Consider the following 56,403-nt stretch of genomic DNA (forward strand, 5'->3'; position numbering starts at 1 on the left):
GCGGTCTGGACCAGGTCGTCGGTGGGTTCGCCGCGGCCGGAGTAGCGGTGGGCGAGGTGGCGGGCCAGCGGCAGCCAGGCCTCGATGGCCCGGTCGCGCAGGCGGGCCCGGCGGCGGTCCCCGGACGGGGTCGCGGCCAGCCGGATCAGGAGCTCGGCGGCGGTCTCGCCGCCCAGCGGCTCGGCGGGACCGGTCGCCGAGGTGCCGGCGGCGGGAGGTGCGTCACTGAGTGTGGTCGATGGGATCGTGGCTGCGGTCATCGAGGAGGTCCTCCATCAAGCGGGCAGAGAGCCGTGCCCGCACGCGGCGACCGTTCATTTCTCCTTACGCTAGCTGCTCGGACGAGCGCTGACTAGCCGAAAGTATGAGTGACGTTGCGTGAGTGAATGTGAAGCCAGGCGGCGAACTCCTCGGCCGGTAACGGGCGGGACAGCAGGTAGCCCTGGACCACGTCACAGCCCTCGGCGGCCAGGTACGCGTACGTGTCGGCGTCCTCCACCCCCTCGGCCACCACCCGCAGGTCGAGCGCGTGGCCGAGCTGCACCGCGGAACGCACGACCGCCCGGTCCCGGTGGTCCGCGGCGACCCGCTGCACGAACGACTTGTCGATCTTCACCTCGTGCAGCGGCAGCTCGCGCAGCCGGCCCAGCGACGAGTAGCCGGTGCCGAAGTCGTCGATCGAGATCTCCACCCCCAGCGCGTGCAGCCGTTCGAGGGTGGCCAGGCTGCCGGCCGGGTCGGTCAGGATGGTGCTCTCGGTGATCTCCAGGGTCAGCGCCCGCGCCGGGTTGCCGGTCGCCTCCAGCAGCCGGGCCACCAGGTCGGGCAGCGCGGCGTCGAGCAGGCTGTTCGGCGACAGGTTGACCGCGACGTGCAGGTCGTGCCCGGCCCGGGCCCATGCGGCGCGGCTGCGCAGCGCCCGGTCCAGCACGTGCAGGGTCAGCGGCCAGACCAGGCCGCTGTGCTCGGCGAGCGGGATGAACACGTCCGGCGGGATCGGCCCCTGCACGGGGTGGTGCCAGCGGGCCAGCGCCTCCGCGCCGACCACCCGGCCGGTCCGCGGGTCGACCTTGGGCTGGTACGCGACGGCCAGCTCACCACGCTCCACGGCCCGGCGCAGGTCGGTGATGAGCGCCAGCCGCTGCGGACTGTTGCGGTCCAGCTCGCTGTCGTAGAGGCGCAGGCCGTGGCTCTCCTTGGCGGCGTACATGGCGACGTCGGCGTGCCGGATCAGGATCTCGGGGTCGTCGCCGTGCAGGGGTGCCACCGCCACACCGACGCTGGCCCGCGGGGCCAGCACCAGCGGGCCGATCCGGATCGGCTGGTCCACCACGGCGGCCAGTTCCGCGGCGGCGGCCAGTCCCGCCTCCGGGCTGCCGCCGGTGGGCAGCAGCACGGCGAACTCGTCGCCGCCGAAGCGGGCCACCCGGCCCCGCCCGTCGAGGTGGGCGCGCAGCCGCTCGCCGACCTCGCACAGCAGCGCGTCACCGGTCTCGTGGCCCAGCGCGTCGTTGATCTCCTTGAACCGGTCCAGGTCGAGCACCAGCACCGCCAGCCCGGGTCCGCCGGCCCGCACGGCTCGCAGCCCGGCGTCGAGCAGGTCGTGGAAGTGCCGGCGGTTGGGCAGCCCGGAGAGCGGGTCGTGCAGGGCCAGGTGCTGCTTCTCGTCGGCCTCGCGGCGCAGCCGGTCGACCAGGTCGGCGCGGCCCAGGGCGGCGCCGGCGTGGTTGGCCAGCGCCCCGAGCAGCCGCAGCTTGGCGTCGGTGAAGCCGCCGGCGTCGGTGAGACTGTCCGCGACCAGCAGCACCGCCCGGCGCTCACCGAAGACCAGCGGTACAGCCATCGCGTCACCCGCCGGACCGGCCGGGCGCAGCACCGGGGTCCCGAGCAGGGCCGGCCCCAGCCAGGCGTCGGCGCCGGGGCTGCCCAGGCTCACCGTGGGGCGGCCGGACTGCCCGGCCAGCCGGGTGTGGCGCAGCTCGTCACCGTGCGCGACGACCAGCTCGGCGGTGCCCGCCCGGAGCACGTCGCGGGCCCGGTCGAGCACCACGGCGACCAGCTCGTCGATGCCGCCGGCGCCGTCGAGCGCGCGGGTGAAGCCGTAGAGCTGTTCCACCTCGGCGTTGCCGTCGCCCAGCGCGATGTAGGCGCGGTAGGCCAGCAGCAGCACGACGGCCACGATGCCGATCAGCGCCGGCGCCCACTGCGGCTCGGTGGCGGCCAGGAAGCTGATCAGGGCGCCGGTCGTGGTGACGACGACGAGCCAGGTGCTGCGCAGCGCGGCCGGCAGCCGGCGCCACTCCCCCGGGTCGTCGTGCACCGCGATCACCGCGGTGACCAGCACGGCGGCCACCGCGTCGGCGGCGATCATGGCCAGGTAGGCGGCCAGCACGGTTCGCAGGCCGACACCCTCGGCCGAGATGCCGAGCACGTGCGGGGTGACGGCGTGGAAGACCAGGACGCCGACGCTCGCCTGGACGGCGAGCAGGGCGACGTTGAAGGCCAGCTTGGTGCCGCGCTGACCGCGTACGGCGACCAGCCCGGCCCCGCCGGCCAGGGCCCGGACCAGGATCACGGTGACCGGGTCGAAGCCGAGCAGCCCGAACACCATCGGGAACTCGGAGACGTTGATGCCGTGCGCGCCGCGGCGGACACGCACGTGCACGGTGAAGCCCTCGGTGAGGAAGAACAGCACCGCGAGCCCGGCCAGCCACCAGAGCCCGCCGGGCAGCGCGGGCGCGGCGATGCCGCCGGCGGCGAGGGCCAGCGCCACGGCAGCGGAGGCCGCGCCCATGCTCGCGGTGAGCAGACCCACCAGGAGCTCGGGGCGCGGCCGCCGCTTGCGCCGCTCTAGTGCCATGGCTCCCCGGTCCAGCCGGCTGCTGACCAGCTGCGCCCACTCCAGGACCGGCCCGTCCAGGTCTGTGACGACCAGCTCCGCCCGCTCCAGAGGGCGCTCGACCAGCTGCGCCCCGACCACAGGGCACCCGACCAGGACCGGCCGGTCCAGCTCACCGGGGACCACGCCTTCGTGCCGGTGTAGGTGGCGCCCCAGGCGGCACCGGTCCAGACGGAGCCGTTCCAGGTGCCGCCGCTCCAGCTCTGCTGCTTGGCCGAGGCCGAGGTCCAGGCCTGAGCGTTCCAGGCCCGGCCGAAGATGTCCTTCTCTCCGGTCAGTGCCGTGCCCGAGACCGAGTCGTAGACGTACGCGCCGCCCCGGGCGGCGTTCAGAGAGCCCAGCCCGGTGGCCGTGACGTTCACCTGCTTCGTGGTGTTCGTCTTCGCCCGGGCGGCGCGGGTCACGTTGATCTGGCCGGCCCCGGCGGCGTACGGGTCTCCGCCGACGATCGGGTCGGCGGTGCTCGTGAGCAGCTTCTTGACCTCGTCGGGCTTGAGGTTCGGGCGCTGTTGCAGCAGCAGGGCCACCGAGCCGGAGACCACCGCGGCCGCCTGCGACGTGCCACTGCCACGCAGGAACCGCTGCTCCGGGTCGTCCAGCAGGCTCAGCCGGGCCGCGGGATAGGTCTGGTCGATGTACGAACCGGGGCTGCGCAGCGACACCACGGAACGCCCCGCGGCGAGCACGTCGGGGTGGCGCCCCGCGTTGCCCCGGTTGCTGAAGTCCGCCACGATGTCGTCGGCGCGCGCGTCCGTACCGCGGGGGTCGGCGCCGCCGACGGCGATGACGTCCGGGTCGGCGGCCGGCATGGTCAGGTTGTTCGCCGCGAAGCCGTCGTTGCCGGCGGCGACCACGACGACGATCCCGGCCTCCCAGGCCTTCTCGACGGCGAAGGCCAGCGGGTCCAGCGACGCCGGCTGGGTGGACTGGGTGCCGTACGACAGGTTCAGGACTTTGATGTTGAGCCCGGGATCGTTGCGGTGCGCGACGACCCAGTCGATGCCGGCGATGACCTGGGAGACGTCACTGGCCCCGTCGGCCGAGGCGACCTTGACGCTGACGATGTGCGCGCCCGGGGCCACGCCGGTGAAGCGGGTGCCGATGGTGAAGGTGGGGTCCTGCCCGGCGATGATGCCGGCCATGTGGGTGCCGTGCCCGAACGTGTCGAGGTGGCGCAGGTTGGCCGCCTGCGACTCGAAGGACAGGTCCGGTCCGTTGATGACCTTCCCGGCGCCGTCGAGGCCCTTGACCGGCGCGACCCCGGAGTCGATGAGCGCCACGCCGACCCCGGCGCCGGTCAGCGCAATCCCGGTGGCGGTGTCGCCGTCGTCCGGGTTGTCCTTGTCCGCCTTGTCGGCTCCGGCGCCCTTGACGATGGTGTTCATCTTGGTCGTACCGTTCTGCACCAGCCAGTTCTGACTCAGCCAGGGCGTGTCCGCGGCCGCGTGGGCGGGGGCGGCGACCGCGAGGGTGCCGGTCACGGTGACAGCGGTGACGGCCAGTGCCGCTAGTTTCCGCATGGATGCTCCTTCGGTGGCACCACAGCCCCCGGGTCGGGGAGTCGCCCACGGGCGCAGTGCCGGTACAGCCGCCCTATCGACCGGAACCGGCCGGACTTGAACAGAACATGCGTGGCACCCGTCACGAGCGGGCAGATCATCGGATGGCACGATTCGACACCGGGTGTGCGTGGGTACACAGACGTCAAACGCACCGGAGACGGAGTACTGGCATGGCCATTCTGGGTATCGACATCGGCGGTTCCGGCGTGAAGGGGGCGCCGGTCGACACCGTGCGGGGCGAGCTGCTCGAGGAACGGTTCCGGGTCCCCACCCCGCAGCCCTCGGACGTCGGCAGCGTCGTGGAGGCGGTCGCCGAGGTCGCCGCGAAGTTCTCCGGGTACGACCGCGTCGGTGTCACCTTCCCCGGCGTGGTGGTCGACGGGGTCACCCGTACCGCCGCCAACGTCGACAAGACGTGGCTCGACGCGCCCGCCGCCCAGCTGTTCACCGAGCGGCTCGGCAAGCCCGTGTCCGTGCTCAACGACGCCGACGCCGCGGGCGTCGCCGAGGTCGCCTTCGGCGCCGGGCACGACCAGCGCGGCCTGACCATGATGCTCACCTTCGGTACGGGCATCGGCAGCGCCCTGTTCCTGGACGGCACGCTGATCCCGAACACCGAGTTCGGCCACCTGGAGCTGGACGGCAAGGACGCCGAGCTGCGCGCCTCCGACCGGGCCCGCGAGCAGGAGGACCTGAGCTGGGAGAAGTGGGCCGGCCGGGTCCAGGAGTATCTGCGGCACGTGGAGATGCTGCTGTCGCCGCGGCTGTTCATCGTCGGTGGCGGCGTGAGCAAGAAGGCCGACAAGTGGCTGCCGCTGATCGAGATCCGTACCCCGATCGTGCCGGCCACCCTGCTCAACAACGCCGGGATCATCGGCGCCGCGGTCACCGCCGGGCAGGCCGACGGGCACCCCGGCGCGTTCCCCGTCGACGCCGACCAGCCGAACTGAGGAGTTCCATGCCGCGCACCGTCGCCACCAACACCAAGGTCGGCCGCGAGGAGCTCCTCGAGTTCCTCCGGCCCCGGCACCACGCGATCCTGATGACCACCCGCCGGGACGGGCGCCCGCAGGCGTCGCCGAACACCTGCGGCGTGGACGCCGAGGGCCGCATCGTGATCTCGACGTACCCGGAGCGGGCCAAGGCGATGAACATCCGCCGCGACTCCCGGGTCAGCGTCTGCGTGCTCTCCGACGACTTCGGCGGCCCGTGGGTGCAGGTCGACGGCACAGCCGAGGTCATCGACCTGCCGGAGTCGGTCGAGCCCCTGGTCGAGTACTTCCGGAGCATCTCCGGCGAGCACCCGGACTGGGACGAGTACCGCCAGGCCATGCGCGACCAGGGCAAGTCCCTGATCCGGATCACCGTCGAGCGGTGGGGCCCGATCGCCACCGGCGGCTTCCCCGCCCGTTTGGCCTGACCCAGGCCACACTGACGCGTCAGGCGGCGACGGCGCCCAGCAGGTAGAGCAGGGTCTCGCGGTGCAGGTCGGCGACCGGCTCGAGCAGGTCGGGGTGGCGGAGCAGGGCCGCGGCCTCCAGGTCGCGGGGGTCCGGGGCGGTCAGCCGGCGGAACTCGCTGGGCAGGTCGCCCGCCTTGCGCGGCCGGGGCCGGCCGTCCGCGACCGGCACCGCCGCGACCACCGAGTCGACCGCCCGGGCGGCCAGCACCGGGTCGGCCAGCAGGCACGCGGCCCAGCTCACCGCGACCTCGTCGACCCAGGTGCGCCAGCCCTCGTCCTCGGCCAGCTCGTCGTCGGGCTCGCTGCCGGCCCGCCAGTCCAGCACCGCCGAGCCGCCCGGACCGGCCATGGCGACCAGCTCGGCGTCCACCGGGGTCGGGTAGCGCAGCCACGCGGCGACGGTCACGGCCTGGCGGGCCTGCAGCTCGGCCAGGGTGTCCGCGGCCCGGTCGGCGCCGCTGGACGGGTACGCCCGGACCAGCCAGTGCGTGCTCGCCGCGATGACCGGCGACAGCGCGGTGGACGGTCCGGCCATGTGTGCCCCCAAGAGTTGGCGCACACCCCGTCGCGGGGTGCGTCACGCTACCTCTCGGCGGCGGGCGGTCCCGCTTGAGTAGCCTCGCCCGATGGCAACCCACGGCAACCGACGCGCAACGAGCTTCACGCGGGTGGCCTCCGGCACGGCCTCGCTGGAGCCCGACCGCCGCCGGGAGCGGGGCTGGACGCTGCTGGTCGACGGGGTGCCGCAGTCGTACGTCGACCTGGCCGATCCCACCTATCTGGCCTTCGAGTACGTGCGCCGGCTGGCCACGGTGCTGCGGTTGGCGGCGCCTGCGGCCGTACCGTTGACGGTTCTGCATCTCGGCGGCGGTGCACTCACGCTGCCCCGCTGGGTGGCCGCGGCGCGGCCCGGGTCCGCGCAGACGGTGGTGGAGCGCGACGGCCTGCTGCTCGCTCTGGTCTCCCGGTCGCTGCCCTGGCCCACCGCCGTGGAGGTCGTGGTGGGTGATGCCCGCGAGTTCGTGGAGGCCGGCCCGGCCCGGGGGTACGACGTGATCGTGGTCGACGTGTTCGAGGGCGCGGCGATGCCGGCGAGCGTGGCCGGGGTGGGCTTCGCGACGGCCGCCGCCCGGCTGCTGCGCCCGGCCGGGGTGCTGGCGATGAACCTCACCGACGTGCCGCCGCTGTCCTACTCGCGCATCCAGGCGGCGACGTTGCGCGCGGCGTTCGGCGAGGTGGCCCTGATCGCCCCGCCGGGCCTGTTGCGTGGCCGCAAGGCGGGCAACGTGGTGCTCGCGGCGACGCACGGGCCGCAGCTGCTGGACGTCGAGCGGCTCACCCGTTCCGTGGCCCGTGACCCCGAGCCGGCCCGGGTCTGGCACGGCGCGGAATTGACCGGTTTCCTGGCCGGTGCAATGGCGCGCCTCGACGGCCCGGGCTGAACGCTCTCCGGTAGGTTGGACGCACCGGGTGCGCAACTGTTTGGGTTTGCTCCATAGCGGAGAAGCCTGTCCTGACGGCTGCCCAATTCGCCCGTCGCCGTGCCCGCCCCCGCGCTCGAAGATTACGGTGGAGATCATGACCGGTCGCTTTCCCATCGAAGATGTGACGCCATCGGTGTCCTGTGGCCGCTACCCCGCGAAAGCGGTGGTCGGCGAGCTCGTCCCCATCTCGGCGGTGTCCTATCGGGAAGGCCACCACGCCCTCGGCGTGAACGTGGTATGGCAGGGTCCGGAGGGTGAGGCCGAGCCGTTCACCCGGCTCACCCCGGGCGAGCCCGGCCTGGACAAGTGGCACGGGGTGATCAAGCCGGACCGGGTGGGCCGGTGGACGTTCACCATCGAGGCGTTCGACGACCCGTACCAGACCTGGCGCAACGCCGTGACCAAGAAGATCGGCGCCGGTCAGGGGCTCGAGGACCTCGCCAACGACCTCGCCGAGGGCGCCGAGCTGCTGGACCTGGCGGCCAAGATCGTGCCGCACGAGGAGGAGGAGCGGGTCCGCGACGCGGCCGCCGCCCTGCGTGACCCGCAGCGCTCGCTGTTCTCCCGGGTCTCCCCCGGCCTGGAGCTGGAGGAGCTGCTCTGGCAGCACCCGGTCCGCCAGCTGGTGACGACCACCCGCTCGTACGCGATCTGGGTCGACCGTCAGCGCGCGCTGTTCTCGTCGTGGTACGAGTTCTTCCCGCGCTCCGAGGGCGCCGAGATCGGCCCGGACGCGACCCCGGTCAGGCACGGCACCTTCGCGACCGCCGCCGAGCGCATCCCGGCCGTCGCCGCGATGGGTTTCGACGTGCTCTACCTGCCCCCGATCCACCCGATCGGCAAGATCAACCGTAAGGGCCGCAACAACACGCTGGTGGCCCGTGAGGGCATCGACGTCGGCTCGCCCTGGGCGATCGGCTCCGACGAGGGCGGCCACGACGCGATCCACCCGCAGCTGGGCACGCTGGAGGACTTCCGCGCGTTCATCGGCACGGCCCGCGAGCACGGCCTCGAGGTCGCGATGGACCTGGCGCTGCAGTGCGCACCGGACCACCCGTGGGTCACCGAGCACCCGGAGTGGTTCACCACCCGCGCCGACGGCACGATCGCGTACGCGGAGAACCCGCCCAAGAAGTACCAGGACATCTACCCGCTGAACTTCGACAACGACCCCAAGGGACTGCGCGAGGAGGTCCTGCGCGTCGTCCTGCACTGGGTGTCCAACGGGGTCAAGATCTTCCGGGTCGACAACCCGCACACCAAGACGCTGAACTTCTGGCAGTGGGTCATCGCCAAGATCAAGGATGTCGACCCGGACGTGCTGTTCCTGGCCGAGGCGTTCACCCGGCCGGCCATGATGAACGGGCTCGGCAGGATCGGCTTCACCCAGTCGTACACGTACTTCACCTGGCGCACCACGGCCTGGGAGATGCGGGAGTACCTGGGCCAGCTCAAGGCCTCGATCGACTGGATGCGGCCCAACTTCTGGCCCAACACCCCGGACATCCTGCACGAGTCGCTGCAGCACGGCGGGCCGCCGATGTTCAAGATCCGCACCGTGCTGGCCAGCATGCTCTCGCCGTCCTGGGGCATGTACTCGGGACTGGAGCTCTTCGAGCACGTGGCCCGGCCGGGCGCGGAGGAGTACATCGACAACGAGAAGTTCGAGCTGAAGCCGCGGGACTGGGCGGCGGCGGAACGGGCCGGGCGCAGCCTGGCGCCGTACATCACCAAGCTGAACACGATCCGGCGGGAGAACCCGGCGCTGCACTGGCTGCGGAACCTGGAATTCCACGAGATCGACAACGCCTCTCTGCTGTGCTGGTCGAAGCGGGATCCGGAGTCGGGCAACACCGTTCTGGTGATCTGCTCGTTCGACTCGGCGAACGTGCAGTGGGGCAACACGACACTCGACATGCCCGCGCTGGGTCTGGACTGGCACGAGCAGTTCACCGTGACCGACCAGCTCACCGGGGCGACGTACGAGTGGGGACAGCACAACCCGGTCCGGATCGACCCGTACGTCGAGCCCGCACACGTGTTCGTGGTGCACCCGCGCCGATAGGCAGTACAAGCGATTCAGTTCCTGCGGGGTGGGGTAGGTGAACGTCTGATGGACCTGACGAGCGAACTCGACGAGAACGTCGAGCACGATCCCGCGGAGGGCAGCCACGTCGAGGACGGGGTGGTCGAGCATCCGACCGCCGACGACTTCGGGCATGCCCGCGCATTGCCCGCCGACCGGACCTGGTTCAAACGCGCCGTCTTCTACGAGGTGCTGGTCCGGGCCTTCTACGACTCCAGCTCGGACGGTTCCGGCGATCTGCGCGGGCTGATCGAGCGCCTGGACTACCTGCAGTGGCTCGGCGTCGACTGCCTGTGGCTGCCGCCGTTCTACGACTCACCGCTGCGCGACGGCGGCTACGACATCCGCGACTTCTACCGGGTGCTGCCCGAGTTCGGCACGGTCGAGGACTTCGTCGCCCTGCTCGACGCGGCCCACAAGCGGGGCATCCGGGTCATCACCGACCTGGTCATGAACCACACCTCGGACTCGCACGCGTGGTTCCAGGAGTCGCGCCGCGACCCCGAGGGCCCGTACGGCGACTACTACGTGTGGAGCGACACCAGCGAGCCGTACTCCGACGCCCGGATCATCTTCGTCGACACCGAGGAGTCGAACTGGACGTTCGACCCGGTGCGCCGGCAGTTCTACTGGCACCGGTTCTTCTCGCACCAGCCCGACCTCAACTACGACAACCCGGCCGTGCAGGAAGCGATGATCGACGTCCTGCGCTTCTGGCTGGACCTCGGCATCGACGGCTTCCGGCTCGACGCGGTGCCGTACCTGTTCGAGCGGGAGGGCACCAACTGCGAGAACCTCCCCGAGACGCACGCGTTCCTCAAGCACTGCCGCAAGGTCATCGACGACGAGTTCCCCGGCCGGGTGCTGCTCGCCGAGGCCAACCAGTGGCCGGCCGACGTGGTCGAGTACTTCGGTGACGCCGACACCGGCGGCGACGAGTGCCACATGGCGTTCCACTTCCCGCTGATGCCGCGCATCTTCATGGCGGTGCGCCGCGAGTCGCGTTTCCCCATCTCCGAGATCCTGGCCCAGACGCCGGCCATCCCGGACATGGCCCAGTGGGGCATCTTCCTGCGCAACCACGACGAGCTCACGCTCGAGATGGTCACCGACGAAGAGCGCGACTACATGTTCACCGAGTACGCCAAGGACCCGCGGATGAAGGCCAACGTGGGCATCCGCCGGCGGCTCGCCCCGCTGCTGGAGAACGACCGCAACCAGATCGAGCTGTTCACCGCCCTGTTGCTGTCGCTGCCCGGCTCGCCGGTGCTGTACTACGGCGACGAGATCGGCATGGGCGACAACATCTGGCTCGGTGACCGCGACGGCGTCCGCACGCCGATGCAGTGGACGCCCGACCGCAACGCGGGCTTCTCCACCGCCAACCCGGGCCGACTCTACCTGCCGGCCAACCAGGACCCCATCTACGGCTACCAGTCGGTGAACGTGGAGGCCCAGCGCGACAGCTCGACGTCGCTGCTCAACTGGACCCGCACGATGCTGGCGGTCCGCCGCCGCCACGAGGCGTTCGCCACCGGCACGTTCCGTGAGCTCGGCGGCTCCAACCCGTCGGTGCTCGCGTTCCTGCGCGAGGACGGCGACGACGTGGTCCTCTGCGTCAACAACCTCTCGCGGTTCCCCCAGCCCATCGAGCTGAACCTGCAGCACTGGAACGGGTACACGCCGGTCGAGCTGACCGGGCACGTGAACTTCCCGCGCATCGGCCAGCTGCCGTACCTGCTGACCTTGCCGGGACACGGGTTCTACTGGTTCCAGCTGTGCGGGTCCGAGGAGAAGCAATGACGCTGCCCTACGCCGAATGGCTCCCCCAGCAACGCTGGTACGCGGGACGCAGCCGCACCCTGGCCGACGTCAAGCAGGCCTCGTCCACGCCGTTGAAGGACGACCTGGACCTGGTGCTGCTGGACGTCTCGTACACCGACGGCAGCACCGAGCGCTACCAGGTGCTGGTGGCCTGGGACTCCGGGCCGATCTCGGAATACAGCACGGTGGCGACCATCGGCACGGACGGCGACCGCACCGGCTACGACGGCCTGTACGACCCGGAGGCCGCGACCTACCTGCTGTCGCTGATCTCCTCCGACGCCACGGCCGGGGACATCGTGTTCTCCTCCGAGCCGGGAGCGACCTTCCCGCTGGAGCACGCGTCGCGGGTCTTCGACGCCGAGCAGAGCAACACCAGCGTGATCTTCGAGCAGGAGGCCATCCTCAAGGTCTTCCGCCGGGTCGACTGCGGCATCAACCCCGACATCGAGCTCAACCGGGTGCTCGGCCGGGCCGGCAACCCGCACGTGGCCAAGCTGCTCGGCTCGTTCGAGACCACCGAGAGCGGCGACCCCTGCCCGCTGGGCATGGTGACGGCGTACGCGCTGAACTCCGCCGAGGGCTGGGCGATGGCCACCGCCAGCGCCCGCGACCTGTTCGCCGACGCCGAGCTGGGCGCCGACGAGGTGGGCGGCGACTTCGCCGGCGAGTCGTACCGCCTCGGCGAGGCGGTGGCCTCGGTGCACAAGACCCTCGCCGACGAGCTGGGCGCGGGCCCGTCGCCGTTCCCGGTCGACGCGGTCATCGCCCGGCTCGCCAGCGCGACCGCGGCCGTGCCCGAGCTCGTCGAGTACGTCCCGGCCATCGAGGAACGTTTCCGCAAGCTCACCGGCGAGCAGGTCACGGTCCAGCGGGTGCACGGCGACCTGCACCTGGGCCAGGTGCTGCGGGTGCCGGCGGCCTGGCTGCTCATCGACTTCGAGGGCGAGCCCGGCCAGCCGCTCGACGAGCGGCGGCTGCCCGACTCGCCGCTGCGCGACATCGCCGGCGTGCTGCGCAGCTACGAGTACGCCGCCTACCAGCTGCTGGTGGACCAGGACGACAACGAGCACCTCGCCGCCCGGGCCCGCGAATGGGTCGACCGCAACCGCACCGCCTTCTGCGACGGGTACGCGGCCGCCTCCGGCCACGACCCGCGGGAGCAGGGTGCGCTGCTGGCGGCGTACGAGCTCGACAAGGCGGTCTACGAGGCCGCGTACGAATCCCGGCACCGGCCCGGCTGGCTGCGCATCCCGCTGCGGTCGATCGCGCGGCTCGCCGGCTGATGACCCCGTCCGACCGCCCCGCCACCGCCCTTGACCGGACTGAAGGCCATTCTCGAGGAGTCCCGATGCAGACCACCCCGCCGCCGTCCCTGGCCGGCGATCAGCGCGCGATGAACGCCGTGATGGCCGGCGACACGCACGACCCGCACAGCCTGCTCGGGACGCACCCCAGCGGCGACCACACGGTGATCCGCACGCTGCGCAAGGGCGCCAAGGAGGTCACTCTCGTCGTCGGTGACGAACGCGTCCCGATGACCGCGGTGCACCCGGACGGCATCTTCGCCGCGTCGGTGCCCGGCACGGTGCTCGACTACCGGATCGACGTCGAGGGCACCGTCTGCGACGACCCGTACCGGCATCTGCCCACCCTGGGTGAGCTCGACCTGCACCTGATCGGTGAGGGCCGGCACGAGAAGCTCTGGAAGGTGCTCGGCGCCCAGGCCAAGGGCGAGGGCGTCGCCTTCGCCGTGTGGGCGCCCGGCGCCCGCGGCGTGCAGCTCATCGGCGACGTCGCCGGCTGGGGCCCGTTCGACGGCCTGCCGATGCGCTCGCTGGGCAGCAGCGGCGTCTGGGAGCTGTACGTGCCCGGCGCCTCCTCCGGCACCAAGTACAAGTTCAAGATCCTCGGCCGGGACGGTGTCTGGCGCGAGAAGGCCGACCCGCTGGCGCAGCACACCGAGGTGCCGCCGCGCACGGCGTCGGTCGTGTACGAGTCGACGTACGACTGGCAGGACGCCGACTGGATGACCCAGCGCGCGACCAAGCAGTGGCACCAGGAGCCGATGAGCGCGTACGAGGTGCACCTCGGCTCGTGGCGCCCCGGCCTGTCCTACACGGAGCTGGCCGAACAGCTGGTCGACTATGTCGTCGAGACCGGGTTCACGCACGTCGAGCTGATGCCCGTGATGGAGCACCCGTTCGGCGGCTCGTGGGGCTACCAGGTCACCGGCTACTTCGCACCGACGTCGCGCTTCGGCTCCCCCGACGAGTTCCGATACCTGGTCGACAAGCTGCACCAGGCCGGCATCGGCGTCATCCTCGACTGGGTGCCCGCGCACTTCCCCAAGGACGAATGGGCGCTGGCCCGCTTCGACGGCACCCCGCTCTACGAGCACGGCGACTGGCGGCGCGGCGAGCACCCGGACTGGGGCACGTACGTCTTCGACTTCGGCCGGCGCGAGGTCCGCAACTTCCTGGTCGCCAACGCCAACTACTGGTGCGAGGAGTTCCACGCCGACGGCCTGCGGGTCGACGCGGTCGCCTCGATGCTCTACCTGGACTACTCCCGCAAGGACGGCGAGTGGACCCCGAACCAGTACGGCGGCCGGGAGAACCTGGACGCGATCAGCTTCCTGCAGGAGATGAACGCGACCGTCTACCGCAACAACCCCGGCGTGGTCACCATCGCCGAGGAGTCGACGGCGTGGCCGGGCGTCACCCGTCCCACCCACCTCGGCGGGCTGGGCTTCGGCTTCAAGTGGAACATGGGCTGGATGAACGACACTCTCTCGTACATGGAGAAGGAGCCGATCTACCGGCAGTGGCACCACCACCAGATGACCTTCGCCACGGTGTACGCCTGGAGCGAGAACTACATCCTGCCGATCAGCCACGACGAGGTCGTGCACGGCAAGGGCTCGCTCACCGGCAAGATGCCCGGTGACCTCTGGCAGAAGCTGGCCAACACCCGGGCGCTGCTGGGCTTCATGTGGGCGTTCACCGGCAAGCAGCTGATCTTCATGGGCGCCGAGATGGGCGACCTGCGCGAGTGGAGCGAGGAACGCGGCCTCGACTGGGACCTGCTGGCCGACGAGGGCCGCGGTGGCGGCATCCACAAGCTGGTCAAGGACCTGAACAAGGCGTACCGGGACATCCCGGCGTTGTGGACGCAGGACACCACGGCGAGCGGCTTCCGCTGGATCACCAGTGAGGACTCGCAGCACAACACGTTCTCGTTCCTGCGCCTGGCGCCGAACGGCGACACGCTGGCCTGCGTGGTCAACTTCGCCGCGGTCCCGCACGACAACTACCGCATCGGCCTGCCCCGGGCCGGCGTCTGGCGCGAGGTCGTCAACACCGACAGCACCCTGTACGGCGGCTCGGGCGTGGGCAACCTCGGTGAGGTGCACGCCGAGGAGATGCCGTGGCACGGGCTGAACGCGTCGGCGTCGTTGCGCGTACCGCCGCTGGGCGCGGTCTGGCTGCATTTCGAGGGCTGAGCCGCTCTTTGCCGGTAGGCGGCCGAAACTGTCGGTGGCCGGGTCTAAGGTGCGAGAAGTTGTTCATTCTCGGCGAAGGAGCCGGCCATGGCAGTGCGCCTCAACCCGTACATCGCGTTCACCGACGGCAAGGCCCGGGCCGCGATGGAGTTCTACCACTCCGTCCTCGGCGGCGAGCTCACCATCAGCACCTTCGGTGACTTCGGCGCCCCCGACCCGGCGCTGGCCGACAAGGTCATGCACGCCATCCTGGTCACCGACGACGGCCTGGTCATGATGGGCGCCGACGCCCCGCCCGGGCTGGAGCACGTGCCGGGCAACGACATCGCGATCAGCCTCAGCGGCGACGAGGCCGACGTGATGCGCGAGTGGTGGGCCAAGCTGGCCGACGGCGGCGCGGTCACCACCCCGCTGGAGAAGCAGATGTGGGGCGACGAGTTCGGCACCTGCACCGACCGCTTCGGCGTGGAATGGATGGTCAACATCGGCGCGCCGCAGTCCTGATGCTGGACGAGCTCCGGCGCATCTGCACGGCCCTGCCCGAGGTCACCGAGCGACCCAGTCACGGCGCGCCCACGTGGTTCGTGCGCGACCGGCGGAGCTTCGTGACCCTGTGGGAGCACGGCCATCATGACAACCGGTTCCCGCACCTGTGGTGTGCGGCGCCGCCCGGAGCCCAGCAGGAGCTGATCGCCGCTGCTCCGGAGCGCTTCTTCCGCCCGCCGTACGTGGGGCACCGCGGCTGGCTGGGCGTCCGCCTGGACGGCGACGTCGACTGGGCTGAGGTCGCCGAGCAGTGCCAGGACGCCTACGAAGCCGTCGCGACGCCGAAGAAGTCCGATTCCAGCAAGCCGTAGCGGAGGTCGTCGGTCCACTCACCCTTGCTCCAGGTGTGCTGCCGCAACAGTCCTTCGCGCTGGAAGCCGGTCCGCTCCAGCAACCGGTACGAAGCGACGTTGCGGGCGTCGCACTCGGCCGACACCTTGTGCAGACCCTTGACCCGGAACAGATGGTCGAGCACGGCCCGGACGGCCTCGGTGGCATAGCCATGCCCCTGCTGGGCGGGGGCGAGGCTGTAACCGAGCTGGGCCTGCATCCGGTTGTCGTGCAGATTGACGGCGACGTCACCGATGGGGGCTTTCCCGGCGGTGAGCTCGACGGCGTACTGGAACCAGCCCGGCTGATCGGGATCCGCGGCGGCCATGGACTCGATGGCGTAGCGCGCCTTCTCCACCGGGTACGGCGAATCCCAGGACTGGTAGCGCGCGACCGCGGGGTCCGTCCGGTAGGCGGCGAGGGTCTCCGCGTCGGCGGGGCGGAAGCGACGGAGCACCAGCCGTTCGGTCGTCAGAAGCACAGGTCGAGCGTACGCAGGGATCAGGAGGACGGGACATGGACCCGGACGGCCGCGACGCGCTGCTCCGCCACCTGGCTGAGGCAGTCGGGTCGGTCTCCGTCACCCACCCGACCCGGGTTGCCGTCGACGGGCCGCCCGCCACCGGCAAGACCACCCTCGCCGACGAGCTGGCCGGGGTCCTGCGGGACCGGGGCCGTGAGGTCGTCCGCGCGACGATCGACGATTTCCTCCTCCCCCGGGCCCAGCGCTATCGACGCGGTGAGTTCTCGGCCGAGGGCTGTTACTTCGACGCCCACGACTACGAGGCCCTGAACCGGGTGCTGCTCGATCCGCTCGGCCCGCACGGAGATCGGCGCTTCCAGCATGGGGTCTACGACCACACCACGGATGTTGTGGTGTCTCCACCGGCCACGACCGCCTCCGCCGACGCCGTGCTGGTCTTCGACGGGGTCTTCCTCCTGCGCCCGGAGTTGATCGCTCAGTGGGACGTGCGCATCTTCGTGTCGACCGCGCCGGAGAAGACTGTGCGTCGTGCGGTGATCCGCGAGGGGCGGGTGTCAGCTCCGGCCGACGTCGAACGGCGCTGGCGCGAGCGCTACATCCCGTCGCAGGAGCTCTACTTCGCGACGGCCCGCCCGACCGAGCTTGCCGACATCATCGTGCACAACGACGAGCCCGAGCGGCCGGTCTGGACGGCCCGCACCCGTCAGGGACGCCGCCGGGGGTGACCGGGCCGGGCCGGGCGCGGGAAATGGGGTGGCCGGGGCCGTGCCGGCAGCCGATGATGAGCCGGCATGAGCAACCTGACGTCGATCGCCGCCCGGGTGGCCGCCGGCGCCACCGTCGACTTCCGGCCGACCGGCTCGTCGATGGTGCCGCTCATTCGCAGCCGGCAGCTCGTCACGGTCGCGCCCGTCGATCCGGCCGAGGTCGTCGTCGGGGACATCGTGCTGGCCCGCGTGGCCGGCGCCGTCCATCTGCATCTCGTTTCCGCGGTCGACCCGGTCAAGGGCCGCGTGCAGATCAGCAACAACCGCGGCCGGGTCAACGGATGGACCGGCTACGCCCGGGTCTACGGCATCTGCACAGCCGTCGACGGCCGGCCACGGCCGGGCAGGCGCTCACCAGGCGGCCCGGAGCGGCCTACTCCTCTTCCACGTCCGCGACGATCACCGTGACGTTGTCCGGCGCCCCGGCCTCCAACGTCCGCGCGATCAGTTCCGCCGCGCACACCTGCCGGTCCGCGTACGACCGCAGCGTAGTGGCGATCACCTCGTCCTCGACGTAGTCGCTCAGCCCGTCGCTGCAGAGCAGGAACCTGTCCCCCACCCGCACCGGCACCATCCGCCCCGCCGGCCGGAACGGCCCGCCCTGCACCGCCTGGGTCACCAGCGCCCGCTGCGGGTGCCGGCGCGCGTCGTCCGGGGTCAGCACTCCCTGATCCACCAGCGCCTGCACATAAGTGTCATCCCGCGTGATCTGCGTCAACTCGCCATCACGACTCAGGTAGCACCGGGAATCGCCCACGTTCAGGGCCGCCACCCGGTCACCGGACAGCATGAGAGTCGTCACGGTGGTGCCCATGCCGTCGCGGGCGTCGTCGTCGGCGACCGCCTCCTCGATGCGCTTGTTGGCGGTCTCCAGCGCCGCGATCAGGTCCTGCAGGGGTTCGCCCGTGTCCGGTTTCACGTCCACGTCGGCCAGGGCGGTGACCAGGATGTCGCTGGCCAGCTCTCCGGCCGGCAGGCCACCCATGCCGTCCGCCACGACCAGCAACCGGTCGCCGACGAAGACCGCGTCCTCGTTGTTCGACCGGACCAGGCCCTGATCGGAGGCGGCGACCGCACGAAGCACGACACTCATGTCACAAGACTGCCAAAGGGCTGCGGCGGTGTCTGTAGTACGTAGTACGTAGTGTTGGGTGGTGATGCCGGTACCGATGGTGGGACGAACGGACGCGTTGGACGAGCTCCGGCGCGCCTGGGAGCGTGTCGGCGCCACCCGCAGGTGCGTGCCCGCCGTGATCACCGGGCTGCCCGGCACCGGCAAGAGCACCCTGGTCTCGGCCGCTCTGCAGCTCACGACCCCTCAGGTCGTCCTGTCCGGCTCCGCGCGGCTGCATTCGCCCGCCCCCTACGACTGGCTCGCCGCCGTGCTGGCCGGGCTCGGGCCGCGCCCCGGGCTGCCCGTGCCGCCGGACGCGCTGGCCTGGCTCGCCCAGGATCCCGATGTCCCCCGGGAGCGGTACACGCCCGACGCGCTGCTGCGGCTGGCCGTCACGACCGTGCGGACGCTGGTGGGCGGTCGTCCCGCCGTACTCGTGGTCGAGGATCTGCACGCGCTGGACCCGGCCAGCCTGAACCTGATCGGTGAGCTCGCCGCCGCCGATCTTCCGGCCCTGCTGGTCGTGACCAGCCGGCCGCCCGAGGCGGCCGTCTCCCCGCTGCTCACGGCCCGGGTGCTGGCCCGGCTGTCGGGTGCCCCCGGCGCGGTGCGCCAGCATCTGGCTGCGCTGACCGCCGGGCAGGTGAGCCGCATCCTGGCCCACGTGTACGGCGCCAGCTGCCCGTCCCCGCAGGTCGCCGAGGCGGTGTGGCGCCGCACCGGCGGCAACCCGTACCGGTTGAGCGAGCTGCTGGCCACCGCCGGTGGACCGGAGGCGCTGGCCGACGCGCCGCTGCCCGCCCACCTGCGGGAGCAGCCCGAGCTGACCGCCCGTGAGCGGGAGGTGATCGGCTGCCTGGCCGAGGGCATGTCCAACAAGCAGATCGCCCGCGCGCTGGGCATCTCGGTGCGCACAGTGACCGTGCACGTGTCGAACCTGCTGCGCAAGACCGGCGCCGCCTCGCGCACCGAGGCCGCGCTGTGGGCCGTTCAGCGGGACCTCAAGGCCACAGCAGCGTCTTGATCGAGCGGCGCTCGTCCATCGCCGCGTAGGCCTCGGCCACCTTCTCCATCGGCAGCTGCAGGTCGAACACCGCGCCGGCGTCCAGGGAGCCGGCCAGCACGTCGGTGAGCAGCTCCGGCAGGTACGGCCGCACCGGCGCGACACCACCGGCCACCGCGATGTTGTCGGCGAACATCTTCCTGATCGGCAGTTCCGCCCCGCCCAGCGGCACCCCCACGTAGCCGATCCGGCCACCGGGACGCACGGACGCCATCGCCTGCGCCATCGACTCCTTGTTGCCCACGCATTCGAGCACGGCGTCCGCGCCCTGGCCGGCGAGCAGGTCGCGCAGGGCCGCCGCACCGTCGTCGCCGCGTTCGGAGATGACGTCGGAGGCGCCGAAGCCGGTCGCCACGTTCTGACGGTCGGCGTACGACGAGAAGGCGATCACCCGGTCGGCACCGAGACGGACGGCCGCCCGGACCGCGCACAGGCCGACCGCGCCGTCACCGACCACCGCGACCGTGCCGCCCGGGCCCACACCCGCGGAGACAGCGGCGTGGTGGCCGGTGACCAGGACGTCGGAGAGGGCCAGCAGCGCCGGGATCTGCTCGCGACCAGGATGCTCCGGCGTGGCGACCAGGGTGCCGTCGGCCAGCGGCACGCGCACGTACTGCCCCTGGCCACCGTCGAGGATGCGGCCGTCGCGGTCGGTGCCGCCGTACCACTGGGCCTGGACGCAGGAGGTGGTGACGCCCTGCCGGCAGTGCACGCAGGTGCCGTCGCTGATCGAGAACGGGGAGATGACGAAGTCACCGGCCCGCACGGTGGTCACGCCGGCTCCGGTCTCCTCGACCACGCCGACGAACTCGTGGCCGATCGGGTGCGGGTCGGCCGGCGGGCGCGCACCCCGGAACGTCCACAGGTCGGAGCCGCAGACGCAGGCGGCGACCACCCGCACGATCGCGTCCGTGGGCAGCTGGATGGTCGGGTCCGGACGCTGCTCCCAGCGGATGTCGCGGGGCGCGTACCACATCGCGGCGTGCATTCCCCCGACCTTACCCGCGCCCGGGCCGGGTGATCATCCGCGCGGGATTCGCGGGGCGGCGCGACAAGCGCCGGGCGCCTCGGTCACAATCGTCGGCGTGACGACCAGCATCCATCAGCGCATTGCCCAGGAGCTCGGGGTCCGTGAAGGACAGGTGACCGCGGCGGTCGACCTGCTGGACGGCGGAGCCACCGTGCCGTTCATCGCCCGTTACCGCAAGGAGGTCACCGGCACCCTCGACGACCAGCAGCTGCGTACGCTCGAGGAGCGGCTCGGCTATCTGCGGGAGCTCGAGGACCGTCGCGCGGCCGTGCTCGAGTCGATCCGCTCGCAGGGCAAGCTCGACGACGCCCTCGAGGCGCAGATCCTCGCCGCGGAGTCCAAGGCCCGGCTCGAGGACATCTACCTGCCGTTCAAGCCCAAGCGCCGGACCCGGGCCCAGATCGCCCGCGAGGCCGGCCTGGAGCCGCTGGCCGACCTGCTGCTCGGCGACGCGACCCGGGACCCCAAGGCCGAGGCGGTGGCCTACGTGGACGCCGACGGTGTGGCCGACGTGGCAGCGGCGCTCGACGGCGCCCGGGCCATCCTGATCGAACGCTTCGCCGAGGACCCCGACCTCATCGGTGAGCTGCGCGAACGCATGTGGACCAAGGGCCGGCTGATCGCCCAGGTGCGCGAGGGCAAGGAGACCGAGGGCGCCAAGTTCGCCGACTACTTCGACTTCGCCGAGCCGTTCACCAAGCTCCCCTCACACCGCATCCTGGCCATGTTCCGCGGCGAGAAGGAGGACGTGCTCGACCTGACCATGGAGCCCGAGGAGGGCGCCGAGGAGGGCGAGCGGTCCAGCTTCGAAGCGTCGGTGGCCGGCCGGTTCGGCATCTCCGACCACGGCCGCCCCGGCGACCGCTGGCTGCTCGACACCGTGCGCTGGGCCTGGCGGACCAGGATCCTCATCCACCTGGGCGCCGACCTACGGGTCCGGCTCTGGCAGGCGGCCGAGGACGAGGCGGTACGCGTCTTCGCGGCGAACCTGCGCGACCTGCTGCTGGCGGCCCCGGCCGGCAGCCGTACGACGATGGGTCTCGACCCCGGCTTCCGCACCGGCGTCAAGGTGGCCGTCGTCGACTCGACCGGCAAGTGCGTCGCCACCTCGACGATCTATCCACACGTCCCGCAGAACAAGTGGGACCAGTCGCTGCACACCCTGGCCACGCTGGCCGCGGAGCACAAGGTCGACCTGGTGGCGATCGGCAACGGCACCGCTTCGCGGGAGACCGACCGGCTGGCGGCCGATCTCATCAAGCTGCACCCCGAGCTCAAGCTGACCAAGGTCATGGTCTCCGAGGCCGGTGCGTCGGTGTACTCGGCTTCGGCGTACGCGTCGCAGGAACTGCCCGGTATGGACGTCTCGCTGCGCGGCGCGGTCTCCATCGCCCGCCGTCTGCAGGACCCGCTGGCCGAACTGGTCAAGATCGACCCCCGGTCGATCGGCGTCGGGCAGTACCAGCACGACCTGTCCGAGGTGAAGCTGTCGAAGTCTCTGGACGCGGTGGTCGAGGACTGTGTGAACGCCGTCGGGGTGGACGTCAACACGGCGTCGGCCCCGCTGCTGACCCGGGTGTCGGGCATCGGCGCCGGCCTGGCGGAGAACATCGTGATGCACCGCGACGCCAACGGCCCGTTCAGGAACCGCTCCCAGATCAAGAAGGTGGCCCGGCTCGGCCCGAAGGCGTTCGAGCAGTGCGCCGGCTTCCTGCGCATCCCGGACGGCGACGACCCGCTGGACGCGTCCAGTGTGCACCCGGAGTCGTACCCGGTGGTCCGGACCATCCTGGCCACCGCCGGCGGTGACCTCAAGACCGTGATCGGCAACAGCCCGCTGCTGCGCGCCCTGCGCCCGGAGAAGTTCGTGACCGACACCGTCGGCCTGCCGACCGTCACGGACATCCTGCGCGAGCTGGAGAAGCCGGGCCGGGACCCGCGCCCGGCGTTCACCACGGCCACCTTCGCCGAGGGCGTCGAGAAGATCGCCGATCTGCGCCCGGGCATGATCCTGGAGGGCGTGGTGACCAACGTGGCGGCGTTCGGCGCGTTCGTCGACGTCGGCGTGCACCAGGACGGCCTGGTGCACGTGTCGGCGCTGTCCACCACGTACGTGAAGGACCCGCGCGAGGTGGTCAAGTCCGGCGACGTCGTGAAGGTGCGGGTGGTGGAGGTCGACGAGGCGCGCAAGCGGATCTCGCTGACCATGAAGCTCGAGGACAAGCCGGAGCAGCGCGCGCCGCGCGAGCCGCGCGAGGCCCGGCCGGGCGGTGGCCAGCCCCGCCAGGGCGGCCAGCCCCGCCAGGGTGGCGAGCCCCGGCAGGGCGGTCAGCCCCGCCAGGGTGGCCAGCCTCGCCAGAGTGGCCAGCCCCGGCAGGGCGGTCAAGGGGGCCAGGGCGGCCGGGGTCAGGGCGGTCAGCGGCAGGGTGGCGGGGGCCAGCGCTCCGGCGGCCAGGCGCCCGCCGGCGGCAACAGCTTCGGCAACAGCGCGATGGCCGACGCCCTGCGCCGCGCCGGCCTCACCAAGGACTGACCCGCGAACCGGGCCCGGCGCGCTTCCGTCGCGCCGGGCCCGGCCGCGGGCGGCAGCTCAGCGGTCGATCGGCCAGATCTTGATGTCGTTGAAGGCGACCTTGTACGGCCCCTTCACCGGCGCGCTGCGCTCGGTGAAGATCCCGAGCACGACCTTCCCGCCGCGGATGTCCTTGTCCTGCACCGGTACGGCGCCGAGCAGCTCACCGTCGCGCAGCACCTCGAGGGTCTCGCCGACGATGCTGACCGTGATCAGCGTCGCCGGTGCGCCGACGTCGATCGGGCGGTCGTCGAGCGGGAACGTCTTGTAGACCTCGGGGTTGGCCGACTTGTGGATGCCTACGTACACGTTGCGTTCGCAGACGCGTACCTGATAGCCGCGGAACTGCGCGAAGCGCATCCAGATGGACGCGCAGCTGTCCGGGGTCAGCAGCCGGACCTTGACCTCGGCCTGCACGTCCGGGGGTTCGTAGTCCTCCGGCCCGCGGCAGCGGAAGACGCCGCGGGTCGCGCGGCTGACCACCAGGCCGCCGTCGAACGAGCACCCGGCCTGCTCGTCCGCCTGGGACGAGGCCTGCCAGAGGCGTTGCCCGGTCAGCGGATCGGCCAGCAGCACGGTCTGGTCGGGCTCCTCGACACGCGGGTCGACCGTGGTGCCGGTGCGGGTGCCGCCCGGCCACAGCGTCGCCACCGCCCCGCCGACCGACAGCATCGCCAGGATCAGCAGGAACACCGCCGCGGGCAGCACCCACGGCCGGCGCGGCGTGGGGTCGTGGGTGAACGGCGTGTCCGGGGCGACCGGTGAGGCCGGCACCGGCTGGGTGACGATCGAGTTCTCCGAGTAGCCGACCAGGGTGGGCGCGGCGGTGACCTCGGTGAGCAGCCCCGCGGGATGCACCCCGGTGACCGCCTGCGCCTCCTGCGCGGCGAACCGCAGGCCGGGCTGGTGATCGAGCGCGGCCCCGGAAGCGGCCGGCCGCTGCGGGCCGTCGACGAGCAGATCCAGCAGCTCCCGGGCACTGGGACGGTTGGCCGGGTCCTTCTCCAGCGCGTGCCCGATGAGGTCGCGCAGCGGGCCGCTGAGCCCGGTCAGGTCCGGCGGCTGGGTCAGGATCCGGGCCGCGGTGGCCGGCGGGGAGTCGGCGCTGAACGGCGTGCGGCCGGTGCCCGCGTACGCCACGACGCCGCCCCAGGCGAACACGTCGGCGGCCGGGGTGAGCGGCACGTCCAGGTCGGGGCCGAACCGCTCGGGCGCCATGTACGCCACCGTGCCGACCATCTGGTCGGTGCTGGTGTGCGCGCTGGTCGCCTCCATCGCCCGGGCGATGCCGAAGTCGATGACCTTGGGGCTGCCCGGGGCGAGCAGGACGTTGCGCGGCTTGAGATCACGGTGGATGACCCCGGCGCCGTGGATGGCGGTCAGGGCGGTCGCCACCCCGATCGCCACACTGTGCAGATTGGACGCGGTGAGCGGGCCGCGCTCCTCGACCACCTCGGCCAGGCTCGGCCCGTCGACGTACTCGACGACCAGGTAGGGCTGCTCGTGGTCCGGGTCGGCGTCGAGCACCTCGGCGGTGCAGAACGGCGGCACCTGGCGGACCCGGTTGACCTCGCTGCGGAACCGGCGCCGGAACGCGTCGTCCGGCGCGAGGTCGGCCCGGACCATCTTGACCGCGACGAGCACACCGGCGGCGCTGCGGGCCAGATAGACCGTGCCCATGCCGCCCTCACCGAGCCGGCCGAGCAGTTCGTACGACCCGAGCCGGCGAGGGTCACGCGGGCGCAGCGGGCTGGTCCGCTCGTCCGGCATGCCGTTTACTCCTACGCCCCCGCGGCATGACGCCGCCCCACCCCCGACAGGAAAGGTCACCCTATAGGGCCTTGTCATTGCCTGCGAAGACCTGTCCGCCGGTTGCCGCACAACCGACACAGATCACTGTCGGCGCCACCGATGGGCCGGGGCGGTCGTCAGAAGGACCGGATGTCCACGTCGGCGAAGGTCACGGCGTACGGCGGGTCGGTGTCGACGGCCTCGACGCTCAGGCCCAGCAGCACCTGGCCCTGCTCCGGCCCGCCCTTGGGCAGCCGCACCGAGCCCGCGAAGTCACCGCCGCGGAAGACCTGGGCCTCACCCTCGCGGACCACCAGGTGCAGCCGGACCGACTCGCGCAGGTCGATCCGCTGCTCGAGCGGGATCCGCCCGTAGACCCGGCGGTCGCCCGGCCGGTCCGCCGCCACCGACATCTCGTTCTGGCAGACGCGCAGCACCTGCCCGCCGCGCCGCGGGTCCCAGTGGAACCAGATCGCCGCGCAGCTGCCGGCCGACTGCAGCGCGGTGGTCACCTCCACGCCGAAGTCGTCCGCGATCAACTCGTCCGGGCCGACGCACTGGTACGTGCCGCGGTCCACCCGGGCGGCGCGCATCACGCCCCGGGTGGAGCAGCCGGCGTCCTGTTCCCGGATCTCGCTGTCCACCCACTGGCCGGGACGGTTCAGCGGATCCTCAATGATCGGCTCACCGCCGTCCGGCTCCACCGGGGTGCGGTCCGCGCCGTCGTCGTCCTGGTAGTCGGCCGCTTCGGTGGGTGGCGGGCTCTCCGGGGCCGCCGCCCCGTCCTGCCCGGTGGACTGCTCGACGCCGGCGGCGGCGCCACCGCGCGGGGATCCCCCGGTGGTCGACGGACCGCCGGTGCCGCGCTGCGCGTTCAGCACCAGGGCCACCGTGGCCACGCCCGCGACGACCAGCAGGACGGCGAGCACGGCGAGCAGCCGATGGCCCCGCGGCCGTCCCCGGCCGGCGGGCATTCCACCGCGGTAGTAGTGGTCGGTGGCGTAGGGGCGGGGCGGGTAACTGTCGTCGGACTCGGCATACTGCGGCTCGGCCGGCGGGGCCGGGACGACGGGGGCGCTGAACACCGTGGTGCGCTGCCGGGCCGGCGGGCCGGAGCCGCGCTGGTCGTCGCCCAGCAGCAGGTCGAGCAGTTCGCGGGCGGTCGGTCGCTCCTGCGGGTCCTTCGACAGCGACAGGGCGACGATCTCCCGCAGCGACTCGGGCAGCCCGTTCAGGTGCGGCGGCTGGGTGAGGATCCGGGCCGCGGTGGCCGGCGGCGAGTCACCGTGGAACGGTGTGCGGCCGGTGCCGGCGTAGGCGACGACACAGCCCCAGGCGAAGATGTCCGCTGCGGCCGTCAGGGGCGTGCCCGGCTCGGAGGAGAAACGCTCGGGGGCCATGTAGGCGACCGTGCCGACCATCTGGTCCGTCCGGGTGTGCTGGCTGGTCGCCTCGAACGCCCGGGCGATGCCGAAGTCGATGACCTTGGGGCTGCCCGGCGCCAGCAGCACGTTGTCCGGCTTCAGGTCGCGGTGGATGACCCCGGCGCCGTGGATGCCGGTCAGCGCGGTCGCCACCCCCACCGCCAGCGAGTGCAGGGCCGCCGCGCGCAGCGGGCCGCGTTCCTCCACCACCTCGGCCAGGCTCGGGCCGTCGACATACTCGACCACCAGGTACGGCGGGTTGTGGTCCAGGTCCGCGTCGAGCACCTCGGCGGTGCAGAACGACGGCACCTGCCGGGCCCGTTCGACCTCGCTGCGGAAGCGCCCGCGGAACTCCGGATCGTTGACCAGGGCGGCGTGCACCAGCTTGATGGCCACGTAGTTGTCGTCGCGGTCGGTCGCCAGGTAGACCACGCCCATGCCGCCCGAGCCGAGCCGGCCGGTGAGCCAGTACTCGCCCAGCTGCTCCGGGTCCCCACGGCGCAGCGGAGTCACGCGGTACGCGGTGTCCACGGTCAGCTCCCCACAGAGGTACGACGGCGCCGCGACAGCAGGAGCGCCGTCAGGACCAGCGCGGCGAGCAGGAGCACGAACCATCCCGCGCCGAGCCGGCCGACCACACCACTCAACTCGCGCTGGAGATCCGAGGCAAGATTCACGATCGGATCCTGCCCGGAAGTCCTCAGATCCTTGACAAGGCGCAGCTCATACCATCCGTAGTAGGCCACGTACGCTCCGGCGACGGCCAGCACCGCGCCGCCGATCCGGGGCACGAAAGCCGCCGCCCGGCGCAGGCGCGACACCGCGGAGACCCGGACGAGCGCGACGGCGAGGGCGGTCACGCCGATCACCAGCCCCATCCCGGCCGCGTAACTGACGAACAGCGCCACGCCTTCGACGGTGGAGCCGGCGCGCAGGCTGGAGACGACGATGGCCAGGAACGGCCCGATCGCGCAACCGAGCGACGCCACCGCGTAGGCCATGCCGAACAGGACCATCGACGCGGCCGTCCCGGTGAGGCGCGGCGCGCGCATCCCCCGGCCGACGCTCGGCAGCGACCGCCCGGCGAGCAGCCAGCCGCCCAGCACGATCAGCCCGGCCCCGAAGACCACGGTGAGCCACGGCAGCCGGGGCATCAGCCACCCGGTCAGCGGGGCCAGCAGCAGCCCGAACACCCCGAAGACCAGGACATAACCGGTGGTCAGGGCGGCCGTGCAGCGCAACGCCCGGCCCACGGCGGCCGGACCGCCGCCCGCGGCCCGCGGCTCGTCGCCGGCGACCAGGACCGACAGGTACGCCGGCAGCAACGCGAAGCCGCACGGGTTCACCGCACCGAGCATCCCGGCGGTCAGCGCGAGCAGCAGCGTGGCCCGCACGGCTCACGCCACCAGCGACTTGACCTTGGTGGTCAGCTGCAGGTCGTCCAGATAGTCGGTGGCGACGATCCGGCCCGCCCGGTCGAGGATCACGTAGGTGCTCTGCTGCGTGATGCCGAACTTCTTCCACAGCGTGCCCGGCTCGTCGTCCAGGTGCGGCACCGCGCCCACCTCGAGGTCGGCGACGAACTCGTGCATGTCCTTGTTGGTGCCCATGCCCGCGATCCCGAGGATGTTGAGCCGGCCCGCGTACTCCTGCTGGAGATCGGCGATCGACATGGCCTCGCTCGCGCAGGTCGCGCACCAGGGTGCCCAGAACCACAGGATGGCCGGCTTGCCGGCCATGGTCGCCGCGTCGAAGGCCTTGCCGTCCAGGGTCCTACCGGTGAACGTCAGCGACGCCGGGACTGCCGCGGCGGGCTCCGAGGCAGCGCCCGCGGGTTGCGCGGCCGGCACCGGCTCCCGCGCCGCGACCGGCTCGGAGGCCGCCGGGCCGCACCCCGCCAGGAGCCCGAGGCAGACCCCGGCGACCAGCCCGGACAGCAGCCGGGTCACTTCTTCACCGCTTCCGTCAGCCGCAGCGCCAGCGCCGGGCACACGTTGACCGCCTTGCGGGCACCGTTCTCCAGCCACGGCGGCAGCGGCGTCTGCGGGAACGCCGGGAACCCGTTCGCGTCCAGCCGGATGATCTCCGGGGCGACCGCCGAGCAGAGACCGTGACCGTCGCACCGCGACCAGTCCACCGCGAGCTTCCGCGCCCCCTGATCGGTGTGGTACGGCAGCGGCAGGATGCCGCGCACCTGCTTGCCGCAGCCCTCCCCGTTGGCGTGCAGCTCCACGTCACGGGCGAAGACCTCGAGCGCGGACAGCGCGAAGCGGGCCGTGCCGTCGGGGTGGCTGCAGGCGCCACGGCCCTTGACCACACCGGCCGCCTGCCGGACGTTCTCCAGCGCGCTGCCGCCCAGCGCCACCAGGGTCACCGCGCGGGCCAGGTCGGGCAGGCCGAGCCGGCACGGGCCGCACTGGCCGGCCGACTCGCCGGCCAGGTACTGCGTGACCTGGGCGACCTCGCCCAGCGGGCAGGTCGTCGAGCCGATCGGGATGAGCATGCCGGCGCCCAGCGTGCCGCCGACCTTGGCGAAGCCCTTGCGGGAGATGGTCACCGTCTTGGCCGCCTCGGCGGTGATCCACTTGCCGTGGTAGCCGCCGACCAGCAGGCCCGGGCCGATGTCGGCCCCGCACATGGTGAGCACGTCCATCAGCGGCGTGCCGGTCGGTGCCTCGACCACGGCCGGAGCGGTGGCCGAGCCGCCGACGGTCAGCATGACCGTGCCGGGCTCCTCGGGGATGCCGACCGCGTTGTACTCCCACGGGCCCAGCCGGGCCGCGATGGCCAGCTGCGAGTACGTCTCGGCGTTGGAGAGCAGGGTGGGCAGCCCGCCGACGCCGTTGTCGCTGGACCGGACCTTGCGGCCGGGCGGGATGTGCGCCTCGCCGTTGATGCCGCGGACCAGCGCGCCGCCCTCGCCCGAGATGAACCGGTGCGGCACGGTGACGATCCGGGTCGGCACCGGCATCCGGCGCTCGGCCAGGGCCGCGGCCAGCGACTCCTGCCCGATGCCGTCGTCGGCGATGCCGATCACGATCTCCTCGGCGTCCAGCGCGGCGGCGGCCAGGGCCGCACCGTCCAGGATCAGGTGCGGGCCGCGGGTCAGCACGGCCTTGTCCTTCCAGGACGGCGGCTCGCCCTCGGTGGCGTTGACCACGATCACCGGCGGCAGGTCCTGCCGCTGGCACGAGTCGAGCACAGCGCGCACCTTGCGGGCGAACGGGAACCCGGCACCGCCGCGGCCGCGCAGCTCGATGCGGTCGGCCAGACCGATCAGCTCACCGCTGGACAGCGCCGCGAAGCCGCCGTGCACCTCCTGGTGCGCGATCAGGTCCAGGCGGCCGTACTCGTCGAAGCCCGCGGTGATCCGCGGCGTCCCGATGCTGGTGACCGGAGGGACCAGATCGGCGCTCAAGACGATGCCCCGCAGCGGGTGGCATCGCCGCGGCGGGCGATCCGGTCGATGGCGCGCTCAGTCACTGTGCTTCCCCTCGCAGCTGACGCCAGTACACGTCGTCAGCCGATTCGTCCGTCCTGGCCCGGCTGCCGCGACGAGCCCCCCGGCTCGCCGCCCGGACGGGTTCCTGCTGGGTCGCCCGGCGGGCCCGGCGCGACGCCATGTCGACCAGGGTCGGCGTCTCGTCGGGTTCCGGGTCCGGACCAGCGACGGCGTGCGGCGCCCCGGCCAGGTCCACGAACTCGCTGCGGCTGTGTCGTCCCGAGTCGGCGCTGTCGACGTCGGCGCCCCGGTCGCGCCGGGTCCGGGGCGCAGTCTCGACATCGTCGGTGTAGCGCGACGAGCGGGACGGCCGCGGCGGCTCGTCGTCCGGGTAGCGGGCGGACCGCCGCCGCGGGGGCGGCGCCTCCTCGTACCGGTCGTCCTCGACGTAGCGCCGCTGCCGCGGTGCCGGGGCGTCGTCGTCGGCGGCGTAACGCCGGGAGCGCGGTGCTTCCTCCTCGACCACCCGCCGGGAGCGCGGCGCGGGCACGTCGTCCTCGTCGGCGTAGCGCCGGCCGCGGACCGGGGCCTCCTCCTCGAACTCGGTGCCGGCGTAGCGCCGGGACCGGGCCGGGGCCTCGTCCTCGAACTCGGTGCCGGCGTAGCGGCGCGAGCGGGCCGGGGGCTCCTCGGCGTACGGGTCACCGGCTGCCCGCCGGCGACCCCGCGGCGCGGGCACCTCGTCCTCGTCGGCGTAGCTGCGCATGCCCTCGTCGAGCGCCCGGCGCGACATGGCACTGGTCGGCTCGTCGAAGCGCTCGGCGGCGCGGCGCTGGCGGGGCGCCGGGGCGTCCTCCTCGGCGTAGCCGCGCGAACGCGGCGCCGGCAGGTCGTCCTCCTCGAACTCCCACCGCTGGGTGGGGGCGTCGTCGAAGTCGCGGCGGCGGCGGACCCGCTCCTCGTCGTCGACGCCGCGGCGCGGCCGGCGCACGGGCTCCGGCGGGGCGCTGATCGGCGCGCTCGCGGGGGCGCTGACGGGCTTGGCGGCGGTCTCGGCCAGCGGCGGCGCGCCCGTGGCCCGAGCGGCCGGCGTCCAGGTGGCCAGGGCGGCGGAACCGTCGACGACGACCGCGTCGTCACGGCGGCTCTTGCCCCGGCCCTTGATGCTCGGGGTCGTCGTCGGGACCAGCTTGCCGACCGGCTGGATCTTGCCGGTGCCGGTGCCGGCCTGCGAGGCGAAGTCCTTGCGGCGGTTCAGCCGCACCGAGAGGCGCACGGCCAGGCCGACCAGCACCAGCAGGATGCAGATGATGTAGGAGACGATGACCCACGGCTTGGCCGCGCGCCCGGCGCCGAGGCCGTGCAGCAGGGCGATCGGCCACATCAGGTACGAGATCGCGTGGATGCCCCGCCACATCCAGGGCTTGCCCTTGCCGACGAAGCGGGACCGGGCGATACCGGTCCACATCACCATCACCATGATGTAACCGGAGAGGGTGCCGAAGCCGATGAGCATCGTCTTGTACGGCGCCAGGAACGGGATGAACACGTCCGTCACGCCGATGTAGTTCATCGCCACCTTCGTCCACACGTGGAAGAAGAGGGCCACGACCGCGATGACGCCGGTGGTGCGGTGCGCGGACTGCAGCAGCACCCGCTGGCGGATCGACAGGACCAGCCGGTCGGTGGCGACCAGTCCCACCATGATGGTGATCGAGAGCGAGACGAGCGAGACGACGCCCACGTAGAACTCGGTGTACGCGAAGACGTACACGTATGCCTTCTGACCGGCGGGGGTCAGCATCGCGGCGGCCCAGAGCGCGGCGAGGATGGAGACGCCGAGCACCGCGTAGGTGATCATCGACGGCGGTGTCCGGCCGCCGGTAGCGCTCATCGGGACGTCCACACGACTGGCGGATCGCTGGTTCATCTTCGTCCGGGCCATAACTCCTCGTTCTCCGCAGCGGTACGGCGTCCGTCCTGGGCGGTCGGGACGCCGGCATCCGTGGGGGATGCCCCGCGCTCGTTACTGTCGGGCCGGTGTACCGGCGGCCTGCCCTTCCTCACCCTGCGTGAAAGCCGGTCTCCTGCCCTCCCCCATCTACGTGTGTGGCCGGGGTTCGGATGAACGTTCGGGAAGTTCTTTGCGGTGAAGTTTGCGCGAGCATGCTACCGATCTCGCCCGGAAGTGCCCTGACCAGGCAAGACACCGTGCGGAAGCCTGGGGCTAAGGCAAAAATAAAGTGTTATCGAGGCGGGAATCACCGGTCCGGGGTGAACCTTTCGCCCGGCCCTCCCGAACTACCTCACGTGCGTGCAAGTTGACGCCATAGCGTGAGGAGATGATTGCTGTGCGGCATCGCGCTGCTCTGCTGTGCGCCACCCTGGCCGCCACGGCCGCGACCCTGATCATGCCCGGCCGGGCCGCCGCGGTCGAGCCGGGCTTCCGGGTCGAGATCACCGAGCTGCCCCGCACCTTCACCGCGGGGGCCGGCGCGCGACAGGTCACCGTGGTCGCCAGCAGCGAGCAGAACCGCTGTGTGAAGGTGCGCTGGTCGCTGCTCCTCGAGGTGGACGGGCCGGACCTGGACGAGGTGGAGGTGGCCCGCGACGAGGACGGCGACTTCCCCGTCCAGGTGCAGAACGTGGCCGCCGGCACCGCCCGGATCACCGACGTGCAACTCGACCCGGGCCTGCTGTGCCGGGACCGTACGGTGACCGCCCGCTACCAGATCGCCTTCGACGACGACGCCGAACCGGGCCGGGTCGCCTTCCGCGCGCAGGCCTTCACCGCGAACCGCACTCTGCTGCAGGAGACCAGTTCGCGCAGCGAGGTCAAGGGCGAACGGGAAGAACCGAAGAAGAGCAAGTCGCCCAGCCCTTCGGCCAGTCCGTCACCGAGCGAGTCCGCCGAACCGGAGCAGGAGGCGGACGACGAGCCCACCGCCGAGCCGGAACCCACCGCCACGGACGTCGACATCGCCGCGGTGCCGACCTCCGGCAGCAACAGTGGCACCCCCAGCCTGCTGGGCGCCGGCCTGATCGTCGGCGGGATCCTGGTCTTCCTCGGGGTCGGCCTGTTGCTGCGGCTGCGCATGCGCGGCAGGGCGCCGAAACACAGCGGCGAACTCCCGACCGGCTTCTACCCCAGCACCTGAGCGGACGATCTTCCTCCACAACTTCCTGGGGTAAACCTGCGGAAGACTTAGGCCGCAGTTAAGAGACGGTTGCGGACGGTAGCCCTAGGGTGGGTCGGGCGCTACCCCCTACTGTGGAGGATCCTTGAAGACCAAGACTGTCCGTATCTCGGCCGGGGTCGGCGCCGCCACGCTGACGCTCATCGGTGTCTCCGCCGGCGTCTCCTTCGCCGACGACAAGCCCGCCCCCGTGACCGCGGCGAGTGCGGCGGACCGGTTCCTCGGCGGCGCCGCCACGCTGCCGGCCGCCCTCGTCCCTCCGCCCGGCAACACCTTGACCTCGGTCTTCAAGGCCAAGGGGGTGCAGATCTACGGCTGCACGGACACCAAGTGGACCCTGATCGAGCCGGCCGCGTCGCTGACCGGCATCACCCTGAGCCCGGTCAAGGTGGCCTCCGCGCTGCACTTCCGTGGCCCGAGCTGGCAGTCGTCCGACGACGGCTCGCTCGTCGAGGGCACCGGGCCGGTCTCGGCCCCGTCGGCGACGCCCGGCAGCATCCCGCAGCTGCTCGTCACGGCGAAGGCCAGCCGGGGCCCCGGCGTCTTCGGCGACGTCACCTTCATCCAGCGCCTGTCCACGGTCGGCGGCGTCGCCCCGGCCACGGCCTGCACCACCGGCGCCACGACCTCGGTGTCCTACCAGGCGGTCTACCGCTTCTTCAAGAAGAGCTGACCACCGCCGCACACTGACCTTTCCGAGGGGCCGGATGCCGGTGCGCCGCCGATGCGGCGGTGCACCGGCATCTCTCGTCAGCCGCCGGCGGTCAGAGCTCGTCGAGGCGCAGGACGGTCTCCTCGATCTCCTCGCCGCGGGCGGTCGCGTACGCGATCTCCTTGCCGACCGGCCGGAAGCCGGCCTTGCGCAGCACCGCCAGCGACCCGGCGTTGTCGCTGGCCGCCCGGGCGGTGATCGGCCGCACCGGCACCAGGTCGAGCAGCAGCTCCACGGCGCGGGTGGTGATGCCCCGCCCCCACCGGGCCCGGTCCAGCCAGTACGTGATCTCGGTGTCGTCGCCGACCGGGAAACTGGCCACCGTGCCGGCCAGCTCGCCGTCGACGGTGATCGCGAACAGCAGGATCTCCGGATCGGTGCGTATCCGGGTGAAGTGCGCGTCGAAGGCGGCCCGGTCGTCGGGATCGTCGGCGGTGAACGCGGCCATCCGCACCGCGACGGGATCACGCATCTGGTCGTAGAGCAGGTCCAGATCGTCGTCGCGCACCGCGCGCAGGCCGATCTCAGCCATCCGTCGCTCCTGTCCCGGCCCGGATCACCGCACCGTCGCGTCGTCGCCGCCGGGCCCGCTCACCACCGCACCTGGGATCCGGTGGCGGCAGCCTACCGAACGACCGGCCCGCAGCACTGTCCATCCGGCGGCGAGCAGGACGACGCCGGCCGCGGCGAGCGGACCGGGCCCGGTGACCGGCAGCCCGGCCCCGGCCGCCTGGGGCGTGCCGTGACCCAGAGCGCTGAACGAGACCCCGCCGTGGCTGACCGCGGCGACGACCACGGTGTAGCGCTTGCCCCCGGTCAGGCCGGTGACGGTGCAGGCCCGCGCGGGACGGGCGGTGCAGGACCGGCCGCCGTCCAGGGTCCGGCCGGTGAACGCCACGGCGACGTAAGCCGCGATCCGGTCGGCGCCCGGCGTGGCCGGCGCGGTCCAGCTGACCCGTAGTGCACCGGGCCGGGCCGCGGCCCGGACCCCGGTGACGACCCCGGGAGCCAGCGGTACGGCCCTGAGCACCCCGCCCCGGGTGCAGTAGACAGCCTGCGAGACGTCCACGGCACAACTGTGATCGGCCCCGACCGACAGATCGGTGACGATCGGAGCGGGACGCCCCAGCAACAGCCGCACCAACGTCGACGTCCGGATGCCGCTCCGGTCGACCGGCGCCGCCGAGGCCCGGTCGGTGCGGCCACCGACCGCCAGCTGCCCATGATCGTTGGCGCCCCAGCAGTACGCGGCCCCGCCGCCGGTGAGCCCGCAGGTGGAGTCGCCACCGGCCCGCAGACCGGAATAGACCCGCGTACCGGCCCGCCGCGGCGCAGAGCGATCACCGCCCCGGCCGAGCTGCCCACGGTCACCGGCCCCCCAGCACCAGGCGGCACCCTTCGGCCCGAGCGCGCAGGCATGGCGGCTCCCGACGCTGATCTCCGTGTACGGCCCACCGCCGACCGCAACCGGGCTCGGCGCGGGATCACCGGCCCCGCCACCGTCGCCGAGCCGGCCGTCCGCGTCGGAACCCCAGCACCACACCTTGCCGCTCTGCACCAGCGCGCAGGTGCTCTCATCCCCGGCGGCCAGGTCGATGACGCCGGTCAGGCCCGGCACCTGCTGCGGATTGGCCTCACTGGTGCCGAGCGTGCCGAAGCCCAGCTGGCCGACGTCGTTACGCCCCCAGCACGAGACGGTCAGCTCGACGTCGAGCACGCAGGTGTGCTCGGCCCCGGTGACCACCTGCACGGCGTTCCCGGCGACCTGCGCGGGCCGGTGCCGGTCGGCGAAACTGCCGTCGCCGAGCTGGCCCTCGCCGTTGCCGCCCCAGCAGTAGACGACCAGGCCCATGGCGGCGTACTCCAGGGTGAGCGCGCACGTGTGCACCCGGCCGGAATGGACGGCGAGGATGCGGGCGGCCTCGGCCAGCTTGCCGGACGCGGTGACCCGCACCGGCCGGGCGGAATCGCGGGTGCTGCCGTCGCCGAGCTGGCCGTGGTCGTTGCCACCCCAGCACCAGAGATCGGAGTACTGCACGACGGCACAGGTGTGCCGGCCGCCGATGGCGGTGAGACCGGCGCCGGGGCCCGACTCGGCGGCTGACGGCCCGGGAGCCCAGCCGGTCACTGCCCCGAGCGCTGGATCAACCGGCTGCTCGCTCGATGAGCCGGCTTCTCGCTCATCCGCCGGGCCGACCTCCTTGCCGGCTGCCGGCTCACCCACCGAGCCAATCCCCGGACCGGCCTCCTTGCCAGCCGTCGGCTCAGCCGGCGGGCCGGACTCCGGGCCGACCGCCCGCTCACCCTGCGAAGCAACCGCGGACCCACCCTTCGGGCCGACCTCCGGGCCGACCGTCCGCTCGTCCTGCGGACCCACGGCGGCTACCGTCGGTGAGCCGGCGAGCGGCCCGGGCAGCGGGCGGAGGGCCAGGCCGGCCAGCCGGAGCACCTCAGCCTGGGCCGCGCGGACAGCGTCCGGTCCCGGATCGGCTTCCGCACCGGCCGCGGGCCACAGGGGCACAAGGGCGGCCGCCGCGACGACCCCGGCAACCCGCCGGGCGAAGATCCACATGCGGCCCAGCGAATCACACCGAATCGCCACGGACAGCCGGAAAGTACTATTCGTCCCGCCGGACAGGCGGATCAGACCGGGTTGCCTTCAGCATGGCTGTGGTCGCCGTCTGCCCGATAGGAACATCCACCGGGCGACCGGACGCGGGATCAGGCCCGGGTCGCGCTCAGGTAGGCCGTCGCCGCCGTGTGGCGGGTCGGGACATCGGCCAGCGATGCGACGTGGGCGTCGAAGCGGTCCCGCTCAGCCGGCGTCAGCACCGTGTCGAGCACCTCGCCGTAGGTCGGCACGAGGGGGTTCGGCGCCGTGCGGCGGAGGGCGGGCCAGTCCTTGATCGGCGGGCCCGGCATGTCGACCTCGGCGCGGTAGTCCAGCCGTACCCCGGTGAAGCCCGCCTCCGCCGCCCAGCGCACCAGGTCGCGCTCGTCGAAGTCGAGCATCGCGGTGGTCGCCGGGGTGGCTGTCAGGTAGGCCGTGCGGATCTTGGCGACCAGGTCGGCGATCGGCGCCGGGTCCAGGCCGAGCAGGGAGTCGCGGCCCATCCGGGCGGGAAAGTTGTTGATCGGCTCGAAGACGGACAGCCGGCCGCCGGGGCGCAGCACCCGGTGCAGTTCGGCGAAGGCCGCCGGCCTGTCGCTCACGTAGATCAGCACCGACCGGGTCGTCACCACGTCCACCGAGGCGTCCGGGATCGGGCTCAGGTCATCGGCCGCCGCCCTCACGAACGTGGAGCGGGCGGGGTCGGCCTGCCGGCGGCACTCCTCGAGCAGGGCCTCGGAGATGTCGCTGAAGATGACCCGGCCGGCCGGTCCGACCCGGTCGAGGGCGCCGAGCCCGATCAGCCCGGTGCCGGTGCCGACGTCGAGGACCGTGTCCCCGGGGGATATCGCCGCCCGGGCGAGGACGCCGTCGCGGTAGGCGGTCAGCTGGGGGACGAACTGGGAGCGCAGGCCGGCCGAGCCGCCGTCGCGGTGCTGCAGCAGCCAACTCGCCCATCTGTCGGTCGTCACCGGGACACGCTAGCCCCGTGGGACGATCGGCGGGGGGCCAGCAGCACGGCCGGTACGAGGGTCACCAGGCTCAGGGTCACCACGTTGCCGACCTGGTCCACCGGTGCGTAGTGGGCGAGGTGGCCGAGGTGGTAGAGCAGGTGCGGCACGGAGAAGGCGAGCCAGGCCACCGCGGTCAGCCGTACCAGGAAGTCGTCGGCGGGCCGGGCCGCCGCGCCCAGGGTGACCACCGCCAGGGCCAGGTAGAGGGCGCCGACGTCGCGGGCCAGGTGTTCGTTGTAGGTGCCGAGCATCGGCAGCCAGTGGCGGCCGGCGCCCGGGAAGGACCGCCACCAGAAGGCCGGCGCCGCGGCCGCCCAGGCGCCCACGAACAGGGCGGTGGCGGCTTGCAGGAGCAGGAGCGTGCGGCGCAGGTTCGCTGTCATGACCCCAGGACGAGCCGGACGGCCCGGTTGTGACAACCGGGCCGTCCGTGTTGGGAGAGGGTCAGAGTGCGGGGTACGCGTTGGCCATCAGCTCACGGAACTGAGCCGAGAACCACGAGCCGGAGATCGGTGCGTTGGGCAGCGCGCCCGTCATGCTGTTGCCGTTGCGCTCGTTGCCCGTGTAGGTCGGGTCGCACATCCGGTCGAAGCCCTTGCCCTCGTTGTTCGGGATCAGAGAGCTGGAGCCGTCCGACTCGCCCGGGGGCTTGACCCAGACGTAGGCGTCGATACCCGTCTCCGGGGCGGCCTTCGGGCGCTCGCCCAGACCCGCACCGGACTGGTTGCACCAGTTGCCGGCGTGGATCCGGCGGTCGATGCGCGACTGGTTGACGAAGGTGTTCACGTCGGTGGACGTGCTCGCCGCGGCGGGCCGGTTGGCGCCGCCCCAGCCGTTGCGGGACGTGTCGATCAGCATGCCGATGTTCGAGTTGAACCCGGCCGTGACCAGCTGCTGGCGGAAGCCCTGGGCGAAGCTCAGCTCGTCGACGTACATGTTCCAGTCGACCCACTTCGACTGGCGCACGGACTGGCCGCCCACCGTCGAGCTGGCCTGGAAGAACGGCTCACGCAGGGCCGAGTAGTTCGCCGTGTTGACGATGAAGCCGGTCACGTTGTTGACGCTGCCGGAGGCGCGGGCGGCCTCGAGCAGGATCTGCGCGGTCGGACCGGAGTTGGTGTCCCAGCCGATCCAGCCGTGGTGCGCCGCGTCCACGTAGTTGTAGACGTTGCCGATCGCGCCGAGCTTGTTCAGCGCGTAGCCGACGCCCTGCACGTAGCCACCGTTGGACTTCATGGTGGCGCAGGTCGCGACGTTGGTGTTGGTGATCAGGTTCGGCAGCGAGTCGATCTCGACGATGTTGATGATCCGCAGGCTCCGGTACTTCGGGTCCGCCTGGATCGCCGCGATCGGGTCGATGTACTCGGTCTTGTACCGCGGCAGGTCGTTGACGCCGAGCTCACCGTTGGAGGCGAGCGCCGAGCAGTCCCGGCCGGGCAGGTTGTAGATGACGAACTGGACGTAGCCGGCGCCCTGGGCGAGAGCCGCGTCCAGGTGGTCGCGCAGGCCCATGCTGCCGTTGGAGCTGCTGCCCGAGGTACCGGCGATGGCCGCGATGCGGTCCAGCCAGACGGCGGTCGGGTTGCTGGAGACGCGGCTGCCACCGGGCTCGGCGTCGGCCTTGGCCTTCCACTCCGGGTTCACGTAGCCCTTGGCCCCCGCGTACGGGTTGTCGACCTTGGTGCCGGCCGGCGGCGGCGAGGTGGTGGGGCTGGTCGGCGTCGACGGGGTGGCCGACGGGCTGCCCGGGGTCGACGGGGTGGCCGACGGGCTGCCCGGGGTGGTCGGGTTGCCCGTGCAGGCGGTGCCGTTCAGCGAGAACGAGGCCGGGATCGCGTTCGTGCCGGAGTAGTCGGCGTTGAAGCCGAACGTCGCCGACGCGTTCTGGCCCAGGTTGCCGGCCCAGGACGGGCTGGCCGCGGTGACCCGCTGCCCGCTCTGGGTGATGGTGGCGCTCCAGCCCTGGGTGACCCGCTGGTTGCCCGCGAAGTCCCAGGTCAGGTTCCAGCCGCCGGAGATCGCGTCGCCGAGGTTGGTCACGGAGACGTTGCCGGTGAAGCCCGTGCTCCACTGGTTGACCGTGTAATTGACCCGGCAACCCGCGGCGGCGCTGGCCTGCTGCGCCGCGACGGCTATGCCGGCGCCGGTGAGGAGGGTGATCGCGGTGGCGGCCGTCAGGCCTCGCACCAACGAGTGGGGACGTGGACTCATGCGCAAGCGCTCCTGGAAGACATGGCGACGCCCGGGGCAGGCGTGCCGAGGGGAACGAACTTCCGGCGCGGGGATCGATCGCTGTCGCTGACCACCGCGTGAGCCTCACACTATGGGAGCGCTCCCATGACATCAATACGTAATGGCCGCGAAACTTTTTGTGGATTTCCCGGAGCGTTGCCGATGATGATCTCCATGGAGGAGCTGACGGACCTGATCGTGGCCACCGACCCGGTCTCCGGCGCCCGCCTGCCGGTACGCCGGGACGCGGTGATCGCCCAGCTCACGGCGGGTGGCCAGGCTCGGGCGGCGCGGCTGGCGCGGCGGCTGCCGGTCCGCGACGGCGTCCTGGTGGCCGAGGAGATCGACGCGTTGCAGATCCGGGTGCACTGTGAACTCCAGCGGCTCGGCGAGGAGCTGCAACTGCCCCGCCGCATCGCCGAGTGGCTGCTGCGGTGGCGCGCCACGCGGCCCGGGGAGCCGATCCGGGTCATCGACGTGGGGTGCGGGCTCGGGCACGTGGTGCGCTGGCTGGCGGCGTACGACGCGCTGGGACCGGGCGCCGACCTGGTGGGCGTCGACCTGAACGCGGCCCTGATCGGACGGGCCACCGAGCTGGCCGCCGCCGAGGGACTGCCCTGCCGCTTCGTCGCGGGCGACGCTCTCGCCCCGGGCATCGCCGGGGACGACGGCATGACCACCGTCGTCATCTCCTCCGGCCTGCTGCACCACCTGCCGGCCTCAGCCCTGCCGGCATTCTTCGCCGCCCAGCGCGACCTGCGAGTCGCAGCATTCGCACACTGGGACATCGACCCCGGCCCCTGGACGACGATCGGCGCCTGGATCTTCCACCGGGCCCGGATGCGCGAGCCGGTGTCCCGTCACGACGGTGTGCTCTCGGCCCGGCGCTCCCACCCGGCATCCGTGCTGCTGGCCGCGGCCCGGGCCGGCGCCCCGGACTACCGGCCGGCCTGCGCCGACGGACCGCGCTGGTGGCCGCGACTGTCGGAGGTGCTGCGGCCGGTCACCGGGAGCGCACCGTGACCACGGCGTGGTGGGTGCCGGTCGCGCTGGTCGTGCTCGCCGCGCTGGACGGGGCGTTCGCCGGCTTCCGGTCCTCGTGCGGGCGGACCGGCCTGATCCGGCACCGGCGCGAGGACGTCCGGGCGCACCTGCGCGGCCTGGCCACGGCGGCTCTGCTGCTCGGCCCGGTAGCCGCGGTCGTGCTGGCCGACGTGCTCACCCACCCGCCGCGCTGGGATGACTACCTGGTCGCCGGCCGGGCGATGCTGACGCTCTACCTGCCTTTCGGGGCGACCGTGCTGGCCGCGCTGACCGGTTACGCCGTGCTGGGCTGGCGCCGGAGGTTCCTGGCCAGCGCGCTGATCCTCGGCCCGTTCACCTTCGCCCGGCCGTTCGTGGCGGTGGCCGGCGTCGTGCTCGCCGCCCGGGCCGGCACCGGCCTCACAGTGCTCGCCGTGGCCACGACGGCGGTGATCGGGGCCCTGGCCGTGGAACCGGTGCTGGACCGCCGGTGGGTGGCCGCCGCACGGCGACGGCCACCCGGGCTCCCTACTGGAACAGCTTCGCCGCGGTGATCGCCGTCTGGATCACGCCGTAGCCCAGCAGCACCACGACCAGCGCCCAGGACAGGGCCAGCCGTACGTTCGACGTCTTCATGCCACAGCCTCCGTCTTCTCCTCGCTGCGCGGCTCGTGGAACCGCTCCGGCACCGGCTGCACCAGCAGGTTGGCGATGAAGCCGACGGCCAGCACCCCGACCATGGTGAACAGGGCCGGCTGGTACGCCGACGCGGTCAGCGTGCCCGGCTTGCCCTGGGCGTCCAGGAAGCCGTTCACGATCAGCGGACCGGCCACACCGGCGGCCGACCAGGCGGTCAGCAACCGGCCGTGGATGGCGCCGACCTGGTACGTGCCGAACAGGTCCCGCAGGTAGGCCGGCACCGTCGCGAAGCCGCCGCCGTAGAACGACAGGATCACGCCGGCCAGCAGCACGAACAGGCCCACGGCGACGTGACCGACCGAGGCCAGCAACGCGTACAGGATCATGCCGACGCCCAGATAGACCATATAGATCCGCTTGCGCCCGATGAGGTCGGAGGTCGTCGACCAGACGAAGCGGCCGGCCATGTTGAACAGCGAGAGCACCCCGACGAAGCCGGCCGCCGCGGCCACCGCGACCGCGGACTTGCCGCCGGAGTCCCGGAAGAAGTCCTGGATCATCGGGCTGGCCTGCTCCAGGATGCCGATGCCGGCCGTGACGTTGCAGAACAGCACGATCCAGAGCAGCCAGAAGGCCCGGGTCCGGATCGAGTTGGCCGCGGAGACGCTGGCCGTGGTGACCAGCGGCTTCTCCTTGACCGAGGCCGGGTCCCAGCCGTCGGGCACCCAGTCGCCGGCCGGTACGCGCATGTTCACCACGCCGAACATCATCACCACGAAGTAGCCGATGCCCAGGGTCAGGAACAGCGCCACGAGCGCACCACCGCCGGCCACCGAGGTCGACACGTTGGGGTCGTAGCCGGAGTCGTAGAACGACAGCAGCTGCCGCGACAACGGGCTGGCGATCAGCGCGCCACCGCCGAAGCCCATGATGGCCAGGCCGGTGGCCAGGCCGGGACGGTCCGGGAACCACTTGATCAGCGTCGAGACCGGCGAGATGTAGCCGATGCCGAGCCCGATGCCGCCGAGGAAGCCGTAGCCGAGGTAGACCAGCCACAGCTGTTTGGTGCTGATGCCGAGCGCGCCGACGAGGAAGCCGGCGGCCCAGAAGCAGGCCGAGACGAACATCGCCTTGCGCGGGCCGTTCGCCTCGACCCAGGTGCCGCCGACGGCCGCGGACAGGCCGAGCATGACGATGGCGATACTGAAGATGATGCCCACCGACGTCGCGCTGGCGTCGAAGTGGGCGACGAAGGAGTTCTTGTAGACGCTGGTCGCGTACACCTGGCCGATGCACAGGTGCACGGAGAGCGCGGCCGGTGGGATCAGCCAGCGGCTGAACCCGGGCGGCGCCACGGAGTGTTGACGGTCGAGCGCGGACAGCATGTGGCGCCTCCCTGACCTGGTGATGATCTATCGAGGCTCATCATCGACCCGCGGGAAAATTGCTGCAACAAATAGCGGGCCGCCGGACACAGCAGGATGTGATGACGCAGACCGGGCCGACCGACCAGGACCTCTGGGCCGCGGTGGCCGCCGGCGACGAGGCCGCCTTCGGGACGCTGTTCGACCGGCACTCGCGGGCCGTCTACAACCACGCCTTCCGGCTCAGCGGCTCGTGGAGCGTCGCCGAGGACGTCACCCAGGCGACGTTCCTGGTCGCGTGGCGCAAGCGCGGGTCGGTCCGGCTGACCCACGGGACGGCGTTGCCCTGGCTGCTGGTGGTGGCCGGCAACCACGTGCGGACCGAGTGGCGCTCGGCCCGACGGCGGCGGGCGCTGCTCGGGCGCGTACCGGTCGAGCATGATCCCGACCCGGCCGACGACGTCGCCGGCCGGCTCGACGACGAGCGCGCGATGGGCCGGATCCTGGCCGCCGTGCGGCGGCTGCCGCGAGCGGAACGCGAGGCCGTCGCGCTGTGCCTGTGGTCCGGCATCGGCTACGCCGAGGCCGCGGCCGCCCTGGGCGTCACCGAGGTCGCGGTCCGATCCCGGGTGAGCCGGGCCCGGGCCCGGCTCACCGCGCTGCTCGGCCCCGCAGTCAAGGAGGACCAGCGATGACCGATCTGATCGAACCGCCCGCCGAGCGGGACCTGCCGCCGGCCCGGGCCGCGCGGATGCGCGCGGAACTGCTCGCGACGGCCCGCGGCCCGCGGCCGCGGATCTCCCGGCGGCTGCTGGTCGCGGCCGCGGCGGTGCTCACCCTGGTCGCGGCGGTCACCGTGACCCTTGAGGTACGGCAGGAGGACCGCACCCGGATCCTGGCGATGAGTCCGGGCGAGCTGGATCTGTCGCTGCGCCAGGCTGTGCAACGCTGCGTGGAGCTGATGGCGCCGCGCCACGACGGCGCGCCGGAGCCCGAGTTCGTGCCCGTGTCGGCGGCGGACGTCGCGATCGCGGCCCGGCGGGGCTCGTGGATCCAGGTGCTGTTCCTCAACCGGACCGGCTACATGGCGTGTGAGCTGCAGCTGAAGTTCGGCCGGCTGTCGTCGGGCAGCGTCGGCGGCGAGGCCTGGCCGCACCGGGACTGGCTGCCGGGGCCGGTCCAGCGCCTGAGCCTGTCCTCGACGGAGGTCGACGGCGGCTCGGTCTCGGTGCTGGGACGGGTGAGCGCCCGGGTCGGCCGTCTGGTCCTCGAGCACGGCAACGGACGGACCACGACGGCCCGGCTGCACGGCGGGGCGTTCGGGCTGATCTCCCGCACGGACGACGTGCGCGAGGACGCGGAGCTGGTCAGTTATGACGCGACCGGCCGGGAGATCGACCGCCGGCGGCTGCTGGACTACCTCGGCCAGTTCCCGCACTGCTATACCGACCCGGCCGGCAAGGTGATCTACGACGGGCCGGGCCCGTGCCGGCCCGCCGATCCGTGGACCAGATAGCAGGCGGCGGGCCCCCGGTGGGAGCCCGCCGCCCGCGCTGCCACTAGTTGCCTGAGGTGTAGAGCTCCTTGATCTCCGCCGCGGACAGGGCCCGGTCGTACAGGTGCACCTGGTCGACGGTGCCGTCCAGGTAGTCGACCGGGTTGCCGCCGTACTTGCCGCGGCCGATCACCGTGTTGCCGGTGGGCGCCGCCTGCGGCAGGCAGGCACCGACCCGGCCGGCGAGCTCGCCGTCGACGTAGAGCCGCAGCTCACCGCGCACGGTGTCGCGTACGCCGGTCAGGTGGTACCAGCGGCCGACCTCCGGCTTGACCGGTCCCAGCGCCCGGACGCCCGCGAAGCTCATCGCGAACCGCTGGTCGGCGCCGGAGTACTGCAGGAAGAAGTCGCTGACACTGGCGCCGTCCTGGCTGACGATCGTCTGGAACGCGCCGTCGGCCTTGTCGAGCTTCACCCACGCGGAGGCGGTGTAGTCCGACGCGGTGTTCAGCACCGGCGCACCGGTGTCGATGGACTGGCTGGAGCCGTTGAGCTCGACGCCCTGACCCTTCTTGGCGTCCACGTAGCCGGGGCCACCGACCAGAGTGGCGTCGTGGTCGCCCGCGGCGTCCTCGGCGTTGCCGTCCAGCGGGTAGAACGCGACGCCGGTCAGCCCGGGCGTGCCCGGACCCGGCTGCGGGGTGTCACCCGGGGTGCCGTCGGCCTTGGCGATGATCTCCCGGTTGATCGCCCGGACCTGCCGGAAGTCCATCTTGGCGACCTGCCGGTCGTAGGTCCAGAAGCCGTTGAGCTCCCCCTCGACGTCGGTGATCTGGGTGTAGATCGCGGCGCTGATCCCGCACGAGCGGGCCGAGGTGAGCACCGCCCGCTGGTTCTCCACGTACTTGCGGGTCAGCGTGGCCGAGTCCGGCTCCATCTCGTACGCCTGACCGTCGCCGAACCACATGTGGTTGGAGGTCTTCAGCCCGAAACCGCCGTGCTCGCCGTCGATCGACACCCGGTTTTCCTCCGGCGCCGGGGAGGCCGGGCCGAGGTACTGGTGGAAGTCGATGACGTCGCCGCGGCCGGAGTCGCCCTTGGAGTTGCAGCAGTTCACGCCGCTGTGCGCGTTGACCAGCCGGCTCGGGTCCTGCTTCTTGACGTCGTCGGCGATGCGCCCGGTGGCGGTGCGGTCCCACTCGCCCCAGCCCTCGTTGAACGGCACCCAGGCGATCACCGAGGTCCAGCTGAGGTGCTCGCGGACCATCTCGTGCAGCTCGGCCTCGAACTGGTCGCGCCACTCCGGCGGGATCGGGCCGGTGTTGGCCGCCGGCATGTCCTGCCAGACCAGCAGGCCCAGTTTGTCGGCCCAGTAGAACCAGCGGTCGGGCTCGACCTTGATGTGCTTGCGGACCGCGTTGAAGCCCATCTCCTTGTGCTGCTGGAGGTCGAACTTGAGCCCGGCGTCGGTGGGCGCGGTGTTCAGGCCGTCGGGCCAGAAGCCCTGATCGAGGGTGGCCATGTTGAACAGGATCTTGCCGTTGAGGGCGATCCGCAGCTTGCCGTCGGCGCCCTTCCTGGTGCCGATCGCCCGCATGCCGAAGTACGACTTGACGGTGTCGACGGTCTTGCGCCCGTTCAGCAGCGTGACCTCGAGGTCGTACAGGTACGGGTTGTCGGGCGACCACAGCTTGGCTTTGGGGACGGGCAGGCTCAGCTCCGTACCGGTGGCTCCGGTGACCTTGCCGACCACCTTGCCGCCGGCCTTGGCGACGGCCTGGACCGTCAGTCCTTCACCGCGCACGGTCTCGGCCGTCAGTTTGAGCGCCGAGGCCGCCAGATCCGGCGTCGTGACCAGCCCGGAGATGCTGGAGTCGGCGACCGGCTCCATCCAGACCGTGCGCCAGATGCCCGAGCTGCCCTGGTAGAAGATGCCGCGGTCGGAGACCCGACGCTGCTTGCCGATGGGCTGGCCGGTGGCGTCGGTCAGGTCCTCGGCCCAGACGATGAGCTCCTGCGGGCCGGTCCCCTTGAGCGCGGCGGTGACGTCCACGTCGAACTTGTCGTAACCACCGCGGTGGGTGGCCACCTCGGTGCCGTTCACCCACACCTTGGCGTCGTAGTCGACCGCGCCGAAGTGCAGCACCAGCCGCTGTCCGCGCCCGACCTGCCAGCCGGCGGGCACGGTGAACGTGCGGCGGTAGAACATCCGGTCCTCGTGGCGCTGGATGCCGGACAGCGCGGACTCGATCGGGTACGGCACCAGCACCCGCTCGGTCAGCTCCTGGCCGACGGGCGGGGCCTGGCCGGGCGCCGCCTTGCCGAACTGCCAGACGCCGTTGAGGTTCTGCCACTTGCTGCGGACCAGTTGCGGGCGGGGGTATTCGGGCAGGGCGTTCTGCGGGCCGACCTGGGCGGTCCAGGGGGTGGCGATCGGCGGGATGCCCTTGTGCCACTGCGGTTCGGCGGCTGCGGCGGGGGCGGCGCCCGCGGCACCCGCGGTGCCGATGGCGAGAAGGGTGACGGCGGCGGCGGTGACGGCCCGCCGCGCTGTCCGGGGTGTGGTCATGCGCTGTGGTCCTCTCGGTGGGAAAGAACACGGGCAGCACCGATCCGCACTCGGCCGTCGCGTTCGGACAGACGGCAAGCGCTTGGCGGGACCACCCAGGAGCAAACACAGTTCAACAAGATTGCTCAGATCCCGTCAAGCCTTGGATGGAAGAAGCTCGATGGTCGTGCCCGCTGGGGCAAGCCGTTCAGACTGATGTGCGACGATGCCGCGGTGCCTCAATCGATCTTGGAAGTGATCGCGCTGGACGCCGCGGACGCGCGGGCGGCGCGGGCCGGCGGCGCCGACCGGATCGAGCTGGTCGCCGACATGGACCGGCAGGGCCTGACCCCGTCGGTCGCGACCTTCGCGGCGGTCCGGGAGGCGGTCGACCTCCCGGTCCGGGTCATGCTGCGCGCCGAGGACGGGTACGCCCTGAGCAACCCCGGTGCCCTGGTCGAGGCGGCGACCGGCCTGCGCGCCGCCGGGGCCGACGAGTTCGTCCTGGGCTTCCTCGACGCGCACGCCGCGGTGGACCTGCCCGCCGTCGAGGCGGTGCTCGGCGCCATCGAGGGTTGCCGGTGGACGTTCCACCGCGCGCTGGACCACAGCGCCGACCGGCCGGCCGCCCGCCGCGCGCTGGCCGGGCTGCCCGGGCTGGACTGCGTGCTCACCGCCGGCAGCCCGGCGACCGTCGAGGAGGGCCTGGCCACGCTGAGCGCGGAGGCGGCCTCACCGCCACGGGTGCTGGCCGGCGGCGGCCTGCGCCGGCACCACCTGGCCCCGCTGCTGGCCGCCGGGGTGGACGCCTTCCACACCGGCAGCGCGGTGCGTCCCGGCGGCCGCTGGGACGCCCCCGTGGACGCCGCGCTGGTCGAGGCCTGGCGCGCCGCCCTTCCCTGAGCCTGGCCGCCCTTTCCCGAGCCCTGGCTCAGCGGCCGGTGACCGACAGGTAGCGGTAGCCCAGCTTGGCCAGGCGCTCCGGATCCAGGCAGTGCCGGCCGTCCAGCACCACCGGGGTCCGCATCAGCGACGCGAACTTCGCCCAGTCCAGGTCGAGGTACTCCGACCACTCGGTGACCAGCACGACCGCGTCGCTGTCGTCGAAGATCTCCTCGACCTCGCCGGCCAGGTACGGCACCAGGTCGGGCTGCTCCCGGCGGAAACGCTCGGCGGCGACCGGGTCGTGCAGCCGGATCCGGGCGCCGCGGTCGAGCAGCATCCGCGCGATGTCCAGGGCCGGCGCGTCGCGCATGTCGTCGGTGTTCGGCTTGAACGCGAGCCCGAGCAGCCCGATCTTGCGGCCCTTGAGGATGCGCAGCTCGTCCAGCAGCCGGTCGACGACCAGCCGGCGCTGCATCTGGTTGACCTCGCGGGCGGCGGTGACGATCGGCATGGCGTGGTGGTACTCGGCGCTGGTGGCGATCAGCGCGGCGGTGTCCTTGCCGAAGCAGGAGCCGCCCCAGCCGATGCCCGGCTGCAGGAAGCGCGGCCCGATCCGGGTGTCCAGGCCGATGCCCCGGGTGACCTGCGAGATGTCCGCGCCGACCTTGCCGGCCAGCTGGCCGATCTCGTTGGCGAAGCTGATCTTGAGGGCCAGGAAGGCGTTGGCCGCGTACTTGATCAGCTCGGCCGAGGCCAGGTCGGTCGAGACCATCGGCACCGCGCCGAGCTCGGCCGGGCGCGGCAGATAGGTCGGCGGGGTGAACGTCTGGTTCAGGATCGTGCGGTAGAGCCGGTTGAGCACGTCGAGGCTGCGCGGGTTGTCCGAGCCGACCACGATCCGGTCCGGGTAGAGGGTGTCCTGGATCGCCGCACCCTGACGCAGGAACTCCGGGTTCGACGCGACCGAGAACTCACCGTCGCTGCGCCGCTCGTGGGTGCGCTCGAACGACTCCCGCAGGATCGAGTCGACCCAGTTGCTGCTGCCGATCGGCACGGTCGACTTGTTGATCACGACGGTGAACTCGCCGTCGATGTGCTGCCCGACGCTCTCCGCGGCCGAGCGCAGGTACTGCAGGTCGGGGTTGCCGTCCGGCAGCGACGGGGTCTGCACGGCGATGAACACCACGTCGGCGCCGGGCACGGCCGCGCTGTAGTCGGTGGTGAAGGTCATCCGCTCGGCCGAATCGGCCAGCAGGGCGTCCATGTGCGGCTCGTAGATCGGCGAGCGGCCCCCGCTGAGCAGGTCGACCTTGGCCTGGTCGAGGTCCACGCAGGTGACGTCGTGCCCGAGAAACGCCAGGCTGACGCCGGTGGTGAGCCCCACGTAGCCGGTTCCTACGACGCACACCTTCATGCCCGCACTTCCCTTCGGTTCGCATCGGGTCCGGGTGTACCCGATCGCTGCACGGTAATCCGTCCTGTCGCGCCGCCGGGTGTCGCGGGATCCTCAGGCGAGTCGGATCACTGCCGACCGACGCGACCGTGACGGTGAGCGACGACGTCCGTACAGCCGGCTCGGGTGGGTTGGTGGTGGCGGCATCGTCTCCCGGCGACGAGCAGGCTCTGTTGCACAACGACCTGATCGCCGTGATGACCCGCGACATCCCCTCGGTCGCCCCCATGCTCGCCGCCACCGTCCGCGGGCTGTTCGAGCAGGGCAGCGCCGCCACCACGGTCGAGGAGGCCGGCCGGCTGCTGGCCCGGGCCACCGGCGAGGCGTTCAGCGCCGAGCGCGCGGCCGTGCACCTGGTCGGCCCGGACGGGCGATCCGCTACGCGGCCGGCGTCGGGATCACCGACGACGCCGGAGGCATGCCGGCACTGATGCGCGGCGCGGACGCGGCGAGGTACCGGGCCAAGCGCGCCGGCGGCGGCGTGCTCTTGAGCGCGCGGACCTCCCCCGGCTAGGCTCGCTCGTGCCCTCAAGAGCCGGCGCACCCGGGTGATCGGGCCGTTCGGTCCGGACGCCGACACGTCCGGGCTGCTGCCGTTCATCGAGACCATCGCCACCTGCGCCCGCGAGCGGGACCACGACATCCTGCCGGTCACCCGGGACGAGGGCTCGGCCGGCCCTGCGCCGATCTGGACTTCGAGCGGGCCGGCCGGCTGGCCGTGGACCACCTGGCGGCCACCGGGCACGACCGGATCGCCGTGCTCGGCCATCCGCGGCCCGACAGTGGCCCGGGAGGTCAACTTCGTCGGCCGCTTCCGCCGCGGCGCGACCGCGGCGGCGGCCGGCCACGGCCTGCCGTGCACGGTCGTCGACCAGCCCCAACGGGGACCGCACGGCGTTTCGGCGGCCCTGGACGAGGTACTGGGCTCCGGTGACCACAGCATCGACGGCCGGCTCGGCCTCGTCGTGCACGACACCGAGGCGGTGCAGCCGGTGCTGACCGCGGTGACCGGCCGCGGGCATCTGCCGGGCCGGGACCTGTCCGTGGCCGGCCTGTGCCCGGAGGCGCCGGCGGCGGGCACCACTCCCCCGGTCACCGATGTCTCCCTCGAACCGCGGGACGTGTCCCGGCGGGCCATGCGCACCCTGTTCCGGCTGCTCGACGGGGACTCCTCCGCGGCCCGGCCCGTCGAGCTGATCACGCCGCGCCTCGCCCGGCGCCGCACCACCCTGCCCGGCTGACGCGCCGGCACCGCTTGGAGATCAGGAGGGACGCAGCATGGACCAGATCCGCGTGACCGTGTGGGGCGAGAACCGCCACGAGCGCACCGAGGAACACGTCGCCACGCTCTACCCGGACGGCATGCACGAGACGATCGCCGCCGGCATCCGGGAGCACCTCGGCGACGCCGCGGAGGTCCGGACCGCCACCCTGGACGAGCCCGAGCACGGCCTGACCGAGCCGGTGCTGGCCGGCACCGATGTGCTGACCTGGTGGGGGCACGCCGCCCACGGCGAGGTGGCCGATGAGGTGGTCGAGCGGGTGCACCGGCACGTGCTGTCCGGGATGGGCCTGGTGGTGCTGCACTCCGGGCACTGGTCCAAGATCTTCACCCGGCTCATGGGTACGACGTGCACCCTGCGCTGGCGCAACGAGCACGACCGCGAGCTGATCTGGACCGTCGACCCGACCCACCCGATCGCCCAGGGCGTGCCGCACCCGATCGTGCTCCCCGAGGACGAGATGTACGGCGAGTACTTCGACGTCCCGCCCCCGGACGAGCTCGTCTTCATCAGCTCGTTCAGCGGTGGCGAGGTGTTCCGCAGCGGCTGCACGTGGCGCCGCGGGCACGGCCGGATCTTCTACTTCAAGCCCGGCGACCAGGACTACCCGGTCTACCACCACCCGGACATCCGGCGGGTGATCGCCAACGGGGTGCGCTGGGCCCGTACCGACCGGCCCCGGCGGGAGGCGCCCGAGCTGCTGCGCTACGACACCTTCTCGGCGCCCACGCACCGAGGCTCGGCCGCATGACCCGGGTGCTGCTGGCCGGGGCCGGCGCGATGGGCCGGGCCTGGCTGGAGGCGATCCACGCCGAGCCCGGCGTCGAGCTGGCCGGGGTGGTCGACCTGGACCTGGCGGCGGCCCGGCGGGCGGGAGCCGGGCTGCCGGTCGGCACCGATGTCGCCGCGCTGGCTGCCGAGACCGGGGCGGAGGCGGTGGTCGACGTGACCGTACCGGTGGCCCACCACGAGGTCACCACCGCCGCCCTGTTCGCCGGGCTGTCCGTGCTCGGCGAGAAGCCGGTCGCGGACACGCTGGCCCAGGCGCTGTCCCTGGTGGCGGCCGCGGACGTGAGCGGCCGGCTGTTCATGGTCAGCCAGTCCCGCAGCTGGAACCCGCAGCTGTTCGCGCTGCGGGCGATGACCGGGAAACTCGGTCCGGTCGGCTCGGTCAGCACCGACTTCCACCGGGCGCCGCACTTCGGCGGCTTCCGGGAGCAGATGGCGCAGCCGCTGCTGGTCGACATGGCGATCCACGCCTTCGACGCCGCCCGGTTCCTGCTCGGCGACGACCCGCTCTCGGTCTCGTGCCGGACCTGGAACCCGCCCTGGAGCTGGTACGCCGGCGACGCCTGCGCCGCCGCGATCTTCGAGATGACCGGCGGCGCCCGCTACGTCTACCACGGCAGCTGGTGCAGCCCGGGCGCGGAGACGTCCTGGAACGGCGAGTGGCGGGTCAGCGCGCAGGAGGGAACGGCCCGCTGGGACGGCGACCACGACCCGGTGGGACCGCCGGTCGACGCGCCGGACGACCGGTATTCCGGCATCGGCGGGGCGCTGCGGGTGTTCACGGAGGCCCTGCGGAGCGGGGTGGTGCCGATGGGTGAGGTGCACAGCAACGTCCTGAGCCTGGCCATGGTGGAGGCCGCGGTGGACTCGGCGGCGCGGGGACGTCCGGTGCTGATCGACGACGTGCTGGCGCGGGCGCACGAGCAGGCCGTCCGGGACGAGCGCCGGCCGGAGGTCCGGGACGAGCTGCGGAGCTGGACCGACGTACGGGCTGCCCTCCGCGCGGCCTGAGCTTCTCCGGGCGCCGGCCGCTCGCTCCGCTGTCCACAGCCGCCGGCCGGGCGAGTGGTTGTCCACAGCCGGTCAGCGGCGGCCGGGGTGAGTGACTAGCGTGCCGGGGGTGAACGCTCTGTCGCGGTTCGTCGTCGCGCACCGCTGGTGGGTGCTGGTGTCCTGGCTGCTCCTCGCCGCCGTCGGTGGTTTCGCCGCGCCCAAGGCGACCGCCGCGCTGAGCTACGACTTCTCCCTGCCCGGCCAGGACGGCTATGAGACCAACAAAGTGATCACCGAGCGCTTCGGCTCCGGCGGTGATCTCTCCCCGATCCTGCTGGTCGTCGCCGACGCCGGCGACCCCGCGCCGGTGGTGCGGGCGGCGACCGCGGCCGTGCCCGGCGCCCGGATCCTGTCCCCCGCCGACGAGCCGGCTCTGCGGGCGCCGGACGGGCGCACCAGCGTCGTGGTCGTCTACCCCACACCCGTGCCCGGCCCGGAGCCGTACGTGGCCGCCCTGCCGGCGCTGCGCCAGGTCGCCGCGTCCGCCGCCGTGCCGGTGACCGTGACCGGCAAGGACATCCTGGAGTCCGGCGAGGACGGCGACAGCGGCGGCGCCGACGTGCTGGTCGAGACGATCGCGGGCGGCACCGGCGCGCTGCTCGTGCTGCTGCTGGTCTTCGGCTCGGTGCTGGCGCTGATGCCGCTGCTGATCGCGGCCGCCTCGATCCTGACCACGTTCCTGATCGTCTGGGGCATCACCGGGGTCACCGACGTGTCCTTCATCGTGCAATACCTCCTGGCCCTGATCGGCCTGGGCGTGGCCATCGACTACGCGCTGCTGATCGTCACCCGCTGGCGTGAGGAGCGCGGTCACGGCCACAGCAACGCCGACGCGGTCATCCGGGCGATGGGCACGGCGGGCCGGTCGGTGTTCTTCTCCGGGGTGACCGTCGCCGTCAGTCTCGCGGCGCTGATCGCGTTGCCGGTGCCCTTCCTGCGCAGCGTCGGCTTCACCGGCCTGCTCATCCCGGTGGTCAGCGTGCTGGCCGCGCTCACCCTGCTGCCGGCCCTGCTGCTGGTCATCGGCCCTCGCCTGGACTGGCCGCACCGCCGCTCGACCGACCCGGAGAGCCGGCTGTGGCGGCGGATCGGCGCGGCCGTGGTCCGGCGCCGCTGGGTGTCGATCGCCCTTGCCACGCTCGCCCTGCTGGTGCTGGCCGCGCCGATGCTGGGGCTGCGGCTGGGCCGGCCGACCAACGAGTCGCTGGCCTCGCAAGGCGGCCCGGCGGCGGCCGCGGTCCTGCGGATCGACGCCTCCGGCATCGGCTCGGGCCTCGCCACGCCGATCGAGATCCTGACGCCGGACCCGGCCCGGGTGCGCACCGCGGTGCAGGGCATCGATGGGGTGGCCGCCGTGGTGACACCGGCGGCGTGGACCCGCGACGGCACCTCCGTGGTGGTCGTGTGGACCCGCGCGGACAGCTCCTCCGCGGCGGGCGCGGACGCTGCCGCCACGGTCCGCGAGGCAGCCGAGCGGGTGGGTGCACGGGTGGGCGGCACGCCGGCGCAGGACGCCGACTTCATCGACGCGGTCTACGGCAACGCGTGGTGGGTGGTGCTGGTCATCGTGGTGGTCACGTTCCTGCTGTTGCTGCGGGCGCTGCGCTCGGTGGTGCTGCCCCTCAAGGCGCTGCTGCTGAACGTGATCTCGCTCGGGGCCGCGTACGGGATCACGGTCTGGATCTGGCAGGACGGTCACCTCACCGAGCTGCTGTTCGACCGCACCGCCTCGGGCGCGATCACCGTGTGGATCCCGATCGCGGTGTTCGCGTTCCTGTTCGGCCTGTCGATGGACTACGAGGTGTTCCTGCTGGCCCGCATCCGCGAGGAGTACGACCAGGGCCACGACACCGACGCCGCGACCGTGCACGGCGTGGCCCGCACCGGCCGGCTGGTCACCTCGGCGGCGCTGATCCTGTTCCTGGCGTTCATCTCGCTGGCCCAGGTCCCCACGACGGAGGTGAAGATCCTGGCCACGGCCCTGGCCCTGGGCATCGTGATCGACGCGACGATCGTGCGCGGGGTGCTGGCCCCGGCCCTGGTGGCGGCGCTGGGCCCGGCCAACTGGTGGCGGCCGTCCCGCCGCCGCCCCGCCCCGGCCGCACCGGAGGTGGTGCACAGCGAGACGTAGGACCGCCGTCAGGGCGTCAGAGGCCGGGCGACGTCGTTGGCGTGGTCGGTGACGGCCGCGCCCGTCACGGTGGCTCGGATCGGCAGGAATTCCAGGCAGCGGCGGACGGCCGCGCCCACCAGCGGGTTCGGCACCCGCATGGAGATCGTGCAGTGCGGCACCCACTGCCCCGGCCGGTAGTGCTCCCAGACCTCGATGCCGTGCCCGGCGAGCCGGTTGTGCACCTCGCGGTGCAGTTCGAGCAGTTCGAGGGTCGGGGTGACTCCCAGCCACAGCACCCGCCCGATGAACTGGCCGACGAAGTCCAGCCCCAGCGTCAGCCCGCGCCCCACCGCGTGACCGGCCAGCGCCGCCGTCACCGCCTCCGGCTCCAGCCGCCGGGCGGCCGCCAGCGACACGTGCGGGCGGTGGCGTTCGTCGAGCAGGGACGCCAGCGTCTGCACTCCCTCCTCCTCGAGGGCCTGCCACAGCTTGCGCACCCGGCGGGACGCGTCGACGTCCAGATACAGCTCGATCGCCGCCACCACCCACTCACCCTATGCGGATCACCGTTCCCGCCTCGCCAGCAGGTAGGCCCGGCGGCTCGGGAACTCCGCCGGGTCCAGCGGCTCCCGCAGCACCGTCGACTCGATCCGGAACCCGGCCGCCACCAGGTCCGCGCGCACCGCGTCCGGGTCCAGGAAGTGCACGTCCACATTCACCTGCGCCCCGAACCAGCTGGTCAGATGGGTGGTGCCGCCGGCCGGCACGTCCGGGCCCTCGACGTGGAAGGACACCAGCAGCCGGCCGTCGCCGCGGATCGCCCGGGCCAGCTCACCGAACGCCGCCGCCCGCTCCGGCGGGCTCAAGTGGATGATCGAGTACATCGCCACGGCCCCGGCCCACGCACCGTCGGCGACCGGCAGGGACAGCATCGACGCCACCGTGAACGGGATCTCCGGCGCGCGTTCCCGGGCGATCGCGATCATCTCGGGTGACAGGTCCAGGCCGGTCACGTCCGGGTGCCGGGCCGCCAGGAAACGGGTGACGTGCCCGGGACCGCAGCCGACGTCCGCGACCCGGCCGGACCCGGCCAATTCGAGGAAGGCAGCCAGCAGCGCCCGGTCCAGGGGCTTGTGGTCGAGCTCGTCGGCGAGCTGGGCATCATAGGCGCGGGCGATCTTGTCGTAGGTGTCGCGCAGCCGCACGGCCTCACCCGGGTCCCCGGCGTCGCCCGGACCGGCACCGCCATCGCCCGGCCGAAGACCGCCATCGCCCGGACCGGCACCGCCATTGCCCGGCCGGAGGCCGGCGTCGGGGAAAGACTCGCTCATGCCGCCATCGTCGCCTGCCGGGCGGTCTCGACGCGTGCCCGGGCCAGCTCGTGCGCCGCCGCCAGCGGAGTGACACCGCGACGCCGGGCCGAGTCCAGCACCGTGGTCAGCGTCCCGGCGATGCCGCGCACTCGGTCCCTGGCCTGCGCTTCCGTCTGACCGCGCAGCTCCACCCCGGTCGCGTGGATCACCCCGCCCGCGCTGACGACGAAGTCCGGCGCCCACAGGATGCCCCGCTCCTGCAGCAGGTCCGCCGTTGCCGGCCGGTCCAGCTGGTTGTTGGCCGGTCCGCAGATCTCGGCGCAGCGCAGCCGGGCCACCGTCGCCGCGGTCAGGACCCCGCCGAGGGCCGCCGGCACCAGCACGTCCACCTCCGCGCCCAGGATGTCGTCGGTCCAGGCCGCGCCGAGGTCGGCCGCGAGTTGCCGGCGGCTGTCGTCCACGTCGGTGACCACGAGTTCGGCGCCGGACGCGGCCAGTTCGCGGGCCACGTGCGCGCCGACCCGGCCCAGTCCCATGATCGCGAAACGCCGTCCGGCCACCGGGGCGAGCGCGGCCAGTGCGGCCAGTACGCCTTCGGCGGTCGGTCCGGACGAGTCGCCGCTGCCGCCGGCGCCGGACGGGCGGCAGAAGACGTGGCCGGTGCGTTCGCCGATGACAGCCATGTCCTCCGGGCCGGTGCCGACGTCGGGCCCGGTCGCGTAGTCGCCGCCGAGGGACTCGATGGTGTCACCGACGTCGAGCAGGACGGCCCGGCGCAGCCCGGCGTCGAGCGTCGTTCCCGGTGGCAGAGCCACCACGGTCTTGGCGCCGCCGTGCGGCAGGCCCGCGACCGCGCACTTGGCGGTCATCGCGGCGGCGAGCCGCAGCGCGTCGGTGAGGCCGTCGCGCCAATCCGGGTACGGGGCCAGCCGGCACCCGCCGATGGCCTGGCCGAGGGCGCTGGAGTGCACCGCCACGATCACCGGCAGCCCGCTGCGCACACCTCGACGGGCCACGACCCGTTCGAAGTCGTCGAAATTTGATGCGGTAGTCATGCCCGGACCGTAAGAGCTTGTTCCGTTCATCGGTCGTGACTCCGAACTATATTCGGCAGATGACAAGGGGCGGCGACCGTGGACGAACTTGATGCGGCGATCATCCGGCATCTGCAGCAGAACGCCCGGCAGACCAACCGGGAGCTGGCCCGGGCGGTGGGCATCGCGCCGTCGACCTGCCTCGAACGCGTCCGGCTGCTGCGCGCCCGGGGCGTGATCACCGGCTACCACGCGGAGATC

At 72.4% G+C, this 56,403-nt stretch carries 50 protein-coding genes and 1 pseudogene (1 of these 51 only partly in view); 26 read left to right on the forward strand and 25 right to left on the reverse strand.

Annotated elements, in window-relative coordinates; translation table 11 throughout:
- From ACWEOZ_RS21210 to ACWEOZ_RS21220, 3 genes and pseudogenes are all read right to left on the reverse strand, one after another.
- Window positions 1-260 (reverse strand): annotated as a pseudogene (locus ACWEOZ_RS21210) (RNA polymerase sigma factor SigF); the annotation flags it as partial.
- Window positions 261-352: 92 nt separating this feature from the next.
- On the reverse strand, window positions 353-2,965 hold the full coding sequence (locus ACWEOZ_RS21215) for a putative bifunctional diguanylate cyclase/phosphodiesterase (protein ID WP_451912527.1): 2,613 nt from the start codon (window positions 2,963-2,965) through the stop codon (window positions 353-355).
- Window positions 2,851-4,419 carry a S8 family serine peptidase gene (locus ACWEOZ_RS21220; protein WP_451912399.1) on the reverse strand — a complete coding sequence of 523 codons (1,569 nt, stop codon included), beginning with the start codon at window positions 4,417-4,419 and terminating at the stop codon, window positions 2,851-2,853. The genes ACWEOZ_RS21215 and ACWEOZ_RS21220 overlap by 115 nt, the downstream gene beginning before the upstream one ends.
- A 212-nt stretch (window positions 4,420-4,631) precedes the next feature.
- Between ACWEOZ_RS21220 and ppgK the strand changes: the two genes are divergently transcribed.
- Together ppgK and ACWEOZ_RS21230 are read left to right on the forward strand one after the other, a co-directional pair.
- Window positions 4,632-5,411 (forward strand): polyphosphate--glucose phosphotransferase, encoded by a 780-nt coding sequence (gene ppgK, locus ACWEOZ_RS21225; protein ID WP_451912400.1) that lies wholly within the window; start codon window positions 4,632-4,634, stop codon window positions 5,409-5,411.
- Between the two features lie 8 nt (window positions 5,412-5,419).
- Window positions 5,420-5,881: a PPOX class F420-dependent oxidoreductase gene (locus ACWEOZ_RS21230; protein ID WP_360544147.1), complete on the forward strand. Its 462-nt coding sequence runs from the start codon at window positions 5,420-5,422 to the stop codon at window positions 5,879-5,881.
- 19 nt (window positions 5,882-5,900) lie between these two features.
- Here ACWEOZ_RS21230 and ACWEOZ_RS21235 read toward each other — a convergent pair whose 3' ends face one another.
- Window positions 5,901-6,458 carry a hypothetical protein gene (locus ACWEOZ_RS21235; protein ID WP_451912401.1) on the reverse strand — a complete coding sequence of 186 codons (558 nt, stop codon included), beginning with the start codon at window positions 6,456-6,458 and terminating at the stop codon, window positions 5,901-5,903.
- Between the two features lie 91 nt (window positions 6,459-6,549).
- Here ACWEOZ_RS21235 and ACWEOZ_RS21240 point away from each other — a divergent pair, with 91 nt between their 5' ends.
- The 7 genes from ACWEOZ_RS21240 to ACWEOZ_RS21270 all read left to right on the forward strand — a co-directional run bounded on the left by ACWEOZ_RS21240 (window position 6,550) and on the right by ACWEOZ_RS21270 (window position 15,679).
- Window positions 6,550-7,365, forward strand: a complete 816-nt coding sequence (locus ACWEOZ_RS21240) for a spermidine synthase (RefSeq protein WP_451912402.1) — start codon at window positions 6,550-6,552, stop codon at window positions 7,363-7,365.
- Window positions 7,366-7,501: 136 nt separating this feature from the next.
- On the forward strand, window positions 7,502-9,472 hold the full coding sequence (locus ACWEOZ_RS21245) for a maltotransferase domain-containing protein (RefSeq protein ID WP_451912403.1): 1,971 nt from the start codon (window positions 7,502-7,504) through the stop codon (window positions 9,470-9,472).
- Window positions 9,473-9,520: 48 nt separating this feature from the next.
- Window positions 9,521-11,296: a maltose alpha-D-glucosyltransferase gene (treS, locus tag ACWEOZ_RS21250; RefSeq protein WP_212994786.1), complete on the forward strand. Its 1,776-nt coding sequence runs from the start codon at window positions 9,521-9,523 to the stop codon at window positions 11,294-11,296.
- A complete protein-coding gene (locus ACWEOZ_RS21255) occupies window positions 11,293-12,603 on the forward strand; it encodes a maltokinase N-terminal cap-like domain-containing protein (protein WP_451912404.1) in 1,311 nt (436 codons plus the stop codon). Before treS ends, ACWEOZ_RS21255 begins: the two co-directional genes overlap by 4 nt.
- A gap of 110 nt (window positions 12,604-12,713) precedes the next feature.
- Window positions 12,714-14,822, forward strand: coding sequence for a 1,4-alpha-glucan branching protein GlgB (glgB, locus tag ACWEOZ_RS21260; protein ID WP_451912528.1), 2,109 nt, complete (start codon window positions 12,714-12,716; stop codon window positions 14,820-14,822).
- An 87-nt stretch (window positions 14,823-14,909) separates the two neighbouring features.
- Window positions 14,910-15,326 carry a VOC family protein gene (locus tag ACWEOZ_RS21265; RefSeq protein ID WP_451912405.1) on the forward strand — a complete coding sequence of 139 codons (417 nt, stop codon included), beginning with the start codon at window positions 14,910-14,912 and terminating at the stop codon, window positions 15,324-15,326.
- Complete coding sequence (locus tag ACWEOZ_RS21270; RefSeq protein WP_451912406.1) at window positions 15,326-15,679, forward strand: MmcQ/YjbR family DNA-binding protein; 354 nt, start codon at window positions 15,326-15,328, stop codon at window positions 15,677-15,679. Before ACWEOZ_RS21265 ends, ACWEOZ_RS21270 begins: the two co-directional genes overlap by 1 nt.
- On the opposite strand, the gene ACWEOZ_RS21275 is transcribed toward ACWEOZ_RS21270, so the two are convergent.
- Window positions 15,631-16,179, reverse strand: a complete 549-nt coding sequence (locus ACWEOZ_RS21275; RefSeq protein WP_451912407.1) for a GNAT family N-acetyltransferase — start codon at window positions 16,177-16,179, stop codon at window positions 15,631-15,633. The genes ACWEOZ_RS21270 and ACWEOZ_RS21275 overlap by 49 nt on opposite strands.
- Before the next feature lie 35 nt (window positions 16,180-16,214).
- Here ACWEOZ_RS21275 and ACWEOZ_RS21280 point away from each other — a divergent pair, with 35 nt between their 5' ends.
- Both ACWEOZ_RS21280 and ACWEOZ_RS21285 read left to right on the forward strand, forming a co-directional pair.
- The gene (locus tag ACWEOZ_RS21280; protein ID WP_451912408.1) at window positions 16,215-16,907 is read left to right on the forward strand and encodes a uridylate kinase; all 693 of its coding nucleotides are present in this window, start codon (window positions 16,215-16,217) and stop codon (window positions 16,905-16,907) included.
- Window positions 16,908-16,973: 66 nt separating this feature from the next.
- Entirely contained in the window at window positions 16,974-17,357 is a 384-nt protein-coding gene (locus ACWEOZ_RS21285) for a hypothetical protein (RefSeq protein WP_451912409.1), read from the forward strand.
- On the opposite strand, the gene ACWEOZ_RS21290 is transcribed toward ACWEOZ_RS21285, so the two are convergent.
- Entirely contained in the window at window positions 17,323-18,042 is a 720-nt protein-coding gene (locus tag ACWEOZ_RS21290; protein ID WP_451912410.1) for a PP2C family protein-serine/threonine phosphatase, read from the reverse strand. The two genes, ACWEOZ_RS21285 and ACWEOZ_RS21290, sit on opposite strands and share 35 nt — an antisense overlap.
- A 76-nt stretch (window positions 18,043-18,118) precedes the next feature.
- Here ACWEOZ_RS21290 and ACWEOZ_RS21295 point away from each other — a divergent pair, with 76 nt between their 5' ends.
- Window positions 18,119-19,087: a LuxR C-terminal-related transcriptional regulator gene (locus ACWEOZ_RS21295; protein WP_451912411.1), complete on the forward strand. Its 969-nt coding sequence runs from the start codon at window positions 18,119-18,121 to the stop codon at window positions 19,085-19,087.
- Here ACWEOZ_RS21295 and ACWEOZ_RS21300 read toward each other — a convergent pair.
- Window positions 19,065-20,114: a zinc-dependent alcohol dehydrogenase family protein gene (locus ACWEOZ_RS21300; RefSeq protein WP_451912412.1), complete on the reverse strand. Its 1,050-nt coding sequence runs from the start codon at window positions 20,112-20,114 to the stop codon at window positions 19,065-19,067. The two genes, ACWEOZ_RS21295 and ACWEOZ_RS21300, sit on opposite strands and share 23 nt — an antisense overlap.
- Before the next feature lie 97 nt (window positions 20,115-20,211).
- On the opposite strand from ACWEOZ_RS21300, the gene ACWEOZ_RS21305 reads away from it, so the two are divergent.
- Window positions 20,212-22,689, forward strand: coding sequence for a Tex family protein (locus ACWEOZ_RS21305; protein WP_451912413.1), 2,478 nt, complete (start codon window positions 20,212-20,214; stop codon window positions 22,687-22,689).
- A gap of 57 nt (window positions 22,690-22,746) precedes the next feature.
- On the opposite strand, the gene ACWEOZ_RS21310 is transcribed toward ACWEOZ_RS21305, so the two are convergent.
- From ACWEOZ_RS21310 to ACWEOZ_RS21335, 6 genes are all read right to left on the reverse strand, one after another.
- On the reverse strand, window positions 22,747-24,498 hold the full coding sequence (locus ACWEOZ_RS21310; protein WP_451912414.1) for a serine/threonine protein kinase: 1,752 nt from the start codon (window positions 24,496-24,498) through the stop codon (window positions 22,747-22,749).
- Between the two features lie 158 nt (window positions 24,499-24,656).
- Window positions 24,657-26,474, reverse strand: coding sequence for a serine/threonine-protein kinase (locus tag ACWEOZ_RS21315; protein WP_451912415.1), 1,818 nt, complete (start codon window positions 26,472-26,474; stop codon window positions 24,657-24,659).
- 2 nt (window positions 26,475-26,476) lie between these two features.
- Window positions 26,477-27,337, reverse strand: a complete 861-nt coding sequence (locus ACWEOZ_RS21320; protein ID WP_451912416.1) for a cytochrome c biogenesis CcdA family protein — start codon at window positions 27,335-27,337, stop codon at window positions 26,477-26,479.
- A gap of 3 nt (window positions 27,338-27,340) precedes the next feature.
- Entirely contained in the window at window positions 27,341-27,892 is a 552-nt protein-coding gene (locus ACWEOZ_RS21325) for a TlpA family protein disulfide reductase (RefSeq protein WP_451912417.1), read from the reverse strand.
- On the reverse strand, window positions 27,889-29,361 hold the full coding sequence (locus ACWEOZ_RS21330) for an NADH-ubiquinone oxidoreductase-F iron-sulfur binding region domain-containing protein (RefSeq protein WP_360544184.1): 1,473 nt from the start codon (window positions 29,359-29,361) through the stop codon (window positions 27,889-27,891). The genes ACWEOZ_RS21325 and ACWEOZ_RS21330 overlap by 4 nt, the downstream gene beginning before the upstream one ends.
- Window positions 29,362-29,422: 61 nt before the next feature.
- Complete coding sequence (locus ACWEOZ_RS21335) at window positions 29,423-31,279, reverse strand: translation initiation factor III (RefSeq protein WP_451912418.1); 1,857 nt, start codon at window positions 31,277-31,279, stop codon at window positions 29,423-29,425.
- Window positions 31,280-31,727: 448 nt separating this feature from the next.
- On the opposite strand from ACWEOZ_RS21335, the gene ACWEOZ_RS21340 reads away from it, so the two are divergent.
- Entirely contained in the window at window positions 31,728-32,543 is an 816-nt protein-coding gene (locus ACWEOZ_RS21340) for a hypothetical protein (protein ID WP_451912419.1), read from the forward strand.
- A 124-nt stretch (window positions 32,544-32,667) separates the two neighbouring features.
- Entirely contained in the window at window positions 32,668-33,255 is a 588-nt protein-coding gene (locus ACWEOZ_RS21345) for a DUF3455 domain-containing protein (RefSeq protein WP_451912420.1), read from the forward strand.
- A gap of 91 nt (window positions 33,256-33,346) precedes the next feature.
- Here the strand turns inward: ACWEOZ_RS21345 and ACWEOZ_RS21350 are convergent, their stop codons facing one another.
- The 5 genes from ACWEOZ_RS21350 to ACWEOZ_RS21370 all read right to left on the reverse strand — a co-directional run bounded on the left by ACWEOZ_RS21350 (window position 33,347) and on the right by ACWEOZ_RS21370 (window position 39,129).
- Window positions 33,347-33,826, reverse strand: a complete 480-nt coding sequence (locus ACWEOZ_RS21350; RefSeq protein ID WP_451912421.1) for a GNAT family N-acetyltransferase — start codon at window positions 33,824-33,826, stop codon at window positions 33,347-33,349.
- A gap of 24 nt (window positions 33,827-33,850) precedes the next feature.
- Window positions 33,851-35,866, reverse strand: a complete 2,016-nt coding sequence (locus tag ACWEOZ_RS21355) for an RCC1 domain-containing protein (RefSeq protein WP_451912422.1) — start codon at window positions 35,864-35,866, stop codon at window positions 33,851-33,853.
- 149 nt (window positions 35,867-36,015) lie between these two features.
- Entirely contained in the window at window positions 36,016-36,876 is an 861-nt protein-coding gene (locus ACWEOZ_RS21360; protein ID WP_451912423.1) for a methyltransferase domain-containing protein, read from the reverse strand.
- The gene (locus ACWEOZ_RS21365) at window positions 36,873-37,301 is read right to left on the reverse strand and encodes a hypothetical protein (RefSeq protein ID WP_451912424.1); all 429 of its coding nucleotides are present in this window, start codon (window positions 37,299-37,301) and stop codon (window positions 36,873-36,875) included. The genes ACWEOZ_RS21360 and ACWEOZ_RS21365 overlap by 4 nt, the downstream gene beginning before the upstream one ends.
- 61 nt (window positions 37,302-37,362) lie before the next feature.
- Window positions 37,363-39,129 carry a glycoside hydrolase family 6 protein gene (locus ACWEOZ_RS21370; RefSeq protein WP_451912425.1) on the reverse strand — a complete coding sequence of 589 codons (1,767 nt, stop codon included), beginning with the start codon at window positions 39,127-39,129 and terminating at the stop codon, window positions 37,363-37,365.
- 195 nt (window positions 39,130-39,324) lie between these two features.
- Here ACWEOZ_RS21370 and ACWEOZ_RS21375 point away from each other — a divergent pair, with 195 nt between their 5' ends.
- Entirely contained in the window at window positions 39,325-40,173 is an 849-nt protein-coding gene (locus ACWEOZ_RS21375; protein ID WP_451912426.1) for a class I SAM-dependent methyltransferase, read from the forward strand.
- The gene (locus tag ACWEOZ_RS21380) at window positions 40,170-40,727 is read left to right on the forward strand and encodes a hypothetical protein (RefSeq protein WP_451912427.1); all 558 of its coding nucleotides are present in this window, start codon (window positions 40,170-40,172) and stop codon (window positions 40,725-40,727) included. Before ACWEOZ_RS21375 ends, ACWEOZ_RS21380 begins: the two co-directional genes overlap by 4 nt.
- On the opposite strand, the gene ACWEOZ_RS21385 is transcribed toward ACWEOZ_RS21380, so the two are convergent.
- Both ACWEOZ_RS21385 and ACWEOZ_RS21390 read right to left on the reverse strand, forming a co-directional pair.
- Complete coding sequence (locus tag ACWEOZ_RS21385) at window positions 40,702-40,809, reverse strand: MFS transporter small subunit (protein ID WP_433718808.1); 108 nt, start codon at window positions 40,807-40,809, stop codon at window positions 40,702-40,704. The genes ACWEOZ_RS21380 and ACWEOZ_RS21385 overlap by 26 nt on opposite strands.
- Window positions 40,806-42,197, reverse strand: coding sequence for an OFA family MFS transporter (locus ACWEOZ_RS21390; protein WP_451912428.1), 1,392 nt, complete (start codon window positions 42,195-42,197; stop codon window positions 40,806-40,808). The genes ACWEOZ_RS21385 and ACWEOZ_RS21390 overlap by 4 nt, the downstream gene beginning before the upstream one ends.
- A gap of 101 nt (window positions 42,198-42,298) precedes the next feature.
- Between ACWEOZ_RS21390 and ACWEOZ_RS21395 the strand changes: the two genes are divergently transcribed.
- Both ACWEOZ_RS21395 and ACWEOZ_RS21400 read left to right on the forward strand, forming a co-directional pair.
- Window positions 42,299-42,871, forward strand: a complete 573-nt coding sequence (locus ACWEOZ_RS21395) for an RNA polymerase sigma factor (protein ID WP_451912429.1) — start codon at window positions 42,299-42,301, stop codon at window positions 42,869-42,871.
- Window positions 42,868-43,692 carry a hypothetical protein gene (locus ACWEOZ_RS21400; RefSeq protein ID WP_451912430.1) on the forward strand — a complete coding sequence of 275 codons (825 nt, stop codon included), beginning with the start codon at window positions 42,868-42,870 and terminating at the stop codon, window positions 43,690-43,692. Before ACWEOZ_RS21395 ends, ACWEOZ_RS21400 begins: the two co-directional genes overlap by 4 nt.
- A gap of 43 nt (window positions 43,693-43,735) precedes the next feature.
- Here ACWEOZ_RS21400 and ACWEOZ_RS21405 read toward each other — a convergent pair whose 3' ends face one another.
- Window positions 43,736-46,240: a LamG-like jellyroll fold domain-containing protein gene (locus tag ACWEOZ_RS21405; protein WP_451912431.1), complete on the reverse strand. Its 2,505-nt coding sequence runs from the start codon at window positions 46,238-46,240 to the stop codon at window positions 43,736-43,738.
- 213 nt (window positions 46,241-46,453) lie between these two features.
- Here ACWEOZ_RS21405 and ACWEOZ_RS21410 point away from each other — a divergent pair, with 213 nt between their 5' ends.
- Window positions 46,454-47,122, forward strand: coding sequence for a copper homeostasis protein CutC (locus ACWEOZ_RS21410; protein ID WP_451912432.1), 669 nt, complete (start codon window positions 46,454-46,456; stop codon window positions 47,120-47,122).
- Between the two features lie 28 nt (window positions 47,123-47,150).
- Here the strand turns inward: ACWEOZ_RS21410 and ACWEOZ_RS21415 are convergent, their stop codons facing one another.
- On the reverse strand, window positions 47,151-48,518 hold the full coding sequence (locus ACWEOZ_RS21415; protein WP_360544215.1) for a UDP-glucose dehydrogenase family protein: 1,368 nt from the start codon (window positions 48,516-48,518) through the stop codon (window positions 47,151-47,153).
- A 134-nt stretch (window positions 48,519-48,652) separates the two neighbouring features.
- On the opposite strand from ACWEOZ_RS21415, the gene ACWEOZ_RS21420 reads away from it, so the two are divergent.
- The 5 genes from ACWEOZ_RS21420 (at window position 48,653) to ACWEOZ_RS21440 (ending at window position 53,813) form a co-directional block, all read left to right on the forward strand.
- Window positions 48,653-48,988, forward strand: a complete 336-nt coding sequence (locus ACWEOZ_RS21420) for a hypothetical protein (protein WP_451912433.1) — start codon at window positions 48,653-48,655, stop codon at window positions 48,986-48,988.
- A 117-nt stretch (window positions 48,989-49,105) separates the two neighbouring features.
- Window positions 49,106-49,798: a substrate-binding domain-containing protein gene (locus ACWEOZ_RS21425; RefSeq protein WP_451912434.1), complete on the forward strand. Its 693-nt coding sequence runs from the start codon at window positions 49,106-49,108 to the stop codon at window positions 49,796-49,798.
- A gap of 37 nt (window positions 49,799-49,835) precedes the next feature.
- Window positions 49,836-50,591, forward strand: coding sequence for a ThuA domain-containing protein (locus ACWEOZ_RS21430; protein WP_451912435.1), 756 nt, complete (start codon window positions 49,836-49,838; stop codon window positions 50,589-50,591).
- Window positions 50,588-51,640 carry a Gfo/Idh/MocA family protein gene (locus ACWEOZ_RS21435; protein ID WP_451912436.1) on the forward strand — a complete coding sequence of 351 codons (1,053 nt, stop codon included), beginning with the start codon at window positions 50,588-50,590 and terminating at the stop codon, window positions 51,638-51,640. The genes ACWEOZ_RS21430 and ACWEOZ_RS21435 overlap by 4 nt, the downstream gene beginning before the upstream one ends.
- Window positions 51,641-51,749: 109 nt before the next feature.
- Window positions 51,750-53,813, forward strand: coding sequence for an MMPL family transporter (locus ACWEOZ_RS21440; protein WP_451912437.1), 2,064 nt, complete (start codon window positions 51,750-51,752; stop codon window positions 53,811-53,813).
- An 8-nt stretch (window positions 53,814-53,821) separates the two neighbouring features.
- Here ACWEOZ_RS21440 and ACWEOZ_RS21445 read toward each other — a convergent pair whose 3' ends face one another.
- The 3 genes from ACWEOZ_RS21445 to ACWEOZ_RS21455 are packed head-to-tail and all read right to left on the reverse strand — an operon-like array spanning window position 53,822 to window position 56,163.
- On the reverse strand, window positions 53,822-54,340 hold the full coding sequence (locus ACWEOZ_RS21445; protein ID WP_451912438.1) for a 2'-5' RNA ligase family protein: 519 nt from the start codon (window positions 54,338-54,340) through the stop codon (window positions 53,822-53,824).
- 18 nt (window positions 54,341-54,358) lie between these two features.
- Window positions 54,359-55,126, reverse strand: a complete 768-nt coding sequence (locus ACWEOZ_RS21450; RefSeq protein ID WP_451912439.1) for a class I SAM-dependent DNA methyltransferase — start codon at window positions 55,124-55,126, stop codon at window positions 54,359-54,361.
- Complete coding sequence (locus tag ACWEOZ_RS21455) at window positions 55,123-56,163, reverse strand: Glu/Leu/Phe/Val dehydrogenase dimerization domain-containing protein (protein WP_451912440.1); 1,041 nt, start codon at window positions 56,161-56,163, stop codon at window positions 55,123-55,125. The genes ACWEOZ_RS21450 and ACWEOZ_RS21455 overlap by 4 nt, the downstream gene beginning before the upstream one ends.
- Before the next feature lie 78 nt (window positions 56,164-56,241).
- Between ACWEOZ_RS21455 and ACWEOZ_RS21460 the strand changes: the two genes are divergently transcribed.
- Window positions 56,242-56,403 carry the 5' portion of an Lrp/AsnC family transcriptional regulator gene (locus ACWEOZ_RS21460; protein WP_451912441.1) on the forward strand. Its footprint extends 297 nt past the window's final position, so only the first 162 of its 459 coding nucleotides appear in the window; it begins with the start codon at window positions 56,242-56,244; its stop codon lies beyond the right edge, outside the window.

The organism is Actinoplanes sp. NPDC004185 (assembly GCF_053603475.1).

Bases quoted from the DNA above. Each gene is read 5' to 3' on its own strand.
- ACWEOZ_RS21385 (WP_433718808.1), bottom strand. From the start codon at position 40,809: ATGAAGACGTCGAACGTACGGCTGGCCCTGTCCTGGGCGCTGGTCGTG.
- ACWEOZ_RS21310 (WP_451912414.1), bottom strand. From the start codon at position 24,498: ATGCCGGACGAGCGGACCAGCCCGCTGCGCCCGCGTGACCCTCGCCGG.
- ACWEOZ_RS21295 (WP_451912411.1), top strand. From the start codon at position 18,119: ATGGTGGGACGAACGGACGCGTTGGACGAGCTCCGGCGCGCCTGGGAG.
- ACWEOZ_RS21435 (WP_451912436.1), top strand. From the start codon at position 50,588: ATGACCCGGGTGCTGCTGGCCGGGGCCGGCGCGATGGGCCGGGCCTGG.
- ACWEOZ_RS21285 (WP_451912409.1), top strand. From the start codon at position 16,974: ATGAGCAACCTGACGTCGATCGCCGCCCGGGTGGCCGCCGGCGCCACC.
- ACWEOZ_RS21430 (WP_451912435.1), top strand. From the start codon at position 49,836: ATGGACCAGATCCGCGTGACCGTGTGGGGCGAGAACCGCCACGAGCGC.
- ACWEOZ_RS21390 (WP_451912428.1), bottom strand. From the start codon at position 42,197: ATGCTGTCCGCGCTCGACCGTCAACACTCCGTGGCGCCGCCCGGGTTC.
- ACWEOZ_RS21265 (WP_451912405.1), top strand. From the start codon at position 14,910: ATGGCAGTGCGCCTCAACCCGTACATCGCGTTCACCGACGGCAAGGCC.
- ACWEOZ_RS21280 (WP_451912408.1), top strand. From the start codon at position 16,215: ATGGACCCGGACGGCCGCGACGCGCTGCTCCGCCACCTGGCTGAGGCA.
- ACWEOZ_RS21405 (WP_451912431.1), bottom strand. From the start codon at position 46,240: ATGACCACACCCCGGACAGCGCGGCGGGCCGTCACCGCCGCCGCCGTC.
- ACWEOZ_RS21245 (WP_451912403.1), top strand. From the start codon at position 7,502: ATGACCGGTCGCTTTCCCATCGAAGATGTGACGCCATCGGTGTCCTGT.
- ACWEOZ_RS21370 (WP_451912425.1), bottom strand. From the start codon at position 39,129: ATGAGTCCACGTCCCCACTCGTTGGTGCGAGGCCTGACGGCCGCCACC.
- ACWEOZ_RS21290 (WP_451912410.1), bottom strand. From the start codon at position 18,042: ATGAGTGTCGTGCTTCGTGCGGTCGCCGCCTCCGATCAGGGCCTGGTC.
- ACWEOZ_RS21375 (WP_451912426.1), top strand. From the start codon at position 39,325: ATGGAGGAGCTGACGGACCTGATCGTGGCCACCGACCCGGTCTCCGGC.
- ACWEOZ_RS21300 (WP_451912412.1), bottom strand. From the start codon at position 20,114: ATGCACGCCGCGATGTGGTACGCGCCCCGCGACATCCGCTGGGAGCAG.
- ACWEOZ_RS21235 (WP_451912401.1), bottom strand. From the start codon at position 6,458: ATGGCCGGACCGTCCACCGCGCTGTCGCCGGTCATCGCGGCGAGCACG.
- ACWEOZ_RS21220 (WP_451912399.1), bottom strand. From the start codon at position 4,419: ATGCGGAAACTAGCGGCACTGGCCGTCACCGCTGTCACCGTGACCGGC.
- ACWEOZ_RS21255 (WP_451912404.1), top strand. From the start codon at position 11,293: ATGACGCTGCCCTACGCCGAATGGCTCCCCCAGCAACGCTGGTACGCG.
- ACWEOZ_RS21415 (WP_360544215.1), bottom strand. From the start codon at position 48,518: ATGAAGGTGTGCGTCGTAGGAACCGGCTACGTGGGGCTCACCACCGGC.
- ACWEOZ_RS21270 (WP_451912406.1), top strand. From the start codon at position 15,326: ATGCTGGACGAGCTCCGGCGCATCTGCACGGCCCTGCCCGAGGTCACC.
- ACWEOZ_RS21350 (WP_451912421.1), bottom strand. From the start codon at position 33,826: ATGGCTGAGATCGGCCTGCGCGCGGTGCGCGACGACGATCTGGACCTG.
- ppgK (WP_451912400.1), top strand. From the start codon at position 4,632: ATGGCCATTCTGGGTATCGACATCGGCGGTTCCGGCGTGAAGGGGGCG.
- treS (WP_212994786.1), top strand. From the start codon at position 9,521: ATGGACCTGACGAGCGAACTCGACGAGAACGTCGAGCACGATCCCGCG.
- ACWEOZ_RS21335 (WP_451912418.1), bottom strand. From the start codon at position 31,279: ATGAGCGCTACCGGCGGCCGGACACCGCCGTCGATGATCACCTACGCG.
- ACWEOZ_RS21355 (WP_451912422.1), bottom strand. From the start codon at position 35,866: ATGTGGATCTTCGCCCGGCGGGTTGCCGGGGTCGTCGCGGCGGCCGCC.
- ACWEOZ_RS21340 (WP_451912419.1), top strand. From the start codon at position 31,728: ATGATTGCTGTGCGGCATCGCGCTGCTCTGCTGTGCGCCACCCTGGCC.
- ACWEOZ_RS21450 (WP_451912439.1), bottom strand. From the start codon at position 55,126: ATGAGCGAGTCTTTCCCCGACGCCGGCCTCCGGCCGGGCAATGGCGGT.
- ACWEOZ_RS21400 (WP_451912430.1), top strand. From the start codon at position 42,868: ATGACCGATCTGATCGAACCGCCCGCCGAGCGGGACCTGCCGCCGGCC.
- ACWEOZ_RS21395 (WP_451912429.1), top strand. From the start codon at position 42,299: ATGACGCAGACCGGGCCGACCGACCAGGACCTCTGGGCCGCGGTGGCC.
- ACWEOZ_RS21240 (WP_451912402.1), top strand. From the start codon at position 6,550: ATGGCAACCCACGGCAACCGACGCGCAACGAGCTTCACGCGGGTGGCC.
- ACWEOZ_RS21455 (WP_451912440.1), bottom strand. From the start codon at position 56,163: ATGACTACCGCATCAAATTTCGACGACTTCGAACGGGTCGTGGCCCGT.
- glgB (WP_451912528.1), top strand. From the start codon at position 12,714: ATGAACGCCGTGATGGCCGGCGACACGCACGACCCGCACAGCCTGCTC.
- ACWEOZ_RS21230 (WP_360544147.1), top strand. From the start codon at position 5,420: ATGCCGCGCACCGTCGCCACCAACACCAAGGTCGGCCGCGAGGAGCTC.
- ACWEOZ_RS21365 (WP_451912424.1), bottom strand. From the start codon at position 37,301: ATGACAGCGAACCTGCGCCGCACGCTCCTGCTCCTGCAAGCCGCCACC.